Here is a 57,047-nt window from a genome sequence, read left to right as displayed (position 1 = left end):
CGAAGCGCTTGAGCGCGCGCGGAAACGCGTAGAGCAGGCCGTCGATCAGCTGGAACATCGACAGGTCCACGTAGCTGAGCGCGTCGCCCACCATGAAGGTATCGCCGGCCGGATTCTGCTTCAGCACGCGCTCGAAATACGACATGAACTTTGGAATCCGGTTGTCGATGAAGTCGTGCGCGCGCACTTTGGCGGCGTCTTTCTGGTCCTCGTAATAGAGGCCGCTCGCGAGCGGATGGTGCGTGTCGTGCGCTTCGGTGACCACGTCGGCGATCGTCAGTTGCAGGCCGTTGGCGACGTAGCGCAAGCTGTCGACCGACGGCGCGAGGTTCAGTCGCGGACCGAGATAGAACAGGATGTTGGCAGTCTGTGCGATCACCAGATCGCCGTCTTTCAGAAACGGCGGCGCAAACGGCGGATATGGCTCGTCGCGGCTTTTCATCAACTGCATCATCGCGCCCGTGCCGAGGCCTTCCGACTCGTCGCCGCGCGCCACTTCCACGTAGTCGGCGCCGGCTTCCTCCAGGGCGAGCCGCACGAATTCGCCGCGGCCTTGCAGGCCGTCCCAATAGTAAAGTTCCAGGCTCATCGGTTGATCCTCATTCCGGTCGTTCATGCGTGCAGCATGAACGGGTTGCAGGAGCAGGTAGCGCCAGCAACCAGTATGCCGCGCCAGCGCGCGCGATGGGTCGCCGGAATGCGCAAAACCCCGCGCGCGGCGGGGTGGGTTCGAAGGCGGGGACGGTTTAGCCGAGCAGGTGCTGGACGGTCCATGTAATCCCCAGTCCGCCGGCAATCAGCCAGACATACAGGATCAGGCCGGTGGTCAACGCACGCGGTCCGGCCTGACGGATCTGCGCGATGCGCGTTTCAATGCCTAGCGCGGTCATGGCCATCGTCAGCGCGAAGGTGTCGAGCGTGTTGAGCGTGCTGGTCGCGGTGTCCGGCAGGACGTGCAGCGAATTGATCACGACACAGGCGAGGAAGCCGAGCGCGAACCACGGAATCGCCAGCTTGCGCGGGGCAGCTTCGTGCGACCCGTCCTGGGAGTCCGTCGCCGCGGCGCGGCGCGCCGAGCGGTTCACCCACATGCCGACCACGAGCAGCACTGGCACCAGCAGCATCACGCGCGTCATCTTGACGATGGTGGCGATGTGCTCCGCCTCCGGGCTCACGTTGCTGGCCGCGCCGACCACCTGCGCCACCTCGTGGATCGTGCCGCCGAAGAACAGGCCCGCGCCGACCGTGTCGAGATGCAGCCAGCCCGCGTTGAACAGGACCGGGTAGAGGAACATCGACAGCGTGCCGAACAGCACCACGCTGCCCACGGCCATCGCGCTCTTGTGCGGCTTCGATTGCAGCGTCGACTCGAACGCGAGCACCGCGGCCGCGCCGCAGATCGCGCTGCCGGCGGCGGTCAGGAGCGCCGTATCACGGTCGAGCTTCATGATTTTCATGCCCGCCCACGTGCCGAGGACGAGCGTGCTCACCACGATCAGCACGGATTCCGCAAGGCCGGGCAGGCCGACCTGAGCAATCTCCTGCAGGCTCACGCGCAGTCCGAAGAACGCGACCGCGATGCGCAGCAGCTTGCGCGCCGAAAAATTGACGCCGGCCGCCCAACTCGCGGGCATGCCGTCGCGCAGCGCGTTGCCGTAAATGGCCCCGGCCACGATGCCGACGATCAGCGGGCTCAGGCCGAGACCGGCAATCGCGGGAATCGATGCGATGCGGGTCACAGCAGCGGCGAACAGCGCGACGAACAGGACGCCATTGAGCTGTCCGCGCGTGGAATGCGCGACGGCGGGTGAGGCGGCGGGCGTCGCTGCGTGAAGTGGCACGGGTGTGGTGGACATAGTGCAGTCCTTGATGACTGACGGAATTCGATGGGGCTAATCCTAAATTAGATATATCGATATGAAAAATCATGATTTAGAATGTGAAGTATCAGACACGCCGATATTTCTAATCCATGACCCCCGATCAGCTTATAACGTTCGCCGCCGTCGCCGAACACCGCAACATCAGCCGGGCGGCCGTGGCGCTGCATTTGTCGCAACCGGCGGTTTCCGGGCAACTGCGGCAGTTGCAGGACGAATTCGGCGAGCCGCTTTACCAGCGCGACGGCCGCGGCGTGCGGCTGACACCCGCCGGCGAGCAACTGGCGAACTATGCGACGCGGCTGCGTGAAACGTGGCGCCAGGCGCACGCGTACCGCGACGCGCTGCGCGGTCTGGAGCAGGGCACGCTGCGAATCGGCGCGAGCACGACGCCGGCGAGCTACCTGCTGCCGTATCTGGTCGCCGATTTCCATCGGCGCTATCCGGACGTGAGCGTGCATACCGCCGACGGCAACACTACGGAGATCGTCGGCGCGCTCGGCTCGGTCGACATCGCGATGATCGAAGGGCCCGTCGGCACCGATCTGCCGCCGGACACCGCCGTGCACGCGTGGCGCGAGGACGAGATCGTCGCGATCGTGCCGCGCTCGCATGCGCTCGCGCATGCGGTGCAGGAAGCACCGGAGGGCGAATGCGGCCGCGTGGAACTGGCGGCCTTTGGTACGCATCCGCTGGTGTTGCGCGAGGCGGGCTCCGGCGTGCGGCAGAGCGTCGAGCGCGCGTTCGCGCGGGCGGGCGTGCCGATGCGGGTCGTCTTGGAGATTGCCGGCGTCGAAGGGGTGAAGGAGGCGGTGCGGGCCGGCATGGGGATCGGCTTCGTCTCCGCGATGTCGATGCGTCACGAGAACGGCGCGTTGTGCATGTTGTCGCTGAGCCCGGAGCCGCTGACGCGTCGGCTGTCGATCCTCGTGCCATATGCGAGTGCGCCGTCGCGGGTGGTGGAAGAGTTTCTCGCACTGTGTCTCGCGGACGGGGGCTGAGTGCCTGCTACGCCGACGTCGCACCGTGCGGCGATGGCCGGTCCCGCTCGCGGCGTCGCTTGGCGTCGATCCCTCGCCACGGGCGTTCCGTGCCTCAACCATGCCCGATAAGCCTGGGGATTTCCTCTATGGTGCGGGCCAAGCGTTCCAGCGCAGTATTCGGACATCGCAAGCGCCTCGGCGCTTTTTTTCGAAATTCATCTGGAACCGGTTCCAATGGTCGTTAAACTTATGGAACCGCGTAAATTCGCCATGACTCAAGCAGTAGACATCGTGATCGTCGCAAGCGCATTCGGGGTGGATGCGGTCCGCGCGGGCGGTCATCTGAAGTGGGCGCAAGCGAGCAAACGGGCCGGCGCGGCGGGTTTCGAAGTGCGTCGCGAACTGTTCGCCGACGAGGCCGACGCCGCTGCGCCGCGCCTGCGCGCGCTCGGCGAGGCGCTCGTCGGGCTGGGCCTGTGGGCCGTCTATTCGACGCCCGCGTTGCTGTACACCTCGGACGGCCGGCTCGACGTCGCCGCCCTGCGTCTCGCACTCGACGAAGCGGCGGCGCTCGGCGCGCGCGTCGTCAAGCTGCAACTCGGCGGCTTCGCCGGTGACGCGCACGGCGCGGCGATTGCTGCGCAGATGGATGGCGCGCACGTGCGGCTCGTCGTCGAGAACGGGCAACTGGCAGAAGGCGGCTCGCTCGCGCAATTCACCGGCCTCTTCGACGCGCTGGCGCGCGAAGGCCGCGGCGGTTTGCTGGGCATGACTTTCGACATCGGCAACTGGGCGTGGCGCGGCGTCGCGCCGCTCGATGCCGCCCGGCTGCTGGCACTGCACGTCGACTATATCCATTGCAAGACGACGGTGGGCGAGGGAGCGCGGCGCTTTCCCGCCGCCCCGGCGGCGGACGATGAGCGCTTCATCGCGGTGCTCGAGCGCTTGCCGCGCGATGTGCCGCGCGGCATCGAGTTTCCGTTCGATGCAAGCCGCCTCGAGGCGGACGCGGCGCATTACGTCGGATGGCTGGCCGCCGTGTCGACAGAATCCGCAGCAAAGGCAACACCCAGGAGCCACGCATGAGCACCCCAGCCGCAGCACTCGATGTCATCACTTACGGCGAGGCGATGGCCATGTTCGTCGCCGCCGAAACCGGCCCGCTCGCGGGCGTCGGGCAATTTACGAAGCGCATCGCTGGCGCGGATCTGAACGTGGCGATCGGTCTGGCGCGGCTCGGCTTCAAGGTGGGCTGGATGAGCCGCGTCGGCAACGATTCGTTCGGCCAGTACGTGCGCGACACGTTGACCCGCGAGGGCATTGACCAGCGTTGCGTCAGCACTGACGAACGTTATCCGACCGGCTTCCAGCTGAAATCGAAAAACGACGACGGCAGTGACCCGGCGGTCGAATACTTCCGCAAGGGTTCGGCGGCGAGCCATCTGTCGCTCGCCGACTATGCCGCCGACTATGTGCTGCCCGCCCGTCACCTGCATCTGACCGGCGTCGCGCCCGCGATCTCGGCGAGTTCGCGTGAACTCGCGTTTCATCTCGCGCGTGAAATGCGCGCGGCGGGCAAGACGATTTCGTTCGACCCGAACCTGCGCCCGACGCTGTGGCCATCGCGCGCGGCGATGGTCGAAGGTCTGAACGCGCTCGCCGCGTTGGCCGACTGGGTGCTGCCCGGTATCGGCGAGGGCGAGATCCTGACTGGCTACACGCAGCCGGAAGACATCGCCAGCTTCTATCTGGAGCGCGGCGCGCGCGGCGTAATCATCAAGCTCGGTGCGCGGGGCGCGTACTTCCGCACCGCCGACGAAGCCGGCGTGATCACTGGTCAGCCGGTTGCCAAAGTCGTGGACACGGTCGGCGCGGGCGATGGCTTCGCAGTCGGCGTGGTCAGCGCGCTGCTCGAAGGCAGGACGCTGCCGCAAGCGGTCGCGCGCGGCAACCGCATCGGCGCGCTGGCGATCCAGGTGATCGGCGATTCGGAAGGGTTGCCGCAGCGCGCCGAGCTCGATGCGCTCGAACGGGGCGATGTGGATGCGGCTAAGGCCGTCGCATCGGCCGGCGCTGCGCGCATTGCAACTGCGGCCTGACCGCGCCTTATCCGCACGCATCTGGCCGCCTCGATAACAGCAAGAGCGCTCGACAGCGCCCCAGCACCGTCCATTGTTGTTTCAGGAAGCAGGAGACACTCATGACCTCATCACTTGCGATTCGCCGTTGGTGGACGATCATGCCGATCGTATTCATCACGTACAGCCTTGCTTATCTCGATCGCGCGAACTTCGGCTTCGCGTCGGCCGCCGGCATCAACCAGGATCTCGGCATCAGTAAAGGGCTGTCGTCGCTGATCGGCGCGCTCTTCTTCCTCGGCTATTTCTTCTTCCAGATTCCCGGTGCGATCTACGCGGAACGCCGCAGCGTCAAGAAGCTGGTGTTCTGGAGCCTGATCCTGTGGGGCGGCTGCGCGGCGCTCACCGGCATGGTCAGCAATATCCCGTCGCTGATGGTGATTCGCTTCGTGCTCGGCGTCGTCGAAGCCGCCGTGATGCCCGCGATGCTGATCTTCATCAGCAACTGGTTCACCAAGAGCGAGCGCTCGCGCGCCAACACTTTCCTGATTCTCGGCAATCCGGTGACGGTGCTGTGGATGTCGGTGGTGTCGGGCTATCTCGTCCATTCGTTCGGCTGGCGGCAGATGTTCATCGCCGAGGGCGCGCCCGCGATCGTCTGGGCGGTGTGCTGGTGGTTCCTCGTGAAGGACAAGCCGCAGCAGGTCTCGTGGCTTACCCAGCAGCAGAAGGATGACCTCGCGCAAACGCTGCGCGCCGAGCAGGCCGCGATCAAACCGGTGCGCAATTACAGCGAAGCGTTCCGCACGCCCGCGGTGATCAAGCTGAGCGCGCAATATTTCTGCTGGAGCATCGGCGTGTATGGTTTCGTGCTGTGGCTGCCGTCGATCCTGAAGAACGGCTCGACGCTCGGCATGGTCGAAACCGGCTGGCTGTCGGCGCTGCCGTATCTCGCCGCGACCATCGCGATGCTTGCAGCTTCGTGGGCATCGGATAAACTCAACCGCCGTAAAGTGTTCGTGTGGCCGTTCCTGCTGGTCGGCGCGGTGGCGTTCGCGGCGTCGTACGCGCTCGGCTCCACGCACTTCTGGCTGTCGTACGCCATGCTGGTGATCGCGGGCGGCGCGATGTACGCGCCGTATGGTCCGTTCTTCGCGATCGTGCCCGAGCTGCTGCCGAAGAACGTCGCGGGCGGCGCGATGGCGCTGATCAACAGCATGGGCGCACTCGGTTCGTTCGTCGGCTCGTACGTGGTCGGTTATCTGAACGGCGCCACCGGTTCGCCCGCCGCGTCGTATGCATTCATGAGCGTGGCGCTGATCGCCGCGGTGATCCTGACGCTGATCGTCAAGCCGCAGCCGCGGACGGACGCCTCAACGGCAACACCCACGCTCACCACACCGCTGCAAGGAAAATAAAGCTCATGAAGAAGATCGTCGCCTGGAAGTCGCTGCCCGAAGATGTGCTCGCGTATCTGCAACAGCATGCTGAAGTGGTGCAGGTCGATCCCACGCAGCACGACGCGTTCGTCGCCGCGTTGCGCGATGCCGATGGCGGCATCGGCGCGAGTGTGAAAGTCACGCCGGCGATGCTCGAAGGCGCGAGCCGTCTGAAAGCGCTCTCGACCATCTCGGTGGGCTTCGATCAGTTCGACGTCGCCGATCTCACGCGGCGCGGCATCGTGCTCGCGCACACGCCGGACGTGCTGACCGAGTCCACCGCCGACACCGTATTTTCGCTGATCCTCGCGTCGGCGCGCCGGGTCGTCGAACTCGCCGAATGGGTGAAGGCGGGGCAGTGGCGCGACAGCATCGGAGCGGCCCAGTTCGGCGTCGACGTGCAGGGCAAGACGCTCGGCATCGTCGGGCTGGGACGGATCGGCGGCGCGGTCGCGCGACGCGCGGCACTCGGCTTCAACATGAAGGTGCTCTACACCAATCGCAGCGCGAATCCGCAGGCTGAACAGGCGTATGGCGCGCGGCGCGTCGAACTGGCGGAACTGCTGGCGACTTCGGATTTTGTCTGCCTGCAGGTGCCGCTCACGGCCGAGACGAGGCATATGATCGGCGCGGCCGAACTTCGGTCGATGAAGAAGAGCGCGATCCTGATCAATGCCTCGCGCGGCGCGACCGTCGATGAACCGGCACTGGTCGAAGCATTGCAAAACGGCACGATTCACGGCGCGGGGCTCGACGTGTTCGATACCGAACCGCTGCCGGCCGACTCGCCTTTGCTGAAGCTGGCGAATGTGGTCGCGCTGCCGCATATCGGCTCGGCGACTCATGAGACACGCCACGCGATGGCGCGTAATGCCGCGGAGAATCTGGTTGCGGCGCTCGACGGGACGCTGACGGTGAATGTCGTCAATCGGGACGTGTTGGGTAAGTAAGTTCGGTTGCGTGCGTGCGCTTGAGAGGAAGCGACGTTCGTGGGCCGACGCGCAAGCCGATGTGCGCCGGCGTACGTGACTGAGTCAACACGAGCAGGCCGTCACGCGTCGGGCGGCTGCCGTGCGCCGACATGAGTGAGCCGCTGCGAGTGAATCAAATACAGGAGTGAGCCACCCCGAGCGGGCCGAGACGAATGAGCCAACATGATGACCCAACGCGTGAAGCGCCGCCGGCCACGCAGCAGCAGCCGCTACCGCGCCGCGCGACGATTACCGATGTCGCGCGCGAAGCCGGCACCGGCAAAACCAGCATCTCCCGCTATCTGAACGGCGAGATGAGCGTGCTGTCGCCGGAGTTGCGCGCGCGCATCGAAGCCGCGATCGCGCGGCTCGACTATCAGCCCAACCAGATGGCGCGTGGTCTCAAGCGCGGCCGCAACCGGTTGATCGGCATGCTGCTCGCCGATCTGACGAATCCGTACACCGTCGAAGTACTGCAAGGTGTGGAGGCGGCGTGTCACGCGCTCGGCCTGATGCCGCTGATCTGCCACGCGGCGAACGAGGTGGAGATGGAGCGCCGCTATCTGCAACTGCTGACCACATATCGGGTGGAAGGTGTGATCGTCAACGCGCTCGGCGTGCGGGAGGAAACGCTGCGGCCAGTGGGTGGCGGGGGAATTCCGGCGGTGCTGGTCGACCGTTCGGTGGATGGACTCGTCGCCGATATGGTCGGGCTCGACAACCGGGCCGCGGCTGATCTCGGTACGCGCCATCTGCTGGAGCAGCGCTTCGAGGACATCTGGTTCGTCGTCCAGCCGTTCGAGCAGGTCAGCTCGCGGCAACTGCGCGAGCTCGCGTTTCGTGACGCGATGCGCGCTCAAAGCGCCGCACGCGGACATACGCTGGTGCTCAATCTCGCGGATGCCGCCGATGTCGGGCGCGGTCTGGCCCAATTGGACCGTGCCATTGATGCGGCCAACGCAACCAACGCCGCCAATACAGCGAACACAACCAGCGCGGCCAACGCGGTCCCTGCGGACAATCCGGGCAACTCAACTGCGCTCCCGCGCATCGCGCTCTTCGCCGCCAACGCCCCCGTCGCACTGCGCCTCGCCTTGCACCTGAAAGCCCGCTACGGCGCAGACTGGCAAGCCCGCGTCGCGCTCCTCTCGATCGACGACCCCGACTGGGCCGAGTTGGCCGGCATCACGACGATCCGTCAGCCGACCTACGACATCGGCTACCGCGCGGTCGAGTTCCTGCACGAGCGCATCGAAGGCGTTCAAAGCATCGCGCGCGACTGTCTGCTGCCGGGCGAGTTGATCGTTCGCGCGTCAACTTTGCGCTGATCTGCGATCATGCGGGCTGCGGCGCGCAGCGGGTGCGCGCCGGTCATCGCAAGGAAACTCATGGTTGTTGCACCGCTTACCCTCTCGAGTCTCGCCGTCGCGACGCTGTTCGTCGCCGCCTTACCGTTCCTCATCTACCGGCGTCTGCGCCGCCCGCTCGCGCTCAAGCCGCGCGACGCGATCACCGGCATCGCCGTGTTCGCGCTGTTCGCGATGGTGATCGAGCGCGCGCTGAACGACTATCTGCTGCATCGGAACGCGGCGACGGCCACCTTCCTGTCGAATCCGCTCGCCTTCGTCGTGTACGGCGCGCTGGCCGCGGGCATTTGCGAAGAAGTGGGGCGGTTCATCGGCATGCGGCTGATGCTCAAGCGCGCTGCGGCAAAATCGCCGGCCGCCACCCACGCCACGCGCGCCGACGACGGCACCGCGCTCACCTACGGGCTCGGCCATGGCGGCGCGGAAGCGTGGCTGGTCGGCGTGCTGGTGCAGATTCAATGGATCCTGTTCGCGGTGTTCGAGAACCGCGGCGAACTGGACGGCTACCTGAGCAATCTGCCGGCCGATTCGTTGATGCGCATCCACCTGATTCTCGCCAGCCTGACGCCGCAGACGGCCGGCATTTTCGCGCTCGAACGGGTGGCTGCGCTGGTGTTTCAGATCGGCCTGTCGGTGCTGATGTGGCGTGGCGTGCGCGCGGGCTGGCGCGCCATTCTGCCGCTCGCGATCGTCCTGCACGCGCTCGTCGACGTGCCCGCCGTGCTGTTCCAGGCGCAGCTCGTGCCGCTCGCGGCGGTGGACGCGGTGTATGCGCTGGGCGCGCTGATCGTTGCGGGTCTGCTGTTCAGAACTTTCCGGCGTCCCGTAGCGGTGGCGTGATCCGGTGTCTCGCTAAAGTACCGGCCCTCGCCTAAAATCGGTTCCCTTTTCGGAACCACTTCTGGACCACGTCCGGCGGACCCCATGGAAGCTTACCAATACGACTGCGCCAATCCCGAGTTCGAGGAACTGGCGCGCGTCATCAGCGATCTGTTTCCCGAGCAGACGCAGTTCATTCAGCGCGCGGCGGAAGACGGCACGCCGACGCTGGCGATTCACTGGGTAGCGATGCGCTTCGGCGCGACCGCGCGGCGCATCGTGATGACGGTGGTGATCACGCCGGCGGCGCTCGCGCGCTACCGTGCGTTGCCGCCGCGGCTGCGCGGCCGAGGTTTTGCGGTGTTGCGCGCGTATGTCGAAGCGAGCCTCGGTTCGCTCGAAGAGCAGTACGCGAATGGCGAAGCGGTGCCGCGCGAGGTCACCGTGGACCTCGGCGACGAGTTTGCCTGAGAGAGTCGTGTGAGACGCTCGCTTCGGGCGATCGCCTGAGCCAGCTCATGGATCGCTCAGTGGCCCGCTCGTGAAACGGCTCAGTCCGCGAGCCGGTATACCTTCGCGAAGCGCGCGGCCTGGACCACGCCATAGTCGCCGGGCGCGTATTGCATGACCCAGTCGCCGGCGGCACCGCGCAACACGTCGCCGTCCGCGGAACGGGCGAGCGAGAACGCTTCGTTCATCTGTTTGGCCAGTACGACGGCGGGACGGTTGCGGTATGCGCCGGCTTCGCCGTGCGCGAGGGCGGCGTCGGTGGGAAGGTACTTGGCGTCGAAGCGCTCGCGCGACACGACCCAGCGCTCGCCTGTCGATCCGGTGATCAGCGCGTCGCCGCGCCCATAGCGGTTCGGGCCTTCGAGGCTCATCAATTCGCCTTCGGCAGCGGCGAATTCGACGCTCACGGTTTCGTCCTTGACGACGCGTCGAGCGAGCGCGTCAGTGCGCAGATCGAGATTCTTGAGTTCGGTCATGAAGCAGGTAGGGGTGGATATATCGACGACGTGCCGGCGATGCGGACCGTGCGTCGGGGCAGTGCATCGGGACGTCATGCCTCGATGCCGCGAACCCGCATCATGCCAGATGCATCTGGCGACCGGCTGCTTTTGCACGCGCGACACGCTGGATCGCGGCGCCATCGGCGAGCTTGATCACGGCATAGAGGGAGTAAGACAGGACTTGCCGCGTGACGGACAAGCGAAGCGGGAGTCGGGCGGAACCCGGGCGAGGCGCGGCGTGCGTGACTGCCGGGTGACTGCATATGCAAGTCACCCGCAAAGGAGCGGCAGGCGCAGCGCGAGCCACCGCGCTACGCGCAAGCAAGCTGCTTAAGGCTTCACGATCGCATCGCTAGCGGGCGTCGACTTGCCGACCTTACCCTTGCCATGGCGATGACGATGGCCGCCATCGACCGTGTCCGAGTGATGGAACGTCGCGTCGGCGAGCTTCTTCTGCTCCGGCGACAGGCTGTTGTACAGCGGATCGAACGCGTCGACTAGCTTCTTCATGCCGTCCGCGTGCGCTTGCGCGATGGTCGCGTACTGCTTCATGTCGTCGAGCGCGGTGACGTTGGTCGCGGCCTTGCGTTGCTGGAACAACTGGCCCATCGTCTCGCCGTTGCCGCGCATCACGTCGGCGAAGGCATTCCATTGCGTTTCCTGCGCGGGCGTGATCTTCAGTTGCGCGTGCAGATAGGCGATGCGATCTTCGACGTTGCGCTCATGGCCGGCCTTGCCCGCGGGCGCCGAGGCGGCGCTCGCCGGTGCCGGGGCGGGCGCGGGGGTTTGTGCGAACGCGCCGCTCATGGAAACTGCAGTAGCCAGCATGACAAGTGCTTTTTTCATCGAAACTCCTGATGTCTATTCGAATTGGGACAAGGCGTGTGGCGAGCGGCCGGGTTGCGTCAGCCATCGCGACGCACGGCGGCCGGCTGCCCGATTTCGCCGTGGCCGTTATTAGTATCACGATATCCCTACAATGCGGCTCCAATGCGACAAACGCTTACAACCGAAACGAACGGGAAATAGCCGGTGGATAAATTCGTCAGCATGGAAATATTCGTCGCCGTGGTCGAGGCGGGCAGCCTGACGGCGGCGGCAGAGCGCTTCGACATTTCGTCGGCGATGGTGGGCAAGCATTTGCGCGCGCTCGAAAGCCGGTTGGCCGTGCGGCTGATGACGCGTAGCACGCGTCGGCAAAGTCTGACGGAAATAGGCCAACAGTATTACGAGCAATGCAGACGCATCCTCGCCGATGTGAAGCAGGCCGAGTCGCTCGCCGAGGCGATGACCGCCTCGCCGCGCGGCGTGCTCAAGGTGACGGTGCCGCTGACCTACGGCGTCGAAGTCTTCGCCCCGGCAATGACCGACTATCTGAGCGCGTGGCCCGACGTGAGTCTCGAACTCGATCTGTCGAACCGCATCATCGACCTGGTGGAAGAGGGCTTCGACGCGTCGGTGCGCATCGGTCAACTGGCGGATTCGAGCCTGGTCGCGCGGCCGTTGAAGCCTTACCGGATGCGCGCCTGTGCGTCGCCGGCGTACCTCGCGCGCGCCGGCACGCCGCGCACGCCGGCCGATCTCGTCCATCATGAATGCCTCGGTTTTCTGCACTGGGGCCGCGAAGGTCTGTGGCGTCTCGACGGCGAGAGCACCGAACACAACCCGCTGCGCGCGGGCCGCTTTCGCGCAAACAACGGTCAGGCGCTGAAGATGGCGGCGCTGCGCGGTTTCGGTCTGGTGCTGCAGCCGCAGGCGCTGCTCGCGCGCGAGATCGCCAGCGGCGAACTGGTGTCGGTGCTGGAGGAGTATCTGCCCGACGGCGCGCCCGTGCATCTGATCTATCCGCGTGATCGCCAGGCCACGCCCAAGCTCACCACCTTCGTCGATTTCGTGATCGAGCGATTCGGGGCGTGAGGGCGGCCGCGTTGGCAAGCAGTTCCACCAGCGCCATTCCATGCTAAAGACGCGCGATAATCCGCTCGACCACAGACCCACTCCATCCACTTCCCCAGACCCCCGATGAGACCTCCGCGCCTCGACCAGCTCGACGACCTCGACCGCAACCTCGTTGCACTGCTGCAAGCCAACGCCCGCGAAAGCGTCGCCAGTCTCGCGCGCCAGCTCGACGTGGCGCGCACCACGGTGATCGCGAGAATCGCGCGGCTGGAGCGCAGCAACGTGATCGCCGGCTATAGCGTGCGGCTCGGCCAGGATGTGCTCGATTCGAGCCTCATGGCCTACGTCGGCATGATCATCGCGCCCAAGCACGGACCGTCCGTGCAAAAGCGTCTTGGCAAGATGCCCGAGGTGCAGTTGCTGTGCGCGGTGAGCGGTGAGTTCGACTACGTCGCGTGGCTGCGCGCCGATTCGCCCGACCGGCTGAACGATCTGCTCGACCAGATCGGCGGCATGGAAGGTGTGGAGCGGACCACGACCTCGATCATCCTCGCGCGCAAGATCGATCGCGGGATGGTTTGACGGCGGTATGGGAACGCGCGCGGCCCTTCCAATTCGCTAGCTTTTACATGTTTTTTAGATCGTTTCGACAGTTCGACCCATGTCTTCGTCATAACGTCGAAACCCATGGTCATAACGCATCATTTTGCGCGTATGAACTGTTTTTGCTTCTCCCTAAACTGTTGCTCAAGGGTTCAGCCCGCGAGGCGCGGCGCGTCAGCGTGGCGTACTTGTCAAGCTGGGCACAGCACACACATAACAAAGGAGAAGCGCATGAAGGTAGCCATTGTTGGTGCAGGTCTGATCGGACACACCATCGCTCATATGCTGCGTGAAACCGGCGACTACGACGTCGTCGCATTCGACCGCGATCAGCACGCGCTCGACAAGCTCGCCGCCCAGGGCATCCCGACGCGGCGCGTCGATTCCGCCGATGCCGCCGCACTGCGCGCCGCGATGCAAGGCTTCGACGCGCTCGTCAACGCGCTGCCGTATTACCTTGCGGTGAACGTGGCCTCGGCGGCCAAAGGCGCGGGCGTGCATTACTTCGATCTGACCGAGGACGTGCGCGCGACCCACGCGATCCGCGCGATCGCCGATGACGCCGAGCACGCGTTCATGCCGCAGTGCGGTCTCGCGCCGGGCTTCATCGGCATTGCCGCGCACGAATTGGCGAACCGCTTCAGCGAAATCCGCGATGTCAAGATGCGCGTCGGCGCACTGCCGGAGTTTCCGACCAATGCGCTGAAGTACAACCTGACCTGGAGCGTCGACGGCCTGATCAACGAATACTGTCAGCCGTGCGAAGCGATCCGCGACAGCCGCACGCAGTGGGTGCAGCCGCTCGAAGGCCTCGAGCACTTTTCGCTCGACGGCACCGAGTACGAAGCGTTCAATACGTCCGGCGGCCTGGGGACGCTGTGCGAGACGCTCGCGGGGCGAGTCGAATCGCTCGACTACAAGTCGGTGCGTTATCCGGGCCACCGCAATCTGATGCAGTTCCTGCTCGAAGACCTGCGTCTGTCCAGCGACCGCGACACGCTGAAGACCATCATGCGCCGTTCGGTGCCATCGACCGCGCAAGACGTCGTGCTGGTGTTCATCACGGTAAGCGGCATGCGCGACGGTCAACTGGTGCAGGAAGTGTTTACCCGCAAGATTTTCGCGAAAACGGTGTGCGGCGTGCCGATGAGTGCGATCCAGATCACCACGGCCGGCGCGATGTGCGCAGTGCTCGATCTGTTCCGCGAGCAGAAGCTGCCGCAAAGAGGCTTCGTGCGTCAGGAGCAGGTGTCGCTCACCGACTTCCTCGCGAACCGCTTCGGCAAACTGTACGAAGGACAGTCGCTGGGGGCGCTGGCGACGGCCTGACGCGCAAGCCGTCGTCGGCCTGGTCGTAAGAAGCAAACGAGGGCTGTGGTGAGGCGTGCTAGTGTGCGCCACTGAGAGAGCGCCGAGGTCCCGCAAGAGGGCCGCTGAAATGGAAATGCCCCGTCATGCGGGGCATTTTCCGTTTCTGGCCGCCGTGTGCCGTGCGCTGCTAGACCGGCAGTGGCGGCACCATCGTGGATGCCGGCTGCGGTTCGCCGACGATGCGCGCGAGCAGGGCCTCGTCATCCGAAGGCGTGGGCGCGGTGTTGTCGAACATCAGCAGATCGTCGCAGGTCTCGCCGCTGGGCACGAAGCGACGCTGCCGGTATTCGTCCCAATGCGCGAGCTTGTAGGCGTCGTTCGGATTCGCGCGTGCGACGATCCGCTGCCGGGCGACTTCGTCCGACGTATGCACCCACACGACCCGCAGCGTCACGTCCGCCCCGACACCGAGCCACGCGCGGTCGAACAGGCGCCGCTCGCGCACTTCGCGGGAGAGCGGCGCGACCACCAGCGCGCTCACGCCGAGTTCGAGGTTCTCGCGGGCGGTGTCGAGCAGGCCGCGGTACTCGGGATCGCGCAGATGCTGCAGGAAGAGCGGGCTGTCGCGGTCGTTCGGGTCGCCGCTCAGCATGGCCATCGCGGCCGCGCTATAGCCGCCGAACAGCGTGTCTTTATCGAGCAGGCAAAAGGGCGTGCCGCTCGCTTTCATCAGCGGGCCGATCAGCTTTTTCGCGACCGTCGTCTTGCCGGTGCCGGCGTGGCCGCAAAAGAAAACCAGGAAGGTCACGAAGGCGTGCTTCCGTCAGGAGCGGGCGGCGTGCCGCCGGAGCGCGGATCACGCGCGAACTTGCCGTTGGCCTCCAGCCACATCACGTTGATGACGCCGAAGGCGAGCGCCACGCCGACGCCGAGAATCCAGGTGAAATACCACATCGCAGTCTCCTTGCTCGCAGGTCCGGCGAAGCGGGGATACCGGCTCGCCATCGCGGCACGCGCTCCAACCGAGGCTTTATCCGTCGCGCACAGTCCGCACGGACCGGACCTTTTGCAACGATCATGAAGAAGAACGCCGCGTCGTGCAAGGGGACAGGGCTGGCCCAGCGTGGCCGGGGTTGGCCCTACATTGGCCATTCGGCCAGGCCGGCGCCATGCCGGCGCGTTGCTATCATGCCGGAACCGGCGATGGGGCTAGTCGCCGTGGATCTGCGCCGCGAACGTTCGCGCGAGGTGGTCGTCCGGTTCCGCGATGCGCTCGTGTACATCGACGGCGAGCATGCATCGGATCAGCGTGTCGACGCAATTCGATCCGGTAGTGGACCAGGCTTTCTGATGACGGCCGACCGGCGCGACACGAACCGCGCGTCGGTCACTTTCGACGAAGATCACCGTATCGCGCTGCATAGGGTGTCGCAGTAGCGGCAGGGGATGCGCGTTTGCCGTGCTTGCAGCGCTTGCCAGCAAGGTTTAACAATTGGATACGTGACGTTTTCGCGCAGCCCCGTAACATGGCGGCTACGCTCATCCGTCAACGCAGGCCCGACGCGCGGCATACGCACAGGGCGAGGCCGGGCGGTCTGTTTCCGTTTTCAAGGTAATCCGAACATGCTGATCAATTGCGCCGCCTATCAGGACGGTCGGAAGCTCGCCGATATCGACATCGATAGCATCAGCGACTACGTGGCGCGGCCCGAGTGCTTCGTCTGGGTCGCGCTGAAAGAGCCGGGGCCGGGCGAGCTGTCCGTGATGCAGCACGAGTTCGGCCTGCACGAACTCGCGATCGAAGATGCGCAAAATGGCCATCAGCGTCCCAAGATCGAGGAGTATGGCGACTCGATGTTCGCCGTGATGCACACGGTCGAGATGGACGACGACGGCGAGTTGCTGATCGGCGAAGTCGATGTGTTCGTCGGGCGCAACTACGTGCTGTCGGTGCGCCGCGGCACCCGCGCCGGCTTTCAGAACGTGCGCGCGCGCTGCGAGCGCGAACCGCGTTTGCTGACGGAGGGCTCGGCGTTCGTGCTGTATGCGTTGCTCGACGACGTCGTCGATCGCTATTTCCCGATCATCGAGGCGATGAGCACCGAGATCGAGGAGTTGGAAGACCGTATTTTCGACTACAACAATTCGGTGCAGTCGCGCGCGATCATCCAGGATCTTTACTCGTTGAAGCGGCGCCTCGTGATCCTGCAGCACCACATCGTGCCGCTGCAGGAAGCCGTCAGCAAATTGACCGGCGGGCGGATTCCGAGCGTCTGCCAAGGCATGCAGGCCTATTTCCGCGACGTCTACGATCATCTGGAGCGGATCGTCAGAACCATCGAAGGGCGGCGTGAAATCGTCGTCACCGCGGTGCAGGTCAATCTCGGCATGATCTCGCTCGCCGAGAGCGAGGTGACCAAGCGGCTCGGTTCGTTTGCGGCGCTGTTCGCGGTGCCGACCATGATCGCCGGCATCTACGGAATGAATTTTCAGAACATCCCCGAGTTGCATTTCAGGTTCGGCTATCCGCTGTGTCTGGCGGTCATGCTGACGGTCGACCTCGTGCTGTACAGGCGCTTTCGCAAGGCGGGGTGGCTGTAAGCCGGCCCCCGGCGGTTGCGCGACACAACTCGCCTCGCGTTGTCCCCGCTTGCACCACTTGCAATAAAAGGCCAGCATAGGCGGCCCACCGGCTGCCCATCTCGCTGCCGGTGGCAAAACCCGCCATGCACTGACCGAGCGAGGGACCCTTGCCACACGCTGCCTGCCGGCGCGCTTACCCCGCGCGCCGGCCAGAACCGATCGAGCGCCCGGCACCGCCGCAGAGTCGGCGCGCCGGTGCACTGCACCACTGCGGATCGTTGACATTCTGAAACGACTGCGCTGAGAATAGCCCTCGCAAACGTTTGCGCGCCACTAAGAATATGGCTCCGCCCGAGCCAGAAAAACTTCGGAGATACGCATGAACCATCGCATCCGCCGTCGCATCCTTGCCGCCGCAGTGCTCGCCACCGCCACCGCCGCGCTGCCGTTTTCCGCCGCGCACGCGCAGAACGCACCGGCCCACAAGCCGAAGGTCGCGCTCGTGATGAAGTCGCTCGCCAACGAGTTCTTTCTGACCATGGAAACCGGCGCGAAGGAATATCAGAAACACAATCCCGGCCAGTTCGACCTGATCACCAACGGCATCAAGGACGAGACCGACACCGCCAACCAGATCCGCATCGTCGAGCAGATGATCGTCTCGAAGGTCGACGCGATCGTGCTGGCCCCAGCCGATTCGAAGGCGCTCGTGCCGGTCGTCAAGAAGGCGGTGGACGCGGGCATCATCGTCGTGAACATCGACAACCGGCTCGATCCGGACGTGCTCAAGTCGAAAGACCTGAACGTGCCGTTCGTCGGCCCGGATAACCGCAAGGGCGCGCAGATGGTCGGCGACTACCTGGCCAAACGGCTGAAGGCGGGCGACGAGGTAGGCATCATCGAAGGCGTGTCGACCACCACCAACGCACAGCAGCGCACCGCGGGCTTCAAGGACGCGATGCAGACTGTCGGCGCGAAGGTCGTCTCGGTGCAGTCGGGCGAATGGGAAATCGACAAGGGCAACGCGGTGGCTTCGGCCATGCTCAATGAGTACCCGAACCTGAAGGCGCTGCTCGCCGGCAACGACAACATGGCGATCGGCGCGGTCTCGGCGGTGCGTGCGGCGGGCAAGCAGGGCAAGGTGCTGGTGGTCGGATACGACAACATCAACGCGATCAAGCCGATGCTGAAGGACGGCCGCGTGCTCGCCACCGCCGACCAATACGCGGCCAAGCAGGCCGTGTTCGGCATCGACACCGCGCTGAAGGCGCTCAGCGAGCACAAGAAGCAGTCGCAGTTGTCGGGCGTGGTGGAAACGCCGGTCACTCTGGTGACCAAATAAGCGGGCTTCGACCGGGCCCGGAGCCGCACCGGGCCCGCGGATTCGCGCCCACGCCGCTGCATGCCGCCATGCAGCGCCCGGTGCGCGCTTGCGCGCCTGTTCAATAAACGCTCAATAAACGCTCAAGAAACCCGCCGAGCCGCCGTTAATTCCAGAGATAAGCGTCATGACGGCGGCCGGGCGGCGAGAGAGCGTTGCGCGGCAGTTAGCGCCTGCGCATTGCGCGCATTGGGCCGGCATGACGCGTGACGGCTGGACGCGGCTGCATTCGCATCAGCGCATGCGCTCGCGCCGGGCGCCATGAAACCAGGATCGCGATGGATTCAACCGACCACGACGCCTTGCCTGTCGTACTGTCCGTGAGCGGCATCGGCAAGACCTATGCCGAGCCGGTGCTCGCCGACGTCTCGCTGTCGCTGCGCGCCGGCGAGGTATTGGCGCTGACCGGCGAGAACGGCGCCGGCAAGAGTACGCTCTCCAAAATTATCGGTGGGCTGGTCGATCCGAGCTCGGGCGCGATGCGCCTCGCGGGCGACCCCTATGCACCGGCGAGCCGCACCGAGGCCGAGGCGCTCGGCGTGCGCATGGTGATGCAGGAGCTGAATCTGCTGCCGACGCTATCGGTGGCCGAGAACCTGTTTCTCAACCGGTTGCCGCGCGCGGGCGCGTTCAGCTTCGGCTGGATCGACCGCCGCAAGCTGCGCGAGAACGCGCGCCACGCGATGGCCCAGGTCGGCCTCGACGCGATCGATCCCGACACGCTGGTCGGTGAACTCGGCATCGGCCATCAGCAGATGGTGGAGATCGCGCGCAATCTGATCGACGACTGCCGCGTGCTGATCCTCGACGAGCCGACCGCGATGCTGACCGCGCGCGAAGTCGACCTGCTATTCGAACAGATCGGCCGGCTGAAGTCGCGGGGCGTTGCTCTGGTCTATATCTCGCACCGGCTCGAAGAGCTGGCGCGGGTGGCCGAACGGATCGCGGTGCTGCGCGACGGGCGCCTTGTGCACGTCGACGCGATGGCCAACCTCACGAGCGAGCAGATCGTCACGTGGATGGTCGGCCGCGAACTCGGCGAGCGAATCGATCTGGGCGTGCGCAATATCGGCGCGCCGCTCTTGAAGGTAGACCGGCTCGCGCGCGGCAAGGTGGTGCGCGACGTGTCGTTCGAAGTGCGCGCGGGCGAGATCTTCGGCATCAGCGGGTTGATCGGCGCGGGCCGCACCGAGCTGATGCGGCTGATCTACGCCGCGGACCCTAAAGACGGCGGCACGGTCGCACTGGCCGCGACGCCGGGCGCGCCGCCCACGGCGGTGCGCATCGACTCGCCGACCGACGCGGTGCGCGTCGGCATCGCATTGATCACCGAGGACCGCAAGGGCGAAGGGCTGCTGCTGCCGCAGCCGATCGCCGCCAACGTGTCGCTCGGCAATATCGGCAGCGTCGCGCGGCACGGCGTCGTCGATGCGAAGCGCGAGAACGCGCTCGCGAAGAAGCAGATCGATGCGATGCGCATTCGCAGCTCGGGGCCGGCGCAGATCGTCGGCGAGCTGTCGGGCGGCAATCAGCAGAAGGTCGTGATCGGCCGCTGGCTCGCGCGCGATTGCCGCGTGCTGTTATTCGACGAACCTACGCGCGGCATCGACGTCGGCGCGAAGTTCGATATTTATGGCTTGATGGGGGCGCTCGCTCGTGAAGGGCGCGCGCTCGTCGTCGTGTCGAGCGACCTGCGTGAGCTGATGCTGATCTGCGACCGGATCGGCGTCATGTCAGCGGGCAGCATGACCGGTGTATTCGAGCGCGATAGCTGGTCGCAGGATGCGTTGCTGGCCGCCGCGTTCGCCGGTTACCGCAGCCGCGAAGCATTGCTGCACACCCCCGACACCAACGAAGCAGGGAGTCTGTCATGACCGATCGATCGTTGCGCGACGCGGCGGGCGGCAAAGAGGACGCGGCCAAGGCCAAGGCTAATGCGGGGGCGAACGCCGTGCCGCCGGCCGATCCGTCGGCGCCGCTCGCGAGCGGTAAGCCAGCCGGCACGCGGCTGGGCTTTTCGAACTACCTGGGGCTGGCCGGTGCGCTGCTCGGAATGATCGTACTGTTCTCGCTGCTGAGTTCGCACTTCCTGACCTACGACACGTTCAGCACGATCGCCAACCAGATTCCGGATCTGGTGGTGATGTCGGTGGGGATGACGTTCGTGCTGATCATCGCCGGGATCGATCTGTCGGTGGGTTCGGTGCTCGCGCTGGGGGCGTCGGTGGTGAGCGTGGCGGCGCTGAAGTGGGGCTGGGGGCCGTTGCCGTCGGCGCTGCTCGGGGTCGCCGCGGCGGCGCTGACCGGCACGATCACCGGCGCGGTAACGGTGGGCTGGCGGATTCCGTCATTCATCGTGTCGCTCGGCGTGCTCGAAGCGGCGCGCGGCTTGGCCTACCAGATGACCAACTCGCGCACCGCGTATATCGGCGACGCGTTCGACTTCCTGTCGAACCCGATCGCGCTCGGCATTTCGCCGGCGTTCCTGATCGCGGTCGCGGTGATGGTGATCGCGCAGCTGGTGCTCACGCGCACGGTATTCGGCCGCTATCTGGTCGGCATCGGCACCAACGAGGAAGCGGTGCGGCTCGCGGGCGTCAATCCGAAGCCGTACAAAGTGATCGTGTTCGCGCTGATGGGCGCGCTCGCCGGGCTCGCGGCGCTGTTCCAGATTTCGCGCCTGGAAGCGGCCGACCCGAACGCGGGCGTCGGCGTGGAGCTGCAGGTGATCGCGGCGGTGGTGATCGGCGGCACGAGTCTGATGGGCGGGCGCGGCTCCGTGATCAGCACGTTTTTCGGCGTGTTGATCATTTCGGTGCTGGCGGCCGGGCTCGCGCAGATCGGCGCGAACGAGCCGACCAAACGGATGATCACCGGCGCCGTGATCGTGGTGGCGGTGGTGCTGGACACCTATCGGAGCCGGCGCAAGCGCGCCTGAGCCGGAGATAAACGAAACGGCAGCGACAGCCTGATTAGCGGTGCAGCATCGGTATTCATGGGTTGGATCTGTCTTCGAGGAAGACGTCCGGCGGGTCGCCAGGTGGCGCGGCCGGCGAAAAACAGGCAGGGAGCAACAGGTTATGGCGACGATCAAGGATGTGGCGGCCGTGGCGGGTGTGTCCTTCACGACGGTATCGCACGTGGTGAACAACTCGCGGCCGGTGTCGGCCGATGTGCGCGCGAAGGTCGAACACGCGATCCGTCAACTGCACTATGTGCCGTCGGCGGTGGCGCGCTCGTTGAAGGCGCGCGCGACGGCGACGATCGGGCTGGTGGTGCCGAACGCCACCAATCCGTACTTCGCGGAGCTGGCGCGCGGCATCGAAGACGGCTGCGCGCGCAACGGCTACTGCGTGTTCTTCTGCAACTCCGACGACGACCCGGCCAAGCAGCGCAACTACCTGCGCGTGCTGCAGGAAAAGCGCATCGACGGGCTGATCGTCGCGTCTGCCGGCGATGACGCGGTGCTCGCGCAAACGCTCGCCGACGCGCACGAGCCACTGGTGATCGTGGACCGCAATATCGAAGGGCTGAACGCCGACCTCGTGCAGATCGACCACGAGAAGGGCGCTTATATCGCGACGCGTCACCTGCTCGAACTGGGGCACGTGCGGATCGGCTGCATCACCGGACCGGTTCAGACGGCGGTCAGTGCGATGCGCGTGCACGGCTTCATTCGCGCGATGACCGAGCGTGGTATCGAGATTGCGTCGGGGGCGATCGTCGAAAGCGATTTTTCGGGCGCGGGTGGCCATCGCGGCGCCTCACAACTGTTCGATACGGTCAAGCCGTCGGCGATCTTTGCCGGCAACGACATGATGGGCATCGGCGCGCTGCGCGCCGCGGCGGAACGCGGCATCAGCGTGCCGCGCGACTGCTCGATCATCGGTTTCGACGACATCGAACTGGGGCGCCTGACCTATCCGGCGCTCTCGACGGTCGGACAGTCGGTGCGCGCGCTCGGCGATATGGCCGCGCAGACGCTGATCGAGCGGATCGCCGGAACGTCGGCGGGCAATGCGCGCGCGCCCGGGCGTCGGCGCGTGGTGTCGCCGCGGCTGATCGTGCGTGAATCCACCGCGACTTGGGCTGGTGCGGCGCAACGTGATCTGGCGGCGTGAGCCGGCGGCGCTTACTGACCGGCAGCGAGCAATCGAGGAGGCAGTGGTGGCAAGTAACGAAACGCGCTCACGCGTGGCGGTGGTCGGCAGCCTGAACATGGATCTCGTCGCGCGCGCGCCGCGTCTGCCGCATCCCGGCGAGACGCTCGCCGGCCGTACATTCGCGCAGGTCGCGGGCGGCAAGGGCGGCAACCAGGCGGTCGCGGCCGCGCGGCTCGGCGCGCAGGTGTCGATGCTCGGCTGCGTCGGCGCGGACGGCAACGGCGTGCAGTTGCGCGCAGGGCTCGAAGCGGAAGGCATCGACTGCGCGGCGCTTGAAACCGGCAAGGCCGCGACCGGGGTCGCGTTGATCATCGTCGACGATGCGAGCCAGAACGCGATCGTGATCGTCGCGGGCAGCAACGGCGAGGTGACGCCCGAGACCATCGCCCGTCACGAGCCTGTGCTGGCCGCCGCCGAGGTCGTGATCTGCCAGCTCGAAACCCCGCCCGACACGGTGCGCGCGGCGCTGGCCGCCGCGCGGCGGCTCGGCAAGACGGTGATCCTGAATCCCGCGCCGGCCACGGGGCCGTTGCCCGCCGACTGGCTGCCGCTGATCGACTATCTGATTCCGAACGAACTGGAAGCGGCGGCGCTGACCGGTTTGCCGGTCGACACCCCCGAGGACGCCGCCAAGGCCGCCGCCGCGCTGCGCGCGGCCGGTGCGCGCAACGTGCTGGTGACGCTGGGTGCGCGCGGTGTGCAGGCGACGCTCGACGGCGCGGCCGCCGCGACGCTGTACGAAGCACCGAAGGTCAAGGCTGTCGATACGACCGCGGCGGGCGATACCTTCATCGGCGGATTTGCAGCGCAGCTCGCGCAGGGCGCGAGCGTCGAGACCGCGATCCGTTTTGCGCAGCGCGCCGCGGCACTCTCGGTGACACGCCCCGGCGCGCAGCCGTCGATTCCCACGCGCGCCGAACTGGGCGCTTCTGACTGATAGCGCAACGCGGCGCTGCGTCACGCGCGCGGTATTGTGTGGAATCCGCGTGCCACGTGTGTCGCCTCGTTCGAGTGTTGCACGGGGTGTGCGGCGCTGCTCCCCGCATTCGCCCGCTCTTCCTCTTCCTTCCCGCCGCCCGTCGGCGCCATTGCCGGGACGGTCATTCTTCCTGATTGACGTAAAAATCTGCCGGCGCGCGGTTAAAACAAGGGTGCTCGCGCCCCTACACCGAATCGCCCCAACTTGGCAAGGTCGCCCGGGCAATCCGCGCGCCACCGCGTTCATTCGTGGATCTCGAAACACCCTCCAAATTGCTTACAACGCCTTTCTTCATACTTATAAATGCTTCAAGTATGCATTTTCCTTGCCGTAAACGGGGTTATTAGAGCGCTTCTTCGAAAAGTGCCGGAACGCAGACGCCACACGTTACAAGCGCTGCGCACGCAGTCTCTCATTTGCCAGGCACCAGGGAACGAACGAGCATGTTGAACAAAGGCATTACGATCAAGGCACGGATTGGCCTCACGATGGCTTTCCTCGCCGCGCTGCTGGTCGCCATCGGCGTTTTCGGTTTGTTCGGCATGAGCCGTTCGAACGACGCCTATAAGAACACCTTCACCGATGCCATGCCGAGCGCGGTCAATATAGGCAACGCAGAGCTGTACGCGGCGCGCGAGCGCCTCGCGCTCGACCGGGCCGCGTTCATGGCCGGCACGCCCGAAGTCGGGGCGACGCTCGAGCGCGCGCGCGTGATGCGCACCACGTCAGACATGTGGTGGAAAAAGTATCTCGATCTGCCGCGCGAAGCCGACGAAGACCGCCTCGCGCAGGACATCGCCGCCAAACGCGACACGCTGCATCGCGAGATGGACGCCTTTGCGGCAATTGTCGCGGCGAACGATCCGAGCAAGATGATCGACGGCGCCAAGCGCCTGCAGGCGACCTACAACGAGCTCTCTATCGCCGACGATGCAGTGCGCAAGTTGCAGTTCGAATCGGCAAAAAGCGGTTACGAGGATGCGCAGGGCAGTTTCGACGTGTTTCGTATGGTCAGCCTCGGCGCCCTGGTCGTGGGCGTGCTGGCAGCGGCGTTTTCCTACCGGACGCTGAGCCGCGCGATCGCCCGGCCGCTCGATGAAGCGCTCGGCCATTTCGACGCGATCGCCGCCGGCGATCTGCGCCGTCCGGTGATCGTGACGTCGCGCGACGAAATGGGGCAACTGCTCGACGGAATCGCCAGAATGCAGCGCAGCCTCACCGAAACGGTGCGTACCGTGCGCAGCGGCAGCGAATCGATTGCGACCGCGACGCGTCAGATCGCAGCCGGCAATATCGATCTGTCCTCGCGCACCGAAGAGCAGGCTTCGGCATTGCAGGAAACCGCGTCGAGCATGGAAGAGCTGACCGGCACGGTCAAGCAGAACGCCGACAACGCCCGCCAGGCGAGCGCGCTCGCGGCCAACGCCTCGGAGATCGCCAACAAGGGCAGCGCGGTGGTAGGCCAGGTGGTCGGCACGATGGGCGACATCAACCAGAGCTCGGCGAAGATCGCGGACATCATCTCGATCATCGAAGGGATCGCGTTCCAGACCAACATCCTCGCGCTGAACGCGGCCGTCGAAGCGGCGCGCGCCGGCGAAGAGGGGCGCGGGTTCGCGGTAGTGGCGGGCGAAGTGCGCAGCCTCGCGCAGCGCTCGTCGGCGGCGGCCAAGGAGATCAAGGAACTGATCGACACGTCGGTCGAGCGGGTGCAGTCGGGCTCGGCGCTGGTGGACGAAGCGGGCCGTACGATGACCGAGATCATCGGCGCGGTGCGGCGCGTGACCGACATCATGGGCGAGATCGCGGCGGCGTCGGAAGAGCAGAGCGGCGGCATCGACCAGGTCGCGCGCGCGGTCACGCAGATGGACGAAGTCACGCAGCAGAATGCGGCGCTGGTCGAGGAAGCCGCTGCGGCGGCGTCCTCGCTCGAAGATCAGGCGGGCAAGCTGCGCACGGCGGTCGCCGTGTTCCAGCTCGAGGAAGGGGGTTATAAGGCGCCGGCGCATATCGCGCCCGCTCGTGTGGCAACGCCGGTGCGCTCGATGGCTGCGCCTGCGCGCAAGGCCTCGTTCGCCGGTGCCACGGTGAAGGCACCGGCTGCAACAGGCGCGACGCCGCAAGCCGCCGCTGCGCCAGCGCGCGCTCCGGCCAAAGCGATGGCAACGTCGAACGCGACCGCAAGCGCTGGCGGCGACCAGGATTGGGAGACGTTCTAACCGGCTCCGGGCGCTTCCGGCCGAACCCGCATATTTTCGCAACATTCATTCCCGTCGAGGCATCCGCCCACGATACTTCGCTATGAATGAACGCCTCACCCCCGCAAAGACCGCGATTACCCAGGCATCCGCGGTCTTTTTTTATGGTGTGCGCATCAACTAACGTTTGCGCGGACGGTCGCGCCCCTGGCGCGTGTCGCGATCCGGTACATTGACGGGCGAGGCCATCCTTGTTGCGGCGTCATGGCCTGTGCAGCGCGGCGACCACGTGCGCGCGAGCGCCGGTCTTTGCGTCGCGGCAACGTCTGCGCCTTTTCCAACCTCACGCCACCATGAACCGCTCAATGCGGCAGCCAGAAAGGACCGACATGACGCCACACGACCTCGCGCACCGCCTCGTCGAAGCACGCCGGTTGCATCGCCCGATCGATGCGCCCACACCCGACAGCCTGCCGCCCGATGCCGCGACCGCGTATGCGATCCAGCAGGCGGTGATCGCGGGTTTAGGCGACTCGACCGGCGCGTGGAAGATCGGCGCAAGAGCGCCGGGTGGAGCCGCCGCGGGGGCTCCAATCCCGGCTTCGCTGGTGCTGCCGTCGCCGGCGCGGGTCGCGCATGACGGATTTTTCCAGGTGCTGGTGGAGCTGGAAATCGCTTTCCGCTTCGCCGAGGCGATCGAGCCGCGCGGCCGCGCCTATGCGCGTGACGAGGTACTCTCGAAGGTCGGCGTCGTGCTGCCCGCCATCGAGATCGTCGATAGCCGCTTCAGCGAATGGCCGAATGTCGCGCCGCTCGCGCAATTGGCCGATGCGCAGAACAACGGCGCCCTGATCACCGGCCATCCGCTCGCCTATGCGGGGCTCGCGCGCGGCTTCGATTTCGTTTCACCCGAACTGGAGCTGAGCTTCGACGGCGCCTCGCTGGTGCCTGACGCCACCGGCAACCCGGCAGGCGATCCGCGTGAACTGCTGGTGTGGTTCGTCAACCATTGCGCCGCCATGGGCATTACCATCGAGCCCGAATGGACGCTCACCACCGGTTCGTACGTCGGCGCACACAGGGTGCACCAGCCGGGCGTCGTGCGCGGCCATATCGACGGTCTCGGGGAAGTGGAGATTGAACTGACCTGAAGCCATGGCGACGCTGCTCATGTCGCATCTCATCGTGCATGGCTTGTAACAGTACATTACGACACGTCATGCTTCATTCAAACGGCTGCCAGGGGCGGCCGTTTTCTTTCTGGACGCATCTGCGCGAGCGGCTTTGCCGTATACGCCTATGAAAACAATTCGTTGCGTTGTCGTGATGCAGGCAGGACGCGGCGACCCTGCGAGCGACGCGCTCACGCCGGACGGCGAGCAGATCGTCGCTCGCGCAACGACTCATCGTGTCCCCCGTTGAATGAAGCGGAACCAAATGGTGTCGCGCGTTGACGAACCGCCTGACGATGAATGAGCGCACATGTAACAGTCGCGTGCGTGTGTCGACCGGATGCACGTGCCGTGCGTTGAATGAAAATAATCGACCGGGCATGAAAAACGCATGACGTCTGCGCGTTCAGCAAGAAAGTGTGCGTGCGCAGACAGCATGTCCGATGCAGCAGCGGGATCGTATTGCCACGACGATGAAGTCGTAGTCCTGCAGGACCACTGAGCAGAAGTGCGTGGACCGGCATGCCGGCGCATGACCATGAAGACGGGTGCACCAGGCGCGTCGCATGCGGTCAGAATTGCTGCGATGTGAGTGCAAGATTGTAGGTGGTCGAAATTTGGTTTCCAAGTGATGAATGTTGGGAGGCGGGCACGGCGCGATTTTCGCAACGTAGTTCGTGAAAAAAAATTTAAAAGGGTTTAGGATGAATTCGAGCGATGTCGTTTCCGAATAGCGCGCCGCGCACGACATCGGTCTAGACTTCGGCGAGGAGGTAGCATGGATATCTACAGCAGTTTCGCGACGCGCTTCGAGAAAACGCGAGAAGATGAGCTCTCGCTCGAGGAGTATCTCGCGCTCTGCAAAGACAATCCCGCCGCGTACGCCACGGCTGGCGAACGCATGTTGACGGCAATTGGAGAACCGGAACAGATCGACACTCGCAACGATCCGCGCTTGTCGCGCATCTTCGCGAACAAGGTCATCAAGGTATACCCCGCATTCCGTGAGTTCTACGGAATGGAAGAGGTGATCGAGCAGGTGGTCGCCTACTTCCGGCACTCGGCCCAGGGGCTCGAAGAAAAGAAGCAGATTCTGTATCTGTTGGGCCCGGTCGGCGGCGGTAAATCGTCGATCGCGGAACGTCTCAAGCAGCTCATGGAACGCGTGCCGTTCTACTCGATCAAGGGCTCGCCCGTGAACGAGTCGCCGCTCGGTCTGTTCGACTATGAGGAAGACGGCCCGATTCTCGAAGAACAATACGGCATTCCACGCCGCTACCTGAAAAGCATCCTCAGTCCGTGGGCGGTGAAGCGCCTGCACGAATACAACGGCGACATCCGCAAGTTCCGCGTGGTGCGCCGCTACCCGTCGATTCTTCGCCAGATCGGTATTGCCAAGACCGAGCCGGGCGACGAGAACAATCAGGACATCTCGTCACTGGTCGGCAAGGTCGACATCCGCAAGCTCGAACAGTATGCGCAGGATGACGCGGACGCATACAGCTACTCCGGTGGCCTGTGTCTCGCCAATCAGGGCCTGCTCGAGTTCGTCGAAATGTTCAAGGCGCCGATCAAGGTCCTGCACCCGCTGCTCACGGCGACCCAGGAAGGTAACTTCAAGGGCACGGAAGGCTTCGGCGCGATCCCGTTCGACGGCGTGATCCTCGCGCACTCGAACGAGTCGGAATGGAAGGCGTTCCGCAACAACCGCAACAACGAAGCCCTGCTCGACCGGATTTTCGTCGTGAAGGTGCCGTACTGTCTGCGCTACGGCGAAGAGATCAAGATTTACGAGAAGCTGCTGCGCAATTCGTCGCTGGCCAATGCCGTGTGCGCGCCGGGCACGTTGAAGATGATGGCGCAGATGTCGGTGCTCACGCGTTTGCAGGAGCCGGAGAATTCCAGCCTGTTCTCGAAGATGCAGGTGTATGACGGCGAGAATCTCAAGGACACCGATCCGAAGGCCAAGTCGTATCAGGAGTACCGCGACTTCGCGGGCGTCGATGAAGGGATGACCGGCGTGTCGACCCGCTTCGCGTTCAAGATCCTCTCGCGCGTGTTCAACTTCGACTCGACCGAGGTCGCGGCGAATCCGGTACACCTGATGTACGTGCTCGAACAGCAGATCGAGCGCGAGCAGTTCCCGCCGGAAACCGAGCAGAAGTATCTATCCTTCATCAAGGACGTGCTGGCCTCGCGCTATGCGGAGTTCATCGGCAAGGAGATTCAGACCGCGTATCTGGAGTCGTATTCCGAGTATGGTCAAAACATCTTCGATCGCTATGTGACGTACGCGGACTTCTGGATTCAGGATCAGGAGTTCCGCGACCACGACACCGGCGAAAGTTTCGACCGCGCGGCGCTGAACGCCGAACTGGAGAAGATCGAGAAACCCGCGGGCATCAGCAACCCGAAGGACTTCCGCAACGAGATCGTGAACTTCGTGCTGCGTGCGCGTGCTGCCAACGCGGGGAAGAATCCCGCATGGATCAGCTACGAGAAGTTGCGCGTCGTGATCGAAAAGAAGATGTTCTCGAACACGGAAGAACTGCTGCCGGTGATCTCGTTCAACGCGAAGGGCTCGGCGGAAGAGCAACGCAAGCACGAAGACTTCGTCAATCGGATGGTGACGAAGGGCTATACGCCGAAGCAGGTGCGCTTGCTGTGTGACTGGTATCTGCGCGTGCGCAAGTCGTCATGACGGGCGTGGCGTGCCGCCCGCGCGGTCCTGCTGCGCGGGCACCCTGCGAGGCGCAAGCTGCATGGACATAGCGTTGCTGACGCTGCACCAGGCGGCGTGTGTCTCGCGCACCGGAAATTACAGTAGCTGCGTGGGATTGGAGCAAGTGCTTTGCATGTGACCGGAGTGACGCGCTAACGCGCAAAATCCGGTCGACGGCTAAAGCGCCGACTCCGTCGACATGCGCTGCATCGGAGCGGAGTCAGCGCCAAAGCGCTAGCTCCGATCGACAGGGAGACCGGGCGTGCTTCATCAAATCATCGACCGCAGGTTGGCTGGCAAGAACAAGAGCATTGCAAATCGCGAGCGTTTTTTGCGCCGCGTCAAAAACTATATTCGTCGCGCCGTGTCGGAAGCGGTGCGCGACCGCAGCATCAAAGACATCCAGAACACCCAGAGCATCACGATCCCGCGCAAGGACATCGCGGAGCCTTCGTTCCGCCACGGTCCTGGCGGCAAGCGCGAGATGGTGCATCCGGGCAACTCGGACTACATCCGCGGCGACAAGATCCAGCGCCCGCAAGGGGGCGGCGGCGGAGGCGGGGGCAATCAGGCCAGCAACGAAGGCGAAGGTCAGGACGACTTCGTGTTTGAACTGAGCCGTGAAGAGTTCATGCAGTACTTCTTCGACGACCTCGAACTGCCGCGTCTCGTCAAAACCCATCTGATGGCCGTGCCCACATGGAAGAGCATCCGCGCGGGCTGGGCCGCCGAAGGCACGCCGAACAACATCGACGTGGTCCGTTCGTTGCGCAGTGCGCTCGGCCGGCGCATCGCGCTCGGTGCGCCGCTCGTCAACCAGCTGCACGAAATGGAGCGGCAACTCGAGGCGATGAAGGCCGATCCCGCGGATCGGCGCGAGGAGATCAAACTGCTCGAAGAGGAAATCCATCATCTACGCGGGCGCATCTGGCGGATTCCCTTCATCGATCCGTTCGATCTGCGCTACGTGAACCGCGTGAAGCAGCCCACGCCGTCGAGCCAGGCGGTGATGTTCTGTCTGATGGATGTGTCCGGTTCGATGGACGAGCAGCGCAAGGATCTCGCCAAGCGCTTCTTCATCCTGCTGTATCTGTTCCTCAAGCGTAACTACGAGAAGATCGAAGTGGTCTTCATCCGTCACCACACGCGAGCCGAGGAAGTCGACGAAGATACGTTCTTCCATTCGACCGAAAGCGGCGGCACGGTGGTGTCGAGCGCGCTCGAACTGATGCAGAAGGTCATGGACGAGCGCTACTCGCCGACTGAATGGAACATTTACGGGGCGCAGGCGTCGGACGGCGACAACTGGACCGACGATTCGCCCAAGTGCCGCAAGATACTCGCGGATGACATCCTGCAGAAGGTGCGCTATTTTGCGTATATTCAGGTCACACCGGAAGAGCAGAACCTGTGGCTCGAATATGCGCAGCTGGCGCTGAGCCAGCCGCACATGGCGATGAAGAAGGTCGAAACCGCGGCCGACATTTATCCGGTGTTTCGCGAGCTGTTTGAAAAGCAGGTGGCGTCCTCATGACGGACAAGCACCTGCACAACGAAGCGCGCGGCTATCAGCCGGAGCGTGGGAAAGGCGTGCCGCAGCAACAGTCGGGGCATGCCAAGGCCGAGGCGGACCATGCTGGCGCCGCCGCAGCCGGAGCAGTCGACAGCGCCGCAGCACGGGGACACACCGGAACGCCCACTGAGGGGCAAAGGGAAGTCCGTATGAACGTAGCCGATAGACGGCCTCTGCCGTGCCCGTCCGACTGGACCTTCGAATTGATCGAAGAGTACGACTCGCATATTGCCCGTGTTGCAGAGCAATATGAACTCGACGTGTATCCGATCCAGCTCGAACTCATCAGCGCCGAACAGATGATGGATGCGTACGCGTCCGTCGGTATGCCGGTGAACTACCGTCATTGGTCGTTCGGCAAACACTTTCTCTCCACCGAAAAAAGCTACCGTCGCGGGCAGATGGGGCTGGCGTATGAGATCGTCATCAATTCCAATCCCTGCATCGCGTATCTGATGGAAGAGAACACGATGACGATGCAGGCGCTCGTCATCGCGCACGCGGCCTACGGGCACAACTCGTTCTTCAAGGGCAACTATCTGTTCCGGCTGTGGACGGATGCGCATGCGATCATCGACTACCTCGTCTACGCGAAGAACTACATCGCCGAGTGCGAGGAGCGCTTCGGGCTCGACCGCGTCGAGGAGCTGCTCGATTCGTGCCATGCGTTGATGAATTACGGCGTGGACCGGTACAAGCGTCCGCAGAAGCTGTCGCTCGAAAAGGAGTTCGCCGCGCGCCGCGAACGCGAAGCCTATCTGCAATCGCAGGTGAACGAACTGTGGCGCACGCTGCCCACGCGCCATACGCCGCTGCCGGAGGAGATCGAGGAACGCTATCCGCCGGAGCCGCAGGAAAATCTGCTGTATTTCGCGGAGAAAAACGCGCCGCTGCTGGAGCCTTGGGAGCGCGAGGTGATCCGCATCGTGCGCAAGGTCGGTCAGTACTTCTACCCGCAACGGCAGACCCAGGTGATGAACGAAGGCTGGGCGACCTTCTGGCACTACACGCTGCTCAACACGATGTACAACCAGGGCAAGCTGGAAGACGGCTTCATGATGGAGTTTCTCCATTCGCACAGCAACGTGGTCTATCAGCCGCCGGTGACGAAGCCGTATTACAGCGGCATCAATCCGTATGCGCTCGGCTTTTCAATGATGAGCGACATCCGCCGCATCTGCGAATCGCCTACTGAAGAAGACCGCAGATGGTTTCCGGAACTGGCCGGCAGCCCGTGGCTGCAGGCGATGCACTATGCGATGCGCAACTTCAAGGACGAGAGTTTCGTTGCGCAGTATCTGTCGCCGCATCTGATCCGGGAAATGCGGCTGTTCTCGGTGCTCGACGACGACATGCGCGATGCGCTCGAAGTGTCGGCGATTCATGACGACAGCGGCTATCAGTACGTGCGCCAGGCGTTGTCGCGGCAGTACGACATGCATCATCGGGAGCCGAACATCCAGGTGTGGGCGGTCAACACGCGTGGCGACCGAAGCCTTACGCTGCGACACTTCATGAGCGACAACCGGCATCTGTCGTCCGATAGCGACGAGGTGCTCAAGCACATGGCGCGCTTGTGGCAGTTCGACGTGTTTCTCGAAAGCGTCGACGAGAACGGCACCGTGCGCAAGCGCTACGAGTGCCGGTATGTGCCGCCCATTGTGAGAGTGTGAAATATGCGGGATTGACGGCCGGTCGAAACGCCGTTCGATGTCTGCTCCGAAGCCCTCGACAGTCACCAGACTGCCGGGGGCTTTTCTCATTCGAGGCCCCGCCGAGCGGCGCGCCGGCGCACTCGTCCAGCCGTACGCGGAACCTCGTCAGAAGATTGACTACAAATACCCATCTACCCCTTGCAATTCTGTAAAATTCGCGCACGCGCGCGGCGAGCACCTCACGGCGCACGTTGTGGAGGCGGCGACACGACCGCCATCTTCGTTTCAAGACAAGGACACACACCAGCAATGACCGACCTAACCGACCAATCCGTGGCCTCGGCTCACGACACACGGCGCCGCATCTTCGCGATCGTTGGCGCCTCATCGGGCAATCTCGTCGAGTGGTTCGACTTTTACGTCTATTCGTTCACCGCGCTGTATTTCGCGCCGGCCTTCTTCCCAAGCGGCAACACCACCACCCAATTGCTCAACACGGCCGGCGTGTTCGCAGCGGGCTTCCTGATGCGCCCGATCGGCGGCTGGTTCTTCGGCCGTCTCGCCGACAAACACGGCCGCCGCACCGCGATGATGATATCGGTGTTCATGATGTGCGGCGGCTCGCTCGTGATCGCGATGCTGCCCACGTACGCGCAGATCGGCGCGCTGGCGCCGGCGCTGCTGCTGGTCGCGCGGCTGTTCCAGGGCCTCTCGGTGGGCGGCGAATACGGCACCAGTGCGACCTACATGAGTGAGGTCGCGCTCAAGGGCCGGCGCGGTTTCTTCGCATCGTTCCAGTACGTGACGCTGATCGGCGGTCAGTTGTGCGCGTTGCTGGTGATCGTGATCCTGCAGCAGGCGCTGTCGCCAGCGGAAATCAAGGCGTGGGGCTGGCGCGTGCCGTTCGTGATCGGCGCGATCGCCGCGTTGATCGCGCTGTATCTGCGTAAATCGCTCGACGAAACCACCAGTGCCGCGACGCGTCAGCGCAAGGAAGCCGGCACGCTGCGCGGCCTGTGGATGCACAAGGGCGCGTTCATGACGGTGCTTGGCTTCACGGCCGGCGGCTCGCTGATTTTCTACACCTTCACGACCTACATGCAGAAGTACCTCGTTAACACGGCGGGCATGCAAACGAAAACGGCGAGCTCGGTGATGACCGCGGCGCTGTTCGTCTACATGCTGATGCAGCCGCTGTTCGGCGCGCTGTCGGACCGCATCGGCCGGCGTCGTTCGATGCTGCTGTTTGGCCTGTTCGCAACGATCGGCACCGTGCCGCTGCTGCATGCGCTCAAAGACGTGACGAGCCCGTATGCGGCGTTCGGCTTCGTCGTGCTGGCGCTCGCGATCGTCAGCTTCTATACGTCGATCAGCGGCCTGATCAAGGCGGAAATGTTTCCGCCGGAAGTGCGCGCGCTCGGCGTGGGCCTGTCGTATGCAGTGGCCAACGCGATCTTCGGCGGCTCTGCGGAATACGTGGCGTTGTGGCTGAAGTCGGTCGGTGTCGAGACGATGTTCTTCTGGTACGTCACGCTCATGTGCGCGATCGCCGGCATCGTGGCGCTGCGGATGCGCGACCCGTCGACGCAAGGGTACTTGCGTCACGAACCTTGAGCATCCACGGGATGCCAGAGCCGCGCACGGAAGTGAGCGGTTGAAGAACGGCGGCATGGGGCGACCCGGCCGCCGTTTTTTATTGCATGAACGAAGCGCCGGGCGACGCGCTCAACTCACGACGATCTCCGTGCCCCACGCATGCAACAGATCGCGCAGCGCCTCCGCCTGCGCCATCTTCGCGCCGCTGCGCAAATGGATCTGCAGCGCGCGGCCCGCGATGCCGTCGACGGGCTGTGCGAGCCACAATTCCACCGCAAGCCCCAATCCTTCCGGCTGATCGACGACCACCGGTTCGATCACGCGCGGCTTGAAACAGGCACTGTCCGACATGGCGAATCACCTCCGGGCTGATGACGGTTCGAGTTCATCGTAATCAGCACCCTGCGCCGGACCAAGCAACAAATACGCGATTGCTAAGCAGAGGATGCTTAGCAGGAGATGCGCTGATGACCGCAGCGACGCGCAACCGATGCGCGATCGCCACGCCAGCGCCTGCGCACCGCGGATCACACCGGCTCGGATCGATCCGTCGCGAGTTCGTTGACGAGCTCCTTGACGACGGCCGCCGGATCGGCCGCCACCGCGGGCGCGGCAGCCACGGCGGCCGCCGCAGCCGCTGCAACGGCCTGTTGCCGCGCGCTCAGCGACGCGCGTGCAAGCATTAGCAGGTGATAGTAGAACCGCGCACTGAGCCCATAGTTGTACGCGTACAGATGGGCGAGCGCGATCTTCAGACCGCGCAACGCCTCGCGGTTGCGGGCATGAACCGACACGACGATCGGCGCCAGACGCCGCAGCGCGAGCTTGCGCGACGGCTCCAGTTGCGGCGGTAGTGGCAACGCCTTTACGAACGCATACGCGCTGACCGTCGCCGCGATCGCGGTACCGCGCGTGCTATGCGAGATCGAGTTCGCGGTCTTGCGATACACCGACACATACTCGTGCAGATAGAACACCTCGCGCGCCGCGAGACAGAGCTCGGTGCCGAACACGAAATCGCAGCACGTGCCGTACTGATCCTTGTAGCCGATCCGCTTCACGAGACGGGCGTCGGCCATCCAGCCGTTGTTCGGGAACATCTGGATCAGACCGGTTCTGCCCGGCAGCGGCTGCAAGCCTTCTGCGTCCTTCGTGCGCCGGAACGCCGCGTTCAGCCGCGCGCTCGCGTCGACGTCGACGGCGCCGCCGTGGTCGGCTTCGTACTGGTCGCCGAAAGCGGCATCGAGTTGCGGATGGCGTGTCCACAGCAACACGAGTTTTTCGACGCCGTCGGTGGTGAGCAGATCGTCATCGTGGATCAGCAGGATCTTGTCGCCGCGCGCGCGCTCGAGCAGGCTCGCGACGTTGCGCGCCTGGCCGAGTGGCGGCTGATTCAGCGTGTAACGCACGCGCGGCTCCTGGCCATAGCGGGCCGCGATCAGTTGCTGCGTTCGGGTGTCCTTCGAATCGTCGCCAATGACGATTTCCAGATTGCCGTAGCTTTGCGCGAGGCACGAATCGATGCAATCGGCGATCAGCTCAGGGCGATTGCAGGTTGGCAAACAGATCGAGACTTTGGCGAGACGGGGAGAAGCCGGGGAGATGGACATGGGCGTCGCCTTTTTTTAGTTTAAGGGGCGGCAGCCGGTTCGCGTGACGCGCGTATCGCTGCAAGCAGCAAAATAGTCCATCGCGCCAAAAAAATATTCGGTAAAAATCAGGAAGAAATGTTTGCCTTCCGAAAGGTGGTGAAAGGGAAAAATTTACGCGGCTTCACTGCAGAACTACAGCAAAGCCGCTTGAAAAAATGTGCTTATCTCTTAACTGACCGACGGCTCGCCCTCGCCGGGCTTCTTGCCGGGACGGTCCGCGGGAGACTGGTCCCGGCCCTCGTCGTGGCGTTCGGGCAGCTTGCTCTTTTCGTTATCGCTGTGCCTGGCCGGTTGCGGGTGTTCGATGTCGGCCGGTTTGCCCGCCGCATGTTCCTTGGTGTCGCTCATTGCCGCTCTCCTGGGTGGAAGACAGCTTTGCTCCAGCAAGGCGCAGGCCCGCTGCCGCACTGTTGCTCTATGCAGCCGCGTCGCGCGGTGCACCGCCCGTCAGCGAGACGATGAACTCGAGAAACGCCCGTACCTTGGCCGGCGGATGATGCCGCGACGGATAGAGCGCGTACAGCGGATACACCTCGTCGCCCCATTCGGGAAACAGCTCGGCCAGCTTGCCGCTCGCGAGCAACGACTCCGCGCCGAGCGACAGAATCTGCGCGACGCCCTGGCCCGCCGTGCACACGCTATGCAACGTCCCTACGTCGTTCACGGTCAGGCGGCCTTGCGGCGTAATCACGAGCTTCTTGCGGCCGCGATGAAACTCCCATGCGAACGGGTAGCCCGTCAGCGGATCGCGAAACTTGATGCATACATGCTGGCCGCTTTCGAGTTCGGACGGGCTTGCCGGATGTCCATGCTTCTTCAGATACGACGGCGCTGCCACCGTCAGAATGCGCGTGTCCAGCAGCTTGCGAGCGATCAGTGTCGACACCGGCGGATCGCCGAACCGGATCGCGAGATCGAAGCCGTCGGCGACCATATCGCCCAACTGGTCGCGCGTGATCAGTTCGAGTTGCAGATCGGGATGCCTGTCGATAAATCCACCCAGGCGCGGTCCGAGCACGAGTCGCGAAAAGAAGGGGTCCATGTTCACGCGCAGGCGTCCGCGTACGGCGGTCGCGCCTAGGGCGGCGGAAGCCGCCGCTTCTTCGAGGCCGCCGAGCAGCGGCACGATCTGTTCATAGAAGCGCCGGCCTTCGTCGGTCAGCATGACCGAGCGTGTGGTGCGGTCGAACAGGCGGATGCCCAGGCGCGCTTCGAGCCGCGCGACCGAGCGGCTCACCCCGGATTGCGACATGTCGAGCGCTTCGCCGGCCGCCGCAAAACTGCCGCAATCGACGATCGCCGTGAGCACGCCCATGCCGTTCAGCATGCGCTCGTCAAATGGCATGTGAATTTCCTTTTGTTATGACTAATGGACGACATGCTAACGCGAAATTCTTTTGGAATTGATGCACTCGCGCAGGGGCGTAAAGCTTGTCCAAACCAATCGATGAGTGCATGTCATGAATGCAATGATGGCCGCGCTATGGTGTCAGTCGCACTGCCGCCGTCGATTGGCGCGAGCGCAATCCGAAACGCGACGGGATGCGTTTCTCGCTATGCGGTGCGCATATTTGCCGCGGCAACAGGGAGCGCAACGTATCGACGCCATGCACGAGCACGTGGTTCAAGCGCGCGATGCCCTGGCGAGTATCGATCCGTTTGCCGGCTGGAGGACGGAGGGTGCTAGCAGTGCGCCGGACCAACGCAATCAGATCAGCCGGCCAGTTGCGGCGGCATGCGCCACGTGTTGCTGAACCGACGGCGATCGAGAGGCCGACAGGCAATCAGGAAGACCGGGACAGAGAACAGAAAACGCCTCAACGCCCGGCGCTCTGCGCCGCGTGTGCCCGCACGACGCGGGTGCCGGACGGGTCGTCGAGATGACGGAACACCCACGCCGAGAACAGCGTAATCACGCCGACGCACACGAAGGCGAGGCGAAACCCCAGCGCGCCCGAGCCCGATTGCGCCGAGAACAGATTCACCAGCCCGCCGCCGATCGACACCCCTAGTCCGATCGCCAGCATCTGCACCATCGAAAAGAGGCTGTTGCCGCTGCCCGCGTCTTCGTGCGAGAGGTCCTTGAGCGTGACGCTGTTCATCGCAGCGAACTGCATCGAGTTGGCCGCGCCGAACACGGCCAGAATCGCGATCTCGATCACAAGCGGCGTGCCGCGCGAGATCAACGCAAAGCCGACGATCGCCGATCCGACGATGATGGTGTTGACCAGCAGGAACGTGTCGTAACCGTAGCGGCGCACGAGCGGCGCGATCCAGCGTTTGGCGAGCGTGCCGGCAAGCGCGGCGGGCAGCATCATCAGGCCCGAGTGCAGCGGCGAATAGCCCAGTTGCAGTTGCAACAGCAAGGGCACGAGAAACGGCACGGCGCTCGAACCGACCCGGCACACGAGGTTGCCGATCAGTCCCACGCTGAAGTTCGGCTCACCGAAGAGCGACAGCTTGAAGAGCGGATCGCGCCGCGACCGGGCGTACGGAATGTAGGCGAGCGCGCTGGCGACGGCCAGCGCGAACAGGCCTGCCGACCAGGCCGCGCGATGCGAGGGAACCGGCGCGTCGATGGCAAGCGAAAACGCGATCATGCACAGCGACAGCAAACCGCAGCCGATGAAATCGAACGGTGGCGCCTGAGTGGTGTCGTGCGACGGCAAAAACCGTTGCACCGCATACAGACCGGCCGCGCCGATCGGCACGTTGATCAGGAAAATCCAGTGCCACGTGATCGCCTGCACGAACCAGCCGCCGAGCGTCGGTCCGGCGATCGGCCCGAGCTGCCCGGCAATCGAAATGAACGCGAGCGCCGACACGTACTGCTCGCCGGATACGCTGCGCAGCACGGCGAGCCGGCCGATTGGCAGCAGCATCGAGCCGCCGAGACCTTGCAGCACCCGCGCGAGCACCAGTTGACCTAACGTGTGCGCGCTCGCGCAGCAGACCGAGCCGAGCACGAACACGAGAATCGCGACGAAGTAGACACGCCGCGTGCCGAAGCGGTCGGCGAGCCAGCCGGAGGCGGGCGTGAGCATCGCCATGGTGAGCGTGTAGGCGACGACGATCGGTTGCATCGCGAGGGGCGCGACGTGCAGGCTGTCGGCGATCGATGGCAAGGCGGTGTTGACGATCGTCGTGTCGAGCGACTGCATGAAAAAACCGGCGGCGACGATCCAGAGCAGCGCGGTGTGGGCGGAATCCTTGGTCATCTTTTTTCACGGGCGAAGCGGGCTGAGGGCGCTCGCGCGAGGCAATCAGGAGGAATTCCGTCATCATATTGACATCGTCGTCAATCGGGAACCCCACTAGGGACGCTGACTGTTATCGACTTAGCCGATAAGCAGCGCGACAATGCCGCATGCTCAATCCCATCTGGCTCAAGACCTTCGCAACCGTCGCCGCCTGTCACAGCTTTACCGAAGCGGGGCGGCGGCTGAACCTGACGCAGTCGAGCGTCAGCGAACACATCCGGCGGCTCGAAGAGAGCGTAGGCCGGCGCCTCTTCGTGCGTGACACCCATTCGCTCGCGATGACCCCGGACGGCGAGGCGATGCTCGCGCACGCCAGCGTCATCCTGCAGGCGCTCGCGCGGGCCGAGTCGCAGTTTCGCGCGCCGCGTCTCAAAGGCCGCGTGCGCCTCGGCTCCTCGGACGACGTCGCGCTCGGGCCGCTGCCCACGGTGCTGGCGGCGTTCCGCGACGCGCATCCCGATGTCGAACTGGAAATCACCATCGGCATGACCGGCAAGCTGTACGAGTTGCTGGACGCGGGGTCCATCGATCTGCTGGTCGGCAAGCGGCGGCTCGGCGACCGGCGCGGCGTGCCGCTTTTCACGGGGCGGCTGGAGTGGCTCGCGCGTGTCGGCACGCTGGTCGATCTGAGCCAGCCGCTGCCGCTGATTCTCGTCGCCGAGCCGAGCGTGACGCGCGCGGTCGTGCTCGACGCGCTCGCCGAGGCGGGCTTCAGCTGGCAGGTGGTCTGCACGAGCAGCAGCCACTCGGGCTGTATCGCCGCCGCTCGCGGCGGACTCGGCATTACGGTGCGTCCGCAGTACCTGGCCGCACGGGGACTGACGCCGCCGCTGAATGCGGCCGGTCTGCCGGCCTTGCCGTCGGTGGAGTTCATCGCGCTGGCGGCAAAACGGCTCAGCCGCCCGGCCGGCACGCTGCTGCAATTGCTGCATGACAGTGATCTGCGCGGGTCGTGGATCGGCGAATGACGACGCAGTCGGGCGCGCCCGGGTGTTGGACGGTGCGGGCGGTTCGGCTCTGCCTCGGCGTGCGAGAAAGCCGCCCTCATCTTTGAGCGTCCTCGATCTCAAGCGTCGAGTTCGTCAAACAGGACGCCCGCAGCGCGGCGCCAGCGATTGTCGGGGATGCAAGCAAGCTTTGCACTGCGTTCCGGGCGACCCCTTCCTCTGTGCGCAATAACGCGCCACCCGCCTGTTGCGCGTTTACCGCGCGTCTCTGCGATTTATTTTTGTCACCGAAGCGTCCATCGCTATACTTTCCATATACGGTTAATTGTTCCATATAAGGAACATAAGGCCACCCAAAACGAAAATACTTGGATCATGAGCAAGGCGCCGGAAACCGTCCGCCTTTCTCCCGTGCGCCCGGGCCGCACGTCATGAGCCAGAGCGCGAGACCAGCCAGAACCACCAACACGATGACCAAAAACCTGACCATCAATCTACGGATCGCGATCACGATCGCGTTTCTCGGCGTGCTGCTGATTGCCACCGGCACACTCGGCATTCTCGGCATGAGCGAAAGCAACGAGGCGCAGCGCGACGCGTACACGGTGCATTTCGCGTCGGTGGTGGCGCTCGGCAAATCGGGCACGGCGATGTCGCGGGCGCGCTTCGGGCTCGACTGGGCAATGAGCAATCCGCATTCGCCGCAACTGGATGCGCAACTCGAACGCGCGCGCATGCTGCTCGGCGAGTCGGACAAGTGGTGGAACACCTTCCGCGATCTGCCGAAGACGCCCGACCTGCAGCGCCTCACCGACGACCTCGACGCAAAGCGCACCGCCGTGCGGCGCGACGGCATCGACAGACTGATCGAGGCGATCCGCGGCGGCGACGCGAGCTGGATGGACGAGAGCCGCGCGAATCAGCTGATCGGCCTGTATACCGCGATGAATACGAGCCAGGGCGCGCTGGAAGACTATCTGAACCGCCAGGCGAGCGACGCGAACGAGCGCTCGGCCGCGCTCTTTCATACGCTGCTGCTCGCGTGCCTCGCCAGCGTGCTGGTGGGGCTGACGGTGGCCTTCATCAGCTGGCGCATGCTGCGCCGCGCGATCATGACGCCGCTGAACGACGCGCTGCGCCAGTTCGATGCGATCGCCGCCGGTGAGTTGACGACCCGCGTGGCGATTCGTGCGAACGACGAAATGGCGATGCTGCTGCGCGGCGTCGCATCGATGCAGGACAGGCTCGGCGCGACTGTCACCACGGTGCGAGCCGGTTCGCATTCGATTGCCTCATCGACGCAACAGATCGCCGCGGGCAATCTCGATCTGTCGCAACGCACCGAGGAACAGGCCGCGTCGCTCGAACAGACTGCTGCCGCGATGGAGCAGCTCACCTCCACCGTGCAGCTGAACGCCGAGAACGCGCACCACGCGAGCGAACTGGCCTCGCGCGCGTCGGAGATGGCCGCGCGCGGGCGCGCTTCGGTCGGCAGCATGGTCGAGACGATGCGGGTGATTCACGCGGGTTCGTCGAAGATGACCGGCATCATCACCGCGATCGAAGGGATCGCGTTTCAGACCAATATCCTGGCGCTGAATGCCGCGGTCGAGGCGGCGCGCGCCGGAGAGGAAGGGCGCGGGTTCGCGGTGGTGGCGGGCGAGGTGCGCAGCCTCGCGCAACGCTCGGCGGCGGCCGCGAAGGAAATCGGCTCGCTGATCGCGGAGTCGACCGCGCGCGTGGAAAGCGGCGCGGGCCTCGTCGACGAAGCAGGCGGCACGATGCAGGAGATCGAAGCCGCGATCGGGCGTGTCGCGCGTATCGTCGGCGAGATCGCGGCGGCGTCGAAAGAGCAGAGCGAAGGTATCCGCCAGGTGAGCCTCGCCGTCACGCAGATGGACGAGGTCACGCAGCACAATGCGGCGCTGGTGGAGGAAAGCGCCGCGACCGCGAACTCGCTCGCGGATCAGGCGCGGCAGTTGAGCGAACTGACCGCGGCCTTCAAGGTCGCGAACGAGGCGGCGCCGCGCGAACCGTCGTTCTGAATCTCGCCGTCGCAGAGATGCAGCGACGCAGCGATATAGCGACGTTCACGCAACCGCCGCTTCAGCCCGGCAGCTTGCGAAACGAAATCGCAAAGCGGTTCCACGCATTGATCGCCGACACCAGCAGCGTCAGGTCGACCAGTTCCTCGTCGCTGAAGTGCGGGCGCACCACGTTCCACACGGCGTCGGGCACCTGCCCTTGCGACACCAGCGTCAGCGCCTCAGTCCATTCGAGCGCGGCGCGTTCGCGGTCCGTGAAGAACGGCGTCTCGCGCCACACCACTACGGTCGCGAGACGGCGCTCGGTTTCGCCGCCTTTGCGGGCATCGCTCGTGTGCATGTCGACGCAGTACGCACAGCCGTTGATTTGCGAGGCGCGCAGACGCACCAGTTCGGTCAGCGATTTTTCGAGCGCCGATTTGCCGATGCGTTCTTCGACGCCGATCAACGCCTTGATCGCGGCGGGGTTGGCTTGGTAGAAGTCGAGACGTTGTTCCATGATTCACTCCGGAGTCGGGTTGGACGCATTCCGTGATGCGATGGAGGTAGCTTAGTCGGACGACTGGATTCTAAAAATGACCGATTCTGGTTATTTTCAGGTAACCACTTGAGACCGACGCCAGCGCGCCGCGGCTACCTGCCGAGCGTCCTTACCCGCTGTAATGACATCGTTGCCGGGCCCCGGTCGATTCGGTATGGTGGTTCATCGACTATCCGGAGAGGTCCCCCATGACGCCCGCCGCAGATTCCCTTCCGCCGCCGTTGCGCACCGACGTGCTGATTGTCGGCGCCGGACCCGTCGGCCTGTTTGCGGCTTTCGAGGCGGGCGTGATCGGCCTGTCCTGCCAGATCGTCGATGCGCTCGACAAGATCGGCGGCCAGTGCACCGAACTCTATCCCGACAAGCCCATCTACGATATCCCGGCGATTGCGTCGTGCACCGCGCGCGAACTGGTCGAGCGTTTGATGGCGCAATGCAAGCCGTTCGATGCGCCGATCCATCTCGAGCAGCGGGTCGAGTCGGTCGAGCAGCGCGGCGACGGGCGCTGGACCGTGCGCACGAATCGCGGGCTCGTCTTCGACGCCGCGGCGATTCTGCTGGCGGCGGGCAACGGCGCGTTCGTGCCGCAAAAACTGGGGCTGCCCGAGGCCGTGCCGCTGGAGTCGCGTCACGTGCATTACAGCGTGCCGCGCCTCGCCGATTTCGCTGACAAGAACGTGGTGGTGGCCGGCGGCGGCGACTCGGCGCTCGACTGGGCGCTCGCCTTGCGCGAGGTCGCGCGGCGCGTGACGCTGGTGCACCGGCGCAGCGGTTTCAGCGCGGCCGATTCGAGCGTCGCGACGATGCGCCGCGCGGTGGAGGCGGGCGAGATGGACTTCATCGTCGGCGCGATCGCGGGGCTCACGGTCGAAGGCGATGCGCTCAAGTCATTGACGCTGCGGCATATCGAAGGCGAGACGCAACTCGAGGCCGACCACCTCGTCGCGCTGTACGGCCTGGTTGCCGATCTCGGCCCGATCGCGCAGTGGGGGCTGACAATTCACGGTGGGCGCATCGACGTCGATACGTCCAACTACGAAAGCTCGCGGCCGGGCATCTTCGCGGCCGGCGACCTCGCCAACTATCCGAACAAGCAGAAGCTGATTCTGTCGGGCTTTCACGAGGCGTCGCTGGCGCTGCGCAAGGCGTATGCGTACGCGTATCCCGAGAAGAAGCGCGTGCACGTGCATTCCAGCTACGACACGAAGCTGGCGGAAAAGCTCGGCGCGGCTAGCTAAGCGGGCGGGCGTCGGACTGAGGGCGCGCGTGGTTTCGCGCAGTGAGCACAGGCAACGAGAGTCTGTCGTGATCGACACGTCACGACAGACTCTTCCTTACCCGTCGACCCAGTTGATGTGATGCAGGCCTTACTTGCCCTCGGGCTGACTGGCGGCGGCCGCCGCGCTCGCGGCTTTGTCTTTTTTCTTTGCTTCATGGTGGCCGATCGCGCAGCCGGCAGCCGCGCCTGCGACGCCATGATCTCCAGCAACGTGACCGGCGACGCCGCCCACGACCGCGCCTTTGGTGCAGCCTTCGGCGTGCGCGGGGAGATGGGCGAGGGCGAGCGCCGTGGCGCAGGCGAGGGTGGTGAAGACGCGTTTCATTGGGGCTCCTGTTCGTTGTGATGAGGCGATGCCGGAGGCCGCCGGTGCGGCAACCGGTCTGGTCATCGGCACGGCAGAAGTAGCAAGCGCGGGGCCAGGCAGCCGCGCGTCCCGCCGATGCCGCGACGCGCCCGCGCGTGAGCGGCGCATACACTCGTCAGGTCAAACCTTGGGGCCGCCCGCGCGCCGTGCCCGGTGTATCCTTTGACCGGAATCCCCTATACTTTCGCGCCATGACTCAGCTTGATATGCATTCCTCCCTCGACACCAGCAAGCCTGACCGGGACCCGGCCGCAACGGCCGCCGGCCTCGATTACTGGATGCTCGTGCAGGCAATCGAGGACTACGCGATCTTCCTGCTCGATGCGACCGGGCACATCGTCAGCTGGAACGCAGGCGCGCAGAAACTGAAGGGCTACGCGGCGCAGGAGATCATCGGTCAGCATTTCTCTCGTTTCTATACCGAGGAAGCCGTGGCGCGCGGCTGGCCGGCCTACGAGCTGCAACAGGCGTCGCTGACCGGCCGCTTCGAGGACGAAGGCTGGCGGGTGCGCAAAGACGCCACCACTTTCTGGTCGAACGTCGTGATCACGGCGATCCGCAACGAGGCGGGCATCCTCACGGGCTTCGCGAAGATCACGCGCGACCTGACCGCGCAACGCGAGTACATGGAAGCGTTGCGGCAAAGCGAGGAGCGCTTCCGTCTGCTGGTCGACAACGTCAAGGACTATGCGATCTTCATGCTCGACCCGCAAGGCTTTGTGGTGAGCTGGAACACGGGCGCCGCGCGCATCAAGGGCTATACGCGCGAGGAAATCATCGGCAAGCATTTCTCGCTGTTCTATTTGCCGGAGGATGCGGCGGCGGGCAAGCCCGCGCGCGAACTGGCCCTCGCGCGGCAACTCGGTCGCGTCGAAGACGAAGGCTGGCGTGTGCGCAAGGACGGCACGACCTTCTGGGCCAACGTCAACATCACGGCGGTACACGATGAATCGAACCGCTTGCGCGGTTTCGCCAAGGTCACGCGCGATCTGACCGAGCGGCGTCAGCGCGAAGAACTGGAGCGCTCGGGCGAGCGCATGCGCGAGTTTCTCGCGACCCTCGCGCACGAATTGCGCAATCCGCTTGCCCCGGTGCGCAACGCCGTCGGCGTGATGCAACTCGAGAGCGGGCTGAGCCCCACGCTGCTGCGGGCGCGCGATCTGATCGACCGGCAGGTTACGCACCTGACGCGGCTGGTGGACGATCTGCTCGATGTCGGCCGGATCATGTCGAACAAGGTCGAACTGCGCCTTGCGCGCGTCGATCTGGGCGAACTGGTGACGCGCGCGGTCGAAGCGGCGCGGCCGTTCACCGATGCGCAGGAGCAACAGGTGGTATCGCATCTGCCGTACGAATCGGTGTCGCTGCGCGGCGACATGACGCGACTCGTGCAGGTGCTGCAAAACCTGCTGCACAACGCGTCGAAATTCTCGCCGACTGGCAGCCGTATCGACATCGAGGGCCGCGTCGAGCAGCGCATGGCAGTGCTCGAAGTGCGCGACTCGGGATGCGGCATTCCGCTCGGCTCGCTCGACAGGATCTTCGAATTGTTCGCGCAAGAAAAGGACTGCCAGAATTTGGGCGAAGGCGGGCTCGGCATCGGTCTCACGCTGTGCAAATCGCTCGTCGACATGCACGGCGGCAGCATCATCGCGAGCAGCGGCGGTCCCGGCTGCGGCAGCACATTCACGCTGAGCCTGCCGCTCGCCGCGGCGCCGTCCGACGCGCCGGCCAACGAAGCGAACGCGGCCGCGTCCGAGGTGACGCCGCTGCGGATTCTGCTGATCGACGACAACCGCGACTCCGCCGACAGTCTCGCGATGCTGCTCGAACTGAAAGGCCATGAAGTGCGCATCGCGTACGAGGGCGAGCAGGCGCTGCAGATCGCGCCTCGTTTCGTGCCCCATCTTGCCGTGATCGACATTGCGATGCCGAAGATGGATGGGTATGCGACGCTCGCGGCCTTGCGTCAAATGCCTGAGCTTGCCGGGACGATGTACGCCGCGATGACCGGCTTCGGCCATGCAAGCGATCGCGACCGGACACGCGAGGCCGGTTTTCACGCGCATCTGGTGAAGCCGGTGGAACTCGCGCTGTTCGATACGCTGCTTGCGCAGGTCGAAGCACGGCGCGGTGCCGGCTGACGGCTGGATCGTCGGCTGGGTCATCGTCTCGACGACTCGCGCCTACTGCAGTGTTGTGCGGACTTGCGCAGCGCCATCTTTCCTGTTTCCCGATTTTCCTGAAGTACAGCGATGCGGCCGGGCGTTCGGCGCCTCAGGCACGTCGCTTGCTACGTCTCTGCAAAGGCGGCGGCCGACCGGCGTCCGCGCGCAGCAGATTCAATAGTTCCAGGGAGGCAGAATGCTCGATACGCGTGACCGGAGCGCGGGTGTGCCCGGCGTCAATGCGCGGCGCTCGCCGGGGCCGGGCGCAAGCGGCGGCCGTGACTCGCATCCGACAACACAGGCGCAGTGCCGTACGCAGCCCGACCGGGAAACTGCCGCCTCGCTTGAAGAATTTCTGCACACCACGCGTTTCGATCCCAACGACCCCGCCGCGCTCGGCGATATGTTGCGCGCCCTGGTCGACGGCGGCTATGACCGCGCGCCTTGGCTGCCGTTGCCCGGGCATGGCCAGACGCTGGCGCGCTGGCGCGCGCTGGCGGCGGTGGCCGCGTGCGATCTCGGCCTCGTCAAACTGTTCGAAGGCCACACCGACGCGCTCGCGATCCTCGCCGAACTCCATGGCCCCACGCCACCGGCGGCGAGCCGCTGGGCCGTCTGGGCCTCCGAGCCGCCCGATGCACGCGTGCAGGCGGTCAATACGGCTAAAACAGGAATCCGAAGCGACGAAGGGCAGGTTCGATTGACCGGCACCAAGGCCTGGTGTTCGGGCGCGGAAAGCGTGAGCCATGCGCTCCTAACCGCGTGGCTGGATGAGGCGCCGGTGCTGGTTGCCGTCGCGATGGACCAGGCATCGATCGCGATCGATACGTCGAAGTGGCAGGCGGTCGGCATGCAGGCCACCGCGAGCGCCGACGTTTGCTTCGATGGCACGCACGCCACGCTGGTCGGCGCGCCGCATGCGTATGTGCGCCGACCAGGCTTCTGGCACGGCGGCGCAGGCATTGCAGCGTGCTGGTACGGCGCGGCGGCGCAGATCGGCCGGACGTTGCGCGACGCGAGCGCGCAGCGCGCCGATCCGCATCGCCTCGCGCACCTCGGCGCGGTCGAGGTCGCATTGCAAGCGGCGGCTGCCGTATTGCGCGAGAGCGCCGCCCATATCGATGCGAATCCCCTTGCGGATGCGCAACGTGAAGCGATGCGCGCGCGCCTCGTCGTCGAAGAAGCGGCAACCGCGGTGATGCATCACGCGACGCGCACGCTCGGCGCGGGGCCGTTGTGCCGCGATGCGCGCTTCGCGCGCGCACTCGCGGATTTGCCCGTGTTTCTGCGCCAAAGTCACGCCGAGCGTGATCTCGCGGCGCTCGGAGAACTGGTTGCCTCGGCCCATCGCGACGACGCCCCGAGGTACGGAGGAGATACGCCGTGGACACTCTGATCCCATGCCCGGAGGGTCGTTGAGATGAACTCGACGGCGCTGTACTTCGATCATCTCTACCGGCACAGCGACGACCCGTGGAATCTGCGCGAAGGCTGGTATGAACGCCGCAAGCGTTCGCTCACGCTCGCCTTGCTGCCGCGCCCACGCTATCGGAATGCGTTCGAACCCGGCTGCGCGAACGGCGAATTGACTGTCGAACTCGCGACGCGCTGCGACACGCTGCTCGCCGCCGATCTGCACGAGCGGGCCGTGGCGCTCGCGCGCGAGCGTGTGGCCGGTGCGCCGCAAGTCCGTGTCGAACAGCGCACGGTGCCGCGTGAATGGCCGACCGAAGCGGGGCCGTTCGATCTGATCGTCATCAGCGAATTCGCGTATTACCTCGATGCAGCCGAGCTGGAAACGCTGGCGGCGCGGATCGCCGCGTCGCTGACGACGGACGGCACGCTGCTCGCCTGTCACTGGCGCCGGCCCTTCGCCGAAGCGCTCGAATCCGCCGACGCCGCGCATGCGTTGTTCGATGCGCGCTGCGGCCTGTCGCGTCTCGCGCATCACGACGAAGCCGATCTGCTGATCGACGTCTGGTCGCGCGACGCGCGTTCGGTAGCGCAACGCGAGGGGCTCCTATGATCGGCGTGGTCGTTCCGGCTCATAACGAAGAGGCGTTGCTGGCGCCTTGCCTCGCGGCGCTGCTCGAAGCGTCGCGCCACGAGCACCTCGCGGGCGAGGCGGTGCGCATCGTCGTCGTGCTCGACGCGTGCAGTGATTTTTCGGGCGCGATCGCGCGGGCGTACGGCATCGAAACGCTGACGCTGAAGGCGCGCAACGTCGGCATCGCGCGTGCGAGCGGCGCCGATCTGCTGCTCGCGGACGGCGCCCGCTGGCTCGCGTTCACCGATGCCGACAGCCGCGTGTCGCCGGGCTGGCTCGTCGCGCAGCTCGCACTCGACGCGGACGCGGTGTGCGGCTCGATCGCGGTCGACGACTGGAGCGCGCATCCGCGCAGCGTGCGCGAATACTTTCGCAAGACCTATGTGGATGCCGATGGCCATCGGCACATTCATGGCGCGAATCTCGGCGTGTCGGCCGATGCTTACCGGCGCGCCGGCGGCTTTCCGCCGTTGAAATGCAGCGAAGACGTCGCGCTCGTCGACCGGTTGATTGCGATCGGCGCGCGCATCGCGTGGAGCGCCGCGCCGCGCGTGATCACGAGTGCGCGGGCCGCGGCTCGCGCGCACGGTGGTTTCGGCGATACGCTGGTGGCGTGGGCCGCCGCCGGGTAGCGCGCCCGACGCGTTCGTGCGGCGCGCCGGATTTGCTTCGGATACCAGAAGATCTAGACGGCGGCACGCCGCGAGGAGGGCGACATGATGGACGCGATTTTCATTCTGTTCGGCGAGGGCAGGAATCTCGACCCTTTGCAAATGGGCATGCGCTCGATCATCGTGTTCGTGATCGCGCTCGTGCTGATCAGGGTGTCGGGCCGACGCTCATTCGGGCAACGCTCGCCGTTCGATTCGGTCGTGGTGATCCTGCTCGGCGCGACGCTGAGCCGGGCGATCGTCGGCGCGTCGCCGTTCATCGCGACGGTGCTGGCGTCGTTCATGATCGTCGCGTGCCATCGCGTGCTGGCGTGGGCCTGCATGCGCTCGCGCAGGTTCGAGCGGTTGGTGGGCGGCGTCGAACGCGAGGTGTTCAGCAACGGCCGGTTCAACGCGCGCGAGATGGACGCCGCGTTGATATCGACCACGGATGTCGAGGAAAGCGTGCGGCAGAAAACCGGCTCACGCTCGATGGACGACGTGGCCGCGGCGATTCTCGAACGCAATGGCGAAGTGAGCGTGATCCGCAAGAGCGCGTGAAAAAACCGCTTGAGCAAAGGCGCGGCGTTCAGCCCCGGCCACCCCGTGCGATCTCTTCGCCGGCGCCGCGCGGCATGCGCAGCGTGACCGGAATGGATGCGAACGAGCACAGGCCGACCACGAGGAACGCGGGCCAGAAATCCGACCACATGATGCTCGGATGGCCATGCAGCATCCGTGACAACTGCAGCACGATGCCGCCCACCGTTACGCCGAGGCCAAGCGACATCTGCTGCACGACGCTGCCGAGACTCGTCGCGCGCCCCACGTCGCGGCTGGCGATCTCCGCATAGGTCAGCGAATTCAGACTCGTGAACTGCAGCGCGGGGAAGAAGCCGCCGAGCAACACGACGACCCAGATGATCCATGTCGGCGTGCTCGGGAAAAATAGCCCGCATGCCGCGATCGAGAGTCCCGACAGCGCGGCGTTGACCACCAGCACCGAACGGAAGCCGAAGCGGCGCAGCACGCCAGAGGCGACCGTGCGCATGAACATGCCGCCGAACGCGGACGCGCAGGTAATCAGGCCGGATTGGAATGCGCTCATGCCGTGGCCCTCCTGCAGCATCAGCGGCAACAAAAACGGCAGGGCGCCCAGACCGATACGAAACAGTGAGCCGCCCAGTACGCTCGCCTGGAACGTCGGCACCTTGAAAAAGCGCAGGTCCAGCAGCGGGAGTTTGACGCGCTGCGCGTAGGCGACGTAGATCACGAGCAGCACGGCGCCGATTGCGCACATGCCGAACGCGTCGGCGTTGGCAATCAGTTCGCCGCCCACCAATGACAGGCCGAGCAGAAGCAGCACCGCGCCCGCGGCGGACAAAAGAAACCCGATCCAGTCGAGCGGACCCGGGTGCGGCTCGCGCGTGTTGGCGATGTACTTGTTGGTGAGATAGATGCCGAGCATGCCGATCGGCACATTGATGAAGAAGATCAGGCGCCAGTGCAGATAAGTGGTGATGAAGCCCCCGAGCAGCGGGCCGGCCGCCGGGCCGAGCATCGCGGGTACGCTCAGATAGTTCATCGCGCGGATGAAGTCGGTTTTGTGGACGACGCGGAAGATGATGATCCGCCCGACCGGCACCATCATGGCGCCGCCGACTCCCTGCACGAAGCGCGCGAGCGTAAAGGTGGCGAGCGAATTCGACGCCGCGCACAGCAGCGAGCCGGTGACGAAGATGCCGATCGCGGTACGAAAGATCGTGCGTGCGCCGAACCGGTCGGCCAGCCAGCCGCACACGGGGATGAACACGCCAAGTCCGAGCACGTAGCTCGTCACGGCGATTTTCAGCGTGACCGGATCGCGCCCGAAGTCGCGCGCCATGGCCGGGAGCGCCGTGACGATCACGTTGGCATCGACGCTTTCCATGAACATCGCACACGCGACGATAAGGGGCGCAATCGGAGCTTTTTCGGCGACGGTCATGAAGACGGCTGCGGCGGACGGTCGCAGGCAAAGGGGTCATTATTGCATCCGTTTGGTGCGGATGGTTAATAGTCGGACTATTGATGGCGCCCTTTTACCCTTTCGGGCCCGGCAGGTGTCAGCGTGGCGCGACAGCGGTGCGGCATTTTTAAAGTTGTTGCAGTGCGGCAGAACAGCGGTATAATCGGGTTGTTACCTAGGTATAAACCCTATACAGGAGTCCGCCATGAACACCGCTTCCAACGCCGTCGCCCGTACTACCCCCGCTGCCACCACGCTGTTCGGCAAACTGCGCGCGCTGGCGCTGCATGCGCTGAACCTGCATCTGCAAAACTGCGCAGTGATGGCAGAAGCTTACCGCCGCCCGCTGTAAGAATGGCGCTGCGCGCCGCCCTTGCCAGGACGGCCGGGCGGGCGCGAGAGAGCGCTGATCTGACGAATACGCGGAAAGCGCGTTTTCAGGTCGTTTGAGGCGACGCTCAGCCGTCGCTCATCGTAGCCGCCCGCTTGGGATAGCGGGCGTTGCGTTATCTGGGCCGGACATAGCCACGGACCTAGGCCTAAAGGGCTCGATGCGCAGTTCGCTCGGGCCGTGTGGCACTTGCAGCGCGCAGCCAGCCGCGTGCAGGTGCGTTTTATTCGTCGGCGCTGCTGTTCGACACCGCCGCCCGCTTCCTGGTCGCTCGCGTCGACGGGCTGCACATCAGCAGCACCATCGACACCAGTCCGAGCAGATACATCCCGGCCATTGCCCAATCCTGTTCCGCCATCATCGTTCTCCTTCAACTACAGAAGCTCACCCGGCAAAACTGCTGCATTTCGCCGCGCCATTGCTTGCGGTTACGGCACGGCGAGAAAAAAGCTGGATGCTGCAAACCGCTGTTTGAAAACCGTTCTGGCAAAAACAGGAGGGACGCGGGGGAATTACCCTAATAGGGCAGGGTTAACGTTTAACGGCCACACCCCCTGTGCGCAAGGGGCTCGCGGGCAAGGCCGAACCGCTCGGAAGATATTCCCGCTTATTTCGTTCGATCGAATTAAATGCCGGCGAAAAGAGCCCGCGCTGTCAACCTTTTGCACACTTTGCCGTTATCCCTTTGTAATCGCCTGATCCGGCGACGCAGCGATGGACGACCCGTCGTTGCGAAAGCTCCACGCAAGGCCCCCCGCATCGACCATGTTCCATCGACATAACAATAGATTCGACCGGCCACGCGCAATGTTCGAACGCATCTCGAAGACGCTTGGCAACCGGGGAATTCTCTCGCCCGTACTCACCCTCGTGATTGGCGGATTGCTGCTGGTGGTTTTGCAGCACCTGTCGCAAGCGGTCGACTATCGCTCGGTGATGCGTCAGTTGCGTGAACTCGCGCCCGGCGAGTGGACTGCCGCGCTCGGCGCCACCGCGCTCAGCTACATGGCGCTGGTTGGGCGCGACGCCGTCGGCCTGCGCTATCTTGGCGCGACGGTGCCGCGCGTGGCGCTGTGGATCGGCGCGACGGCAGGCTCGGCGCTCGGCAACGCGACTGGCTTCGGCGCGTTGACGGGCGGCGCCGTCCGCGCGCGCGTGTATGGCGTCGCGAACATCACGCCCGTGCAGATCGGCCGCATGACGGTGTTTACGAGCGTGTCGCTCGCGCTCGCGCTGGTGCTGATGACGGCGCTCGGGATGGTCGGCATGGCTGGACAACTCGCGCCGATGCTGCACGTCACGCCCCTCACGCTGCGCTGGATCGGCGTGGCGCTGCTGTTCGCGCTCACGCTCGTGGCTGCCGCCTGCCGTCGCGACACCCGGCCGGTACGCACGCGCTGGCAATGGCTCTCGTTCGATATTCCGGCGCGCCGCGATCTGCTCGCGCAAGTGGCCCTCGCGGTCCTCGACGTGGTGGCCGCGGGCCTTGCTTTGTGGGCGCTGCTGCCCCACGCGGACGTGAGCTTCGTCACCTTCATCACGGTCTATGCCGCTGCGATGCTGCTCGGCATGATTGGCCACACGCCCGGCGGCGTAGGCGTATTCGAAGCGGCCATGGTGTTCACGCTGAGCGGCAGCGTGCAAACGCATCAGATGGTGGCGGCGCTCCTCGCTTATCGCGCGATTTATTTCGGTGTCCCGTTGATCGTCTCGGCGGCGTTACTCGCGGGCTTCGAAGGCCGCGCGCTGAAAGGGCGCTTGCCGTTTCTCGACGCGGCGCGCGCATCGAAACTCGCGCCGCTGTTTCTGAGTCTCGTGACGTTCGTGGTCGGCGGGATGCTGGTGATATCCAGCGCGACGCCCGCGTTCTGGCAGCGCATTCACATCCTGCGCGACATGGTGCCCTTGTGGGTGCTCGAAAGCTCGCAGATGCTGTGCAGCGTGTTGGGCGTGCTGCTGCTGTTCGTCGCGCGCGGCTTGTTGCGCCGTCTGGACGCCGCGTGGTGGATGACGCTGCTGCTCGCGGTGCTGAGCCTCGCGCTGTCGCTGACCAAGGGGCTCGCATTCGTCGAGGCGAGCGTGCTCGGCATGCTGATCGTGCTGCTGCTGTCGACGCGCCGGCGTTTCAACCGTCATTCATCGCTGTTCGCCGAGCGCTTCACGGCAGGCTGGCTGGTGTCGGTTGCGATGGTGCTGATGCTCGCCACGTGGGTGATGCTGTTTGCCTTTCGCGACGTGCCGTACACGCGCGACCTGTGGTGGCAATTCGCCTTCGACGACCGCGCGCCGCGCGCGCTGCGCGCGACGCTGGCTGCAAGCCTGTTCGCCGCGACCTTTTCTTTCTGGCAACTCCTGCGTCCGGCGCCGGGCCGCTTCGTCAAGCCGGCGCCGGAGGATCTGCATGACGCGGCGCGCATCGTGCGCGCGCAGGAACGCAGCGACGCCGGTCTCGCGCTGATGGGCGACAAGAGCTTTCTCTTTTCGGAGTCGCGCGAGGCGTTTCTGATGTACGCGAAATACGGCCGTACGTGGGCCGCGCTGCATGATCCGGTGGGGCCGCGCGAGGAATGGGCCGGCCTCATCAGCAAGTTTGTCGCGCTCGCGCATGCGCACGGCGGCCGCGCGGCGTTCTACCAGGTCCGCGCCAACGCGTTGCCGCTCTATCTCGACGCCGGCCTCACGCTGATGAAGCTCGGTGAAGAAGCGCACGTCGTGCTCGACGATTTCGATCTGAAGGGCTCGCATCGCGCGCATCTGCGCTATGCGCTCAAACGTGGCGAGCGCGACGGCTTCGCCGTCGAAGTGATCGATCAGCCGAACGTACCGGCGTCGCTTGAAACGTTGCGCGGCATTTCCGATGGCTGGCTCGGCAGCCGCGACGCGCGCGAGAAAAGCTTCTCGGTGGCCGCATTCAACGATGCGTATCTCGCCGCGCAATCGGTGATGCTGGTGCGCCAGAACGGCGAGCCCGTCGCGTTCGTCACGTTCATGACCACGGATCTGAACACCGAAGCGACCGTCGGCGTGATGCGGCACGTGCAGAGCGCGTCGCCGTACGCGATGGAATACCTTTTCACGCAACTGGCGCTGCATTTGAAGCAGGCGGGTTTCCGCTCGCTCAGTCTCGGCATTGCGCCGCTCTCCGGCATGCAACCGACGCCGCTCGCGTCGCGCTGGCATCGGCTGGCTGGCATCGTTTGGCGCTTCGGCGGCCGCTTCTATAACTTCCGCGGACTGCGTGCTTTCAAGAGCAAGTTCCAGCCGCATTGGGAGCCGCGCTATCTCGCGGCGTCGGGTTCGATGGGCGTGGTCTTCACGCTCGCGGACCTGTCATTGCTGGCAGGAGGCCGGCGTTCATGACTGTGCATTCGATTTTCAAGCTCGCCGTCGCGGCGAGCCTCGTGACCTGCGGCGCGCTCGCACAAGCAGCGACCACCACGGTGCCCGGCGGCCGTTACGGCGACGTCACCGTGACGCAGCCAGAGGGCCCGTTGCGCGGTTTCGTGGTGTTGTACTCGCAAGCCGCCGGCTGGAGCGCGGCGGACCAGCAAAGCGCCGATGCGCTCGCGAAAGCGGGGGCATTGACCGTTGGCGTGGACACCGCGCGTTACGCGGCGAACCTGGACGCGAAGAAGGAAACCTGCCATCAACTCGTGGGCGACGCCGAAGCGCTGAGCCACCAGCTCGAACGGCAATCGCAGTCGAGCCACTATTTCGCGCCGATCGTCGCGGGCACGGGCCAGGGCGCGACGCTCGCGATGCACGTGCTCGAACAGGCGCCGTCGAATACGATTGCCGGCGCGGTCTCGGTGGATGCCGGGCGCACGCTCGATGCGCGCTTTAACCCATGCCCGCCGGACCCGACGGTGATCCGCGACAAGCTGCCGGGCTTCGTTGAAAAGGCGAGCACGGGCAACGCCGATCGCGCGCGTCTCGTCGCGTTGCTCACACCGCATCTGCAGGCAGTGTCGACGAGCGATGACGACGTCTCCGATCTGCCGCTGATCGAATTACCGGCCGCGCATCCGAACGGCCTGATGGCGATCGTCATTTCCGGTGACGGCGGCTGGCGCGATCTCGACAAGACCATCGCGCAAGCGTTGCAAAAGGACGGTGTCTCGGTGATCGGTTGGGACAGCCTGCGCTACTTCTGGAGCGAGAAGCCGCCCGCGCAGACGAGCCGCGATCTCGCGCGCGTGATGCAGACCTACGGTGCGCGCTGGAACGCGCAGCACATCGCGCTGGTCGGCTATTCGTTCGGCGCGGACGTGATGCCGTTCGCGTACAACCGTTTGCCGCAAGCGCAGCGTGCGAAAGTGTCGTTGATCGCGTTGCTCGGCTTTGCGCCCGACGCCGATTTTCAGATCCGCGTGGGCGGTTGGCTCGGCATGCCTGCGAGCGATAAGGCCTTGAAGGTGCGGCCGGAATTGACGAAAGTGCCGCCTGCGATCGTGCAGTGCTTCTATGGTGCGGACGAGGAAGATACGCTGTGTCCGGCGCTCGACAAGACCGGCATAGAGGTGATTCGCACGTCGGGCGATCATCATTTCGGCGGCAACTATAACGCGCTGGAGAGACATATTCTCGACGCCTTCAAGAAGCAGAGCGGTGTGCGTGATTGACTGCCGCGTGACGTGACGTGGTCTCGCGGCGTGTGCGCAGTGCGCGAGTCCGCGAACGAGCCTCATCCTGCCGTGCTGCACGTCGAAGCTTGCTCGTCTCACTTGACGCAGTGGCATCAATAGCGAGTCGTCCATGCGCATTTGCGCGAGATGGGGAACGTCGTTCGGCGTTTCGTAGAGGATAGTTCACAACGCGCCGCGTCCTGACCTAGGGTTGACAAAGCCCGCCAACTCAACGAACATCGACCACATGAACTGCCTCGACATCCGTATTGCGCTGATTATTAGCATCATTCATCGAATGGTGGGTTAGCGCGCGTCCAGTAGCAGTGACACATTAACCCGCCCCAGAGGCGGGTTTTTTTATGTCCGCTTGCTGCCTGCCTCCTGGTGAACGCTTTGCTGATTCGTCTTTGCCTCACAGGAGCTTGCCTTGCCGTTACTCGAACTCGAACATGCGACCGAAACCGCCAGCAGCGTCGCGCTTCGCCATGACTACCTCAAGAAGACCCTGACCGCACGCGTCTACGACGTGGCCCGCGAAACCGAACTGGAACGCGCGCCGAATCTGTCGGCGCGGCTGCGCAATCCGGTGTATCTGAAGCGTGAGGACAACCAGCCGGTGTTCTCGTTCAAGCTGCGCGGCGCGTACAACAAGATGGCGCATCTTCCGGCCGAAGCGCTGGCG

General features: G+C 64.8%; 51 protein-coding genes (1 of these 51 running past the window's edge). 36 read left to right on the top strand and 15 right to left on the bottom strand.

Translation table 11 applies throughout. The features are described from left to right. Both HV770_RS32410 and HV770_RS32405 read right to left on the bottom strand, forming a co-directional pair. Positions 1-589 carry the 5' portion of a glutathione S-transferase gene (locus HV770_RS32410; protein WP_175165581.1) on the bottom strand. Its footprint begins 149 nt before the window's first position, so the window shows 589 of its 738 coding nt (coding positions 1-589); its start codon is at positions 587-589; its stop codon lies off the left edge, out of view. 157 nt (positions 590-746) lie between these two features. Continuing rightward, positions 747-1,856, bottom strand: a complete 1,110-nt coding sequence (locus HV770_RS32405; protein ID WP_175165580.1) for a YeiH family protein — start codon at positions 1,854-1,856, stop codon at positions 747-749. 116 nt (positions 1,857-1,972) lie between these two features. Here HV770_RS32405 and HV770_RS32400 point away from each other — a divergent pair, with 116 nt between their 5' ends. The 8 genes from HV770_RS32400 (at position 1,973) to HV770_RS32365 (ending at position 10,008) form a co-directional block, all read left to right on the top strand. Continuing rightward, positions 1,973-2,881, top strand: a complete 909-nt coding sequence (locus HV770_RS32400) for a LysR family transcriptional regulator (protein ID WP_175165579.1) — start codon at positions 1,973-1,975, stop codon at positions 2,879-2,881. A 252-nt stretch (positions 2,882-3,133) separates the two neighbouring features. Next, positions 3,134-3,949 carry a sugar phosphate isomerase/epimerase family protein gene (locus tag HV770_RS32395; RefSeq protein WP_175165578.1) on the top strand — a complete coding sequence of 272 codons (816 nt, stop codon included), beginning with the start codon at positions 3,134-3,136 and terminating at the stop codon, positions 3,947-3,949. Further along, the gene (locus HV770_RS32390) at positions 3,946-4,962 is read left to right on the top strand and encodes a sugar kinase (RefSeq protein WP_175165577.1); all 1,017 of its coding nucleotides are present in this window, start codon (positions 3,946-3,948) and stop codon (positions 4,960-4,962) included. The genes HV770_RS32395 and HV770_RS32390 overlap by 4 nt, the downstream gene beginning before the upstream one ends. Before the next feature lie 101 nt (positions 4,963-5,063). Further along, positions 5,064-6,359: an MFS transporter gene (locus HV770_RS32385; protein WP_175165576.1), complete on the top strand. Its 1,296-nt coding sequence runs from the start codon at positions 5,064-5,066 to the stop codon at positions 6,357-6,359. A gap of 5 nt (positions 6,360-6,364) precedes the next feature. Next, positions 6,365-7,330, top strand: a complete 966-nt coding sequence (locus HV770_RS32380; protein WP_175165575.1) for a 2-hydroxyacid dehydrogenase — start codon at positions 6,365-6,367, stop codon at positions 7,328-7,330. Between the two features lie 194 nt (positions 7,331-7,524). After that, positions 7,525-8,679 carry a LacI family DNA-binding transcriptional regulator gene (locus HV770_RS32375; protein WP_175165574.1) on the top strand — a complete coding sequence of 385 codons (1,155 nt, stop codon included), beginning with the start codon at positions 7,525-7,527 and terminating at the stop codon, positions 8,677-8,679. Between the two features lie 60 nt (positions 8,680-8,739). Beyond that, a complete protein-coding gene (locus HV770_RS32370; protein WP_175165573.1) occupies positions 8,740-9,558 on the top strand; it encodes a YhfC family intramembrane metalloprotease in 819 nt (272 codons plus the stop codon). 84 nt (positions 9,559-9,642) lie between these two features. After that, positions 9,643-10,008, top strand: coding sequence for a DUF3022 domain-containing protein (locus HV770_RS32365; protein WP_175165572.1), 366 nt, complete (start codon positions 9,643-9,645; stop codon positions 10,006-10,008). 80 nt (positions 10,009-10,088) lie between these two features. Here the strand turns inward: HV770_RS32365 and HV770_RS32360 are convergent, their stop codons facing one another. Next, positions 10,089-10,523: a PGDYG domain-containing protein gene (locus tag HV770_RS32360; RefSeq protein WP_175165571.1), complete on the bottom strand. Its 435-nt coding sequence runs from the start codon at positions 10,521-10,523 to the stop codon at positions 10,089-10,091. A gap of 354 nt (positions 10,524-10,877) precedes the next feature. Beyond that, positions 10,878-11,393 carry a Spy/CpxP family protein refolding chaperone gene (locus HV770_RS32355; protein WP_175165570.1) on the bottom strand — a complete coding sequence of 172 codons (516 nt, stop codon included), beginning with the start codon at positions 11,391-11,393 and terminating at the stop codon, positions 10,878-10,880. 186 nt (positions 11,394-11,579) lie between these two features. Between HV770_RS32355 and HV770_RS32350 the strand changes: the two genes are divergently transcribed. The 3 genes from HV770_RS32350 (at position 11,580) to HV770_RS32340 (ending at position 14,378) form a co-directional block, all read left to right on the top strand. After that, a complete protein-coding gene (locus HV770_RS32350) occupies positions 11,580-12,464 on the top strand; it encodes a LysR family transcriptional regulator (protein WP_175165569.1) in 885 nt (294 codons plus the stop codon). A 105-nt stretch (positions 12,465-12,569) separates the two neighbouring features. Beyond that, entirely contained in the window at positions 12,570-13,028 is a 459-nt protein-coding gene (locus tag HV770_RS32345; protein ID WP_175165568.1) for an Lrp/AsnC family transcriptional regulator, read from the top strand. A 252-nt stretch (positions 13,029-13,280) separates the two neighbouring features. Further along, a complete protein-coding gene (locus tag HV770_RS32340; protein ID WP_175165567.1) occupies positions 13,281-14,378 on the top strand; it encodes a saccharopine dehydrogenase family protein in 1,098 nt (365 codons plus the stop codon). A 169-nt stretch (positions 14,379-14,547) separates the two neighbouring features. Here the strand turns inward: HV770_RS32340 and HV770_RS32335 are convergent, their stop codons facing one another. Next, positions 14,548-15,168, bottom strand: a complete 621-nt coding sequence (locus tag HV770_RS32335; RefSeq protein WP_175165566.1) for a P-loop nucleotide/nucleoside kinase family protein — start codon at positions 15,166-15,168, stop codon at positions 14,548-14,550. Further along, positions 15,165-15,314 (bottom strand): cytochrome bd-I oxidase subunit CydX, encoded by a 150-nt coding sequence (gene cydX, locus HV770_RS32330; RefSeq protein ID WP_175165565.1) that lies wholly within the window; start codon positions 15,312-15,314, stop codon positions 15,165-15,167. The genes HV770_RS32335 and cydX overlap by 4 nt, the downstream gene beginning before the upstream one ends. Positions 15,315-15,563: 249 nt before the next feature. Between cydX and HV770_RS32325 the strand changes: the two genes are divergently transcribed. The 13 genes from HV770_RS32325 to HV770_RS32265 all read left to right on the top strand — a co-directional run bounded on the left by HV770_RS32325 (position 15,564) and on the right by HV770_RS32265 (position 34,400). After that, positions 15,564-15,797 (top strand): hypothetical protein, encoded by a 234-nt coding sequence (locus HV770_RS32325; RefSeq protein ID WP_246291405.1) that lies wholly within the window; start codon positions 15,564-15,566, stop codon positions 15,795-15,797. Between the two features lie 186 nt (positions 15,798-15,983). Further along, the gene (gene corA / locus HV770_RS32320) at positions 15,984-16,961 is read left to right on the top strand and encodes a magnesium/cobalt transporter CorA (protein WP_175165564.1); all 978 of its coding nucleotides are present in this window, start codon (positions 15,984-15,986) and stop codon (positions 16,959-16,961) included. Positions 16,962-17,322: 361 nt separating this feature from the next. Further along, complete coding sequence (locus tag HV770_RS32315; RefSeq protein WP_175165563.1) at positions 17,323-18,285, top strand: sugar ABC transporter substrate-binding protein; 963 nt, start codon at positions 17,323-17,325, stop codon at positions 18,283-18,285. Positions 18,286-18,602: 317 nt separating this feature from the next. Next, on the top strand, positions 18,603-20,198 hold the full coding sequence (locus HV770_RS32310; protein ID WP_175165562.1) for a sugar ABC transporter ATP-binding protein: 1,596 nt from the start codon (positions 18,603-18,605) through the stop codon (positions 20,196-20,198). Further along, entirely contained in the window at positions 20,195-21,262 is a 1,068-nt protein-coding gene (locus HV770_RS32305; RefSeq protein ID WP_175165561.1) for an ABC transporter permease, read from the top strand. The genes HV770_RS32310 and HV770_RS32305 overlap by 4 nt, the downstream gene beginning before the upstream one ends. Positions 21,263-21,404: 142 nt before the next feature. After that, positions 21,405-22,445 (top strand): LacI family DNA-binding transcriptional regulator, encoded by a 1,041-nt coding sequence (locus tag HV770_RS32300; RefSeq protein WP_175165560.1) that lies wholly within the window; start codon positions 21,405-21,407, stop codon positions 22,443-22,445. A 46-nt stretch (positions 22,446-22,491) separates the two neighbouring features. Beyond that, positions 22,492-23,424: a ribokinase gene (gene rbsK, locus HV770_RS32295; protein ID WP_175165559.1), complete on the top strand. Its 933-nt coding sequence runs from the start codon at positions 22,492-22,494 to the stop codon at positions 23,422-23,424. Positions 23,425-23,909: 485 nt separating this feature from the next. Then, the gene (locus HV770_RS32290; protein ID WP_175165558.1) at positions 23,910-25,685 is read left to right on the top strand and encodes a methyl-accepting chemotaxis protein; all 1,776 of its coding nucleotides are present in this window, start codon (positions 23,910-23,912) and stop codon (positions 25,683-25,685) included. 368 nt (positions 25,686-26,053) lie between these two features. Continuing rightward, positions 26,054-26,815 (top strand): hydratase, encoded by a 762-nt coding sequence (locus HV770_RS32285; RefSeq protein WP_175165557.1) that lies wholly within the window; start codon positions 26,054-26,056, stop codon positions 26,813-26,815. Positions 26,816-27,614: 799 nt separating this feature from the next. Next, positions 27,615-29,537, top strand: a complete 1,923-nt coding sequence (locus HV770_RS32280) for a PrkA family serine protein kinase (protein WP_175165556.1) — start codon at positions 27,615-27,617, stop codon at positions 29,535-29,537. A 283-nt stretch (positions 29,538-29,820) separates the two neighbouring features. Then, a complete protein-coding gene (locus tag HV770_RS32275; protein WP_175165555.1) occupies positions 29,821-31,092 on the top strand; it encodes a YeaH/YhbH family protein in 1,272 nt (423 codons plus the stop codon). After that, the gene (locus HV770_RS32270) at positions 31,089-32,804 is read left to right on the top strand and encodes a SpoVR family protein (protein ID WP_175165554.1); all 1,716 of its coding nucleotides are present in this window, start codon (positions 31,089-31,091) and stop codon (positions 32,802-32,804) included. Before HV770_RS32275 ends, HV770_RS32270 begins: the two co-directional genes overlap by 4 nt. Positions 32,805-33,095: 291 nt before the next feature. Then, positions 33,096-34,400 (top strand): MFS family transporter, encoded by a 1,305-nt coding sequence (locus tag HV770_RS32265; RefSeq protein ID WP_175165553.1) that lies wholly within the window; start codon positions 33,096-33,098, stop codon positions 34,398-34,400. A gap of 111 nt (positions 34,401-34,511) precedes the next feature. Here the strand turns inward: HV770_RS32265 and HV770_RS32260 are convergent, their stop codons facing one another. From HV770_RS32260 to HV770_RS32240, 5 genes are all read right to left on the bottom strand, one after another. Then, complete coding sequence (locus tag HV770_RS32260) at positions 34,512-34,733, bottom strand: hypothetical protein (protein WP_175165552.1); 222 nt, start codon at positions 34,731-34,733, stop codon at positions 34,512-34,514. A 176-nt stretch (positions 34,734-34,909) separates the two neighbouring features. After that, a complete protein-coding gene (locus HV770_RS32255; RefSeq protein ID WP_175165551.1) occupies positions 34,910-35,992 on the bottom strand; it encodes a glycosyltransferase family 2 protein in 1,083 nt (360 codons plus the stop codon). 210 nt (positions 35,993-36,202) lie between these two features. Beyond that, complete coding sequence (locus tag HV770_RS32250) at positions 36,203-36,382, bottom strand: hypothetical protein (protein ID WP_175165550.1); 180 nt, start codon at positions 36,380-36,382, stop codon at positions 36,203-36,205. A 67-nt stretch (positions 36,383-36,449) separates the two neighbouring features. Then, positions 36,450-37,379, bottom strand: coding sequence for a LysR family transcriptional regulator (locus HV770_RS32245; RefSeq protein ID WP_175165549.1), 930 nt, complete (start codon positions 37,377-37,379; stop codon positions 36,450-36,452). 472 nt (positions 37,380-37,851) lie between these two features. Further along, entirely contained in the window at positions 37,852-39,252 is a 1,401-nt protein-coding gene (locus HV770_RS32240; RefSeq protein ID WP_175165548.1) for a DHA2 family efflux MFS transporter permease subunit, read from the bottom strand. A gap of 149 nt (positions 39,253-39,401) precedes the next feature. On the opposite strand from HV770_RS32240, the gene HV770_RS32235 reads away from it, so the two are divergent. Together HV770_RS32235 and HV770_RS32230 are read left to right on the top strand one after the other, a co-directional pair. Beyond that, positions 39,402-40,262, top strand: coding sequence for a LysR family transcriptional regulator (locus tag HV770_RS32235; protein WP_175165547.1), 861 nt, complete (start codon positions 39,402-39,404; stop codon positions 40,260-40,262). 449 nt (positions 40,263-40,711) lie between these two features. Continuing rightward, positions 40,712-42,286: a methyl-accepting chemotaxis protein gene (locus HV770_RS32230; protein WP_175165546.1), complete on the top strand. Its 1,575-nt coding sequence runs from the start codon at positions 40,712-40,714 to the stop codon at positions 42,284-42,286. Between the two features lie 61 nt (positions 42,287-42,347). On the opposite strand, the gene HV770_RS32225 is transcribed toward HV770_RS32230, so the two are convergent. Then, complete coding sequence (locus HV770_RS32225) at positions 42,348-42,785, bottom strand: carboxymuconolactone decarboxylase family protein (RefSeq protein WP_175165545.1); 438 nt, start codon at positions 42,783-42,785, stop codon at positions 42,348-42,350. Positions 42,786-43,015: 230 nt separating this feature from the next. Between HV770_RS32225 and HV770_RS32220 the strand changes: the two genes are divergently transcribed. Continuing rightward, on the top strand, positions 43,016-44,065 hold the full coding sequence (locus HV770_RS32220; protein WP_175165544.1) for an NAD(P)/FAD-dependent oxidoreductase: 1,050 nt from the start codon (positions 43,016-43,018) through the stop codon (positions 44,063-44,065). 129 nt (positions 44,066-44,194) lie between these two features. Here the strand turns inward: HV770_RS32220 and HV770_RS32215 are convergent, their stop codons facing one another. Next, positions 44,195-44,431, bottom strand: coding sequence for a hypothetical protein (locus HV770_RS32215; RefSeq protein WP_121317958.1), 237 nt, complete (start codon positions 44,429-44,431; stop codon positions 44,195-44,197). A gap of 233 nt (positions 44,432-44,664) precedes the next feature. On the opposite strand from HV770_RS32215, the gene HV770_RS32210 reads away from it, so the two are divergent. From HV770_RS32210 to HV770_RS32190, 5 genes are all read left to right on the top strand, one after another. Continuing rightward, positions 44,665-46,617, top strand: coding sequence for a PAS domain-containing hybrid sensor histidine kinase/response regulator (locus HV770_RS32210; RefSeq protein WP_175165543.1), 1,953 nt, complete (start codon positions 44,665-44,667; stop codon positions 46,615-46,617). A 220-nt stretch (positions 46,618-46,837) separates the two neighbouring features. Next, positions 46,838-48,037: an acyl-CoA/acyl-ACP dehydrogenase gene (locus tag HV770_RS32205; protein WP_175165542.1), complete on the top strand. Its 1,200-nt coding sequence runs from the start codon at positions 46,838-46,840 to the stop codon at positions 48,035-48,037. 24 nt (positions 48,038-48,061) lie between these two features. Further along, entirely contained in the window at positions 48,062-48,667 is a 606-nt protein-coding gene (locus HV770_RS32200) for a class I SAM-dependent methyltransferase (RefSeq protein WP_175165541.1), read from the top strand. Beyond that, entirely contained in the window at positions 48,664-49,320 is a 657-nt protein-coding gene (locus HV770_RS32195; protein ID WP_175165540.1) for a glycosyltransferase family 2 protein, read from the top strand. The genes HV770_RS32200 and HV770_RS32195 overlap by 4 nt, the downstream gene beginning before the upstream one ends. Before the next feature lie 84 nt (positions 49,321-49,404). Continuing rightward, positions 49,405-49,899 (top strand): DUF421 domain-containing protein, encoded by a 495-nt coding sequence (locus tag HV770_RS32190; protein ID WP_175165539.1) that lies wholly within the window; start codon positions 49,405-49,407, stop codon positions 49,897-49,899. Positions 49,900-49,927: 28 nt separating this feature from the next. On the opposite strand, the gene HV770_RS32185 is transcribed toward HV770_RS32190, so the two are convergent. Beyond that, positions 49,928-51,325, bottom strand: a complete 1,398-nt coding sequence (locus HV770_RS32185; RefSeq protein WP_175165538.1) for an MFS transporter — start codon at positions 51,323-51,325, stop codon at positions 49,928-49,930. Positions 51,326-51,551: 226 nt separating this feature from the next. Between HV770_RS32185 and HV770_RS32180 the strand changes: the two genes are divergently transcribed. Further along, a complete protein-coding gene (locus tag HV770_RS32180; protein WP_175165537.1) occupies positions 51,552-51,698 on the top strand; it encodes a hypothetical protein in 147 nt (48 codons plus the stop codon). A 262-nt stretch (positions 51,699-51,960) separates the two neighbouring features. On the opposite strand, the gene HV770_RS32175 is transcribed toward HV770_RS32180, so the two are convergent. Further along, positions 51,961-52,098 carry a hypothetical protein gene (locus tag HV770_RS32175; protein ID WP_175165533.1) on the bottom strand — a complete coding sequence of 46 codons (138 nt, stop codon included), beginning with the start codon at positions 52,096-52,098 and terminating at the stop codon, positions 51,961-51,963. Between the two features lie 446 nt (positions 52,099-52,544). On the opposite strand from HV770_RS32175, the gene mprF reads away from it, so the two are divergent. The 3 genes from mprF to HV770_RS32160 all read left to right on the top strand — a co-directional run. Next, positions 52,545-55,097, top strand: a complete 2,553-nt coding sequence (mprF, locus tag HV770_RS32170) for a bifunctional lysylphosphatidylglycerol flippase/synthetase MprF (protein ID WP_246291403.1) — start codon at positions 52,545-52,547, stop codon at positions 55,095-55,097. After that, positions 55,094-56,359, top strand: coding sequence for a virulence factor family protein (locus HV770_RS32165; protein WP_175165535.1), 1,266 nt, complete (start codon positions 55,094-55,096; stop codon positions 56,357-56,359). Before mprF ends, HV770_RS32165 begins: the two co-directional genes overlap by 4 nt. A gap of 433 nt (positions 56,360-56,792) precedes the next feature. Next, positions 56,793-57,047, top strand: a 255-nt coding sequence (locus HV770_RS32160) for a pyridoxal-phosphate dependent enzyme (RefSeq protein WP_175165534.1), incomplete at its 3' end; no start/stop codon positions are given.

The organism is Paraburkholderia fynbosensis, from assembly GCF_902859935.1.
GTDB classification, from domain to species: domain Bacteria; phylum Pseudomonadota; class Gammaproteobacteria; order Burkholderiales; family Burkholderiaceae; genus Paraburkholderia; species Paraburkholderia fynbosensis.
Note: the sequence above shows the minus strand (reverse complement) of the source record. Positions and strands in the feature narration are given on the sequence as shown.

What these genes read in the sequence shown, in the direction of transcription:
- HV770_RS32270 (WP_175165554.1), top strand. Translation starts at nt 31,089, where the DNA reads ATGACGGACAAGCACCTGCACAACGAAGCGCGCGGCTATCAGCCGGAG.
- HV770_RS32200 (WP_175165541.1), top strand. Translation starts at nt 48,062, where the DNA reads ATGAACTCGACGGCGCTGTACTTCGATCATCTCTACCGGCACAGCGAC.
- HV770_RS32215 (WP_121317958.1), bottom strand. Translation starts at nt 44,431, where the DNA reads ATGAAACGCGTCTTCACCACCCTCGCCTGCGCCACGGCGCTCGCCCTC.
- HV770_RS32190 (WP_175165539.1), top strand. Translation starts at nt 49,405, where the DNA reads ATGATGGACGCGATTTTCATTCTGTTCGGCGAGGGCAGGAATCTCGAC.
- HV770_RS32240 (WP_175165548.1), bottom strand. Translation starts at nt 39,252, where the DNA reads ATGACCAAGGATTCCGCCCACACCGCGCTGCTCTGGATCGTCGCCGCC.
- HV770_RS32365 (WP_175165572.1), top strand. Translation starts at nt 9,643, where the DNA reads ATGGAAGCTTACCAATACGACTGCGCCAATCCCGAGTTCGAGGAACTG.
- HV770_RS32250 (WP_175165550.1), bottom strand. Translation starts at nt 36,382, where the DNA reads ATGAGCGACACCAAGGAACATGCGGCGGGCAAACCGGCCGACATCGAA.
- HV770_RS32205 (WP_175165542.1), top strand. Translation starts at nt 46,838, where the DNA reads ATGCTCGATACGCGTGACCGGAGCGCGGGTGTGCCCGGCGTCAATGCG.
- HV770_RS32220 (WP_175165544.1), top strand. Translation starts at nt 43,016, where the DNA reads ATGACGCCCGCCGCAGATTCCCTTCCGCCGCCGTTGCGCACCGACGTG.
- HV770_RS32210 (WP_175165543.1), top strand. Translation starts at nt 44,665, where the DNA reads ATGACTCAGCTTGATATGCATTCCTCCCTCGACACCAGCAAGCCTGAC.
- HV770_RS32175 (WP_175165533.1), bottom strand. Translation starts at nt 52,098, where the DNA reads ATGATGGCGGAACAGGATTGGGCAATGGCCGGGATGTATCTGCTCGGA.
- HV770_RS32405 (WP_175165580.1), bottom strand. Translation starts at nt 1,856, where the DNA reads ATGTCCACCACACCCGTGCCACTTCACGCAGCGACGCCCGCCGCCTCA.
- HV770_RS32380 (WP_175165575.1), top strand. Translation starts at nt 6,365, where the DNA reads ATGAAGAAGATCGTCGCCTGGAAGTCGCTGCCCGAAGATGTGCTCGCG.
- cydX (WP_175165565.1), bottom strand. Translation starts at nt 15,314, where the DNA reads ATGTGGTATTTCACCTGGATTCTCGGCGTCGGCGTGGCGCTCGCCTTC.
- HV770_RS32280 (WP_175165556.1), top strand. Translation starts at nt 27,615, where the DNA reads ATGGATATCTACAGCAGTTTCGCGACGCGCTTCGAGAAAACGCGAGAA.
- corA (WP_175165564.1), top strand. Translation starts at nt 15,984, where the DNA reads ATGCTGATCAATTGCGCCGCCTATCAGGACGGTCGGAAGCTCGCCGAT.
- HV770_RS32390 (WP_175165577.1), top strand. Translation starts at nt 3,946, where the DNA reads ATGAGCACCCCAGCCGCAGCACTCGATGTCATCACTTACGGCGAGGCG.
- HV770_RS32385 (WP_175165576.1), top strand. Translation starts at nt 5,064, where the DNA reads ATGACCTCATCACTTGCGATTCGCCGTTGGTGGACGATCATGCCGATC.
- HV770_RS32265 (WP_175165553.1), top strand. Translation starts at nt 33,096, where the DNA reads ATGACCGACCTAACCGACCAATCCGTGGCCTCGGCTCACGACACACGG.
- HV770_RS32260 (WP_175165552.1), bottom strand. Translation starts at nt 34,733, where the DNA reads ATGTCGGACAGTGCCTGTTTCAAGCCGCGCGTGATCGAACCGGTGGTC.
- HV770_RS32290 (WP_175165558.1), top strand. Translation starts at nt 23,910, where the DNA reads ATGTTGAACAAAGGCATTACGATCAAGGCACGGATTGGCCTCACGATG.
- HV770_RS32325 (WP_246291405.1), top strand. Translation starts at nt 15,564, where the DNA reads ATGGGGCTAGTCGCCGTGGATCTGCGCCGCGAACGTTCGCGCGAGGTG.
- HV770_RS32310 (WP_175165562.1), top strand. Translation starts at nt 18,603, where the DNA reads ATGGATTCAACCGACCACGACGCCTTGCCTGTCGTACTGTCCGTGAGC.
- HV770_RS32300 (WP_175165560.1), top strand. Translation starts at nt 21,405, where the DNA reads ATGGCGACGATCAAGGATGTGGCGGCCGTGGCGGGTGTGTCCTTCACG.
- HV770_RS32340 (WP_175165567.1), top strand. Translation starts at nt 13,281, where the DNA reads ATGAAGGTAGCCATTGTTGGTGCAGGTCTGATCGGACACACCATCGCT.
- HV770_RS32165 (WP_175165535.1), top strand. Translation starts at nt 55,094, where the DNA reads ATGACTGTGCATTCGATTTTCAAGCTCGCCGTCGCGGCGAGCCTCGTG.
- HV770_RS32305 (WP_175165561.1), top strand. Translation starts at nt 20,195, where the DNA reads ATGACCGATCGATCGTTGCGCGACGCGGCGGGCGGCAAAGAGGACGCG.
- HV770_RS32370 (WP_175165573.1), top strand. Translation starts at nt 8,740, where the DNA reads ATGGTTGTTGCACCGCTTACCCTCTCGAGTCTCGCCGTCGCGACGCTG.
- HV770_RS32230 (WP_175165546.1), top strand. Translation starts at nt 40,712, where the DNA reads ATGACCAAAAACCTGACCATCAATCTACGGATCGCGATCACGATCGCG.
- HV770_RS32235 (WP_175165547.1), top strand. Translation starts at nt 39,402, where the DNA reads ATGCTCAATCCCATCTGGCTCAAGACCTTCGCAACCGTCGCCGCCTGT.
- HV770_RS32185 (WP_175165538.1), bottom strand. Translation starts at nt 51,325, where the DNA reads ATGACCGTCGCCGAAAAAGCTCCGATTGCGCCCCTTATCGTCGCGTGT.
- HV770_RS32355 (WP_175165570.1), bottom strand. Translation starts at nt 11,393, where the DNA reads ATGAAAAAAGCACTTGTCATGCTGGCTACTGCAGTTTCCATGAGCGGC.
- mprF (WP_246291403.1), top strand. Translation starts at nt 52,545, where the DNA reads ATGTTCGAACGCATCTCGAAGACGCTTGGCAACCGGGGAATTCTCTCG.
- HV770_RS32375 (WP_175165574.1), top strand. Translation starts at nt 7,525, where the DNA reads ATGAGCCAACATGATGACCCAACGCGTGAAGCGCCGCCGGCCACGCAG.
- HV770_RS32345 (WP_175165568.1), top strand. Translation starts at nt 12,570, where the DNA reads ATGAGACCTCCGCGCCTCGACCAGCTCGACGACCTCGACCGCAACCTC.
- HV770_RS32285 (WP_175165557.1), top strand. Translation starts at nt 26,054, where the DNA reads ATGACGCCACACGACCTCGCGCACCGCCTCGTCGAAGCACGCCGGTTG.
- HV770_RS32245 (WP_175165549.1), bottom strand. Translation starts at nt 37,379, where the DNA reads ATGCCATTTGACGAGCGCATGCTGAACGGCATGGGCGTGCTCACGGCG.
- HV770_RS32315 (WP_175165563.1), top strand. Translation starts at nt 17,323, where the DNA reads ATGAACCATCGCATCCGCCGTCGCATCCTTGCCGCCGCAGTGCTCGCC.
- HV770_RS32400 (WP_175165579.1), top strand. Translation starts at nt 1,973, where the DNA reads ATGACCCCCGATCAGCTTATAACGTTCGCCGCCGTCGCCGAACACCGC.
- HV770_RS32360 (WP_175165571.1), bottom strand. Translation starts at nt 10,523, where the DNA reads ATGACCGAACTCAAGAATCTCGATCTGCGCACTGACGCGCTCGCTCGA.
- HV770_RS32180 (WP_175165537.1), top strand. Translation starts at nt 51,552, where the DNA reads ATGAACACCGCTTCCAACGCCGTCGCCCGTACTACCCCCGCTGCCACC.
- HV770_RS32395 (WP_175165578.1), top strand. Translation starts at nt 3,134, where the DNA reads ATGACTCAAGCAGTAGACATCGTGATCGTCGCAAGCGCATTCGGGGTG.
- HV770_RS32195 (WP_175165540.1), top strand. Translation starts at nt 48,664, where the DNA reads ATGATCGGCGTGGTCGTTCCGGCTCATAACGAAGAGGCGTTGCTGGCG.
- HV770_RS32255 (WP_175165551.1), bottom strand. Translation starts at nt 35,992, where the DNA reads ATGTCCATCTCCCCGGCTTCTCCCCGTCTCGCCAAAGTCTCGATCTGT.
- HV770_RS32225 (WP_175165545.1), bottom strand. Translation starts at nt 42,785, where the DNA reads ATGGAACAACGTCTCGACTTCTACCAAGCCAACCCCGCCGCGATCAAG.